The following is a 57,671-nucleotide window of genomic DNA, read 5'->3' as shown; positions in this document are numbered from 1 at the left end:
ACCTCAGCCACTTTTCTCCCCTGACGATCGGTGTCAGCAATGGTCAGAATGACGTGATTATCGGCCTGAGCAAGGAGCGATCGCAGGTGATCTCGACTTCTCACTCCAAGAGGTTGATCTAGTTGTGGCGCATTAACGCAAGCCAAACGAATTGTTTCAACTCGGCCCTGCTGTTGCATCTGGAAAGTATTGCCATCCTCAACACTTCCTGGCACCACATTCCAATGCTCACTCGGCATCTCACTAGGGCTTTTGGTTAAGGCTGGTTTTTTCCAATCGGTGCTGGGATTGTCATAATCGGGTCGAGAAGATTGCGATCGCTGCCACTGTTGATAAATAGGAACAATGACAACAGCGATCGCGAAGAGGGGTAGCAAAGCAGCAAGGTGTTTCATCGTAAGGGATTAACTCTCACATCCTACCCCATCTTTATCTCCATCAAATCTATGTGGGTCGGGTGCCACCACTGTGAACTGTCGCTCTGAAATGTCTTTACAATCTAAATCGGGTGGTCCGGGTGGAATGCACACACCTGGGTAAGCAGGGGAGCAGTTAGAGGTCTGAGTAGCGGGTTGTGGAGTGGTAGGCCAATTAATTGCAGGGGCAGAAGTGCCTCTCCTCCCTGCTCTGAAATCCCACGGCATCACCGGATTGGCTTGGCTCCAGAATGCTAGCTTTCGTTGCTTGGCCTTTGCCTCGGCCTGGAGATAGCGATCCTTGGTAGCAGCACAATCGCTTAAGTACTGCCGATAAACTACGGCTCGCCCCTCCTGCACCATTTGCAGATCCACTGACTGCCCGTTTTTGAATACCTCAGCTATAGTGCGACGGTAAGGGTCTATTCCTACCACTCTCAACTGCACACTCTGATTTTTCGGTAGGAATTGGCTGAGACGTGTGGCTGCTTCCTTCCCTCCAGCTTGGTTAGCCTCCGGCGCGTCTATGCAGGCGAGCCTCACAGTGACAGGCTTTCCGTTCATCTGGACGCGCAGTGTGTCTCCATCTCCCGTGCTAATGACAGTACCAGCTTGATTTGTTTGTGCCAGAAGTGGAGTGGGAGAAATGAGGGCGATCGCCGCTGCCAATACCAAAACTCGATTCATGCTTTCACCGGGAGGAGGCAGGTTTAGAGTTCCCGATTGTGGCAGGGAAGGTAACGCGATCGCGTGCATTATGCCTTGCTCTGTTAGGGATGAAGGCAAAGAATATTGCCAAGCTTATGGCCCAGCAGTGTGTCAAAGGGGAACGTTCCTACTGAAGGAGTGCAAGTAATCTTGGTACCACAACCAAGGTCTCTCACATCAGTGTTGTTTACGCTTTTTCATGAGCAGCCTAATTAGGCTGCTCAGTTTGCTAGAGGTGTACCTTAATTTGAGAAATATCAACCTCCTCTGATTTGATTGCTCGAATGTATCGAAACTTCCAGACTTCAGTAGTTTCAATTATTTTAAAGCCAGCTGTTTCAAGACCTTTAACAAACCCTTGAAAATCTTTAATATGGGACGTTACTTCGTAAATCCAGAGTTGTCCATCAAGTTTGAGTGTGCGGGATGCTTCACGAATGTAATCAGTAATGTTCAAACCCATAAGTGACAAATTGAACATCGCAACGTCCAGACAGCTATCCTCTAAGGGTACACGAGCCATATCACACTCAATGACTGAATCATTGATAGCAATGAAATCAAAGTTATGAATCGTATGCTTGCCGACAAGAGCTTTAGCTATCAACGCTTCCCCGCAACCAAAATCAGCCACAACTAAATCAGAGCGCTTTTGAAGCCATTTGATAGCCTCCTCGTAAGGGATAACTGACCAAGTTTTTCGAGCTTCTTGATAGAGTGTATGGTATTGCATCCACTCTTCTGGATTGCCTTGCAATCGTTCGTAAGTGGTGTGGCTATAGCTACTACTCCAACGAGCATTCATACGACTAAAGTCACCGTATTGAACATTACGGCGTCGAACATCTAATGGATCAACATTTGGAAGCGGGACAAAAATTTTAGGGTGAATAACTGCTCTTTGTTCACCTGACTTCAGACGTTCCAGCCATTTACGCAAATCTCGAAATGCTTGAGATTCACTGCGTAGCTGACCTTCAGGCATTTTGCCATCTACCGCAGCATCAGCAACCGTCTGCTTATTTTGCAGTCGCGCTAATCGCCCTTCATCCCAACTCCACCGTTCTCCATCATTCAAACTGTAAGTCACAGGCATGAGGATTGTGAGAGTATCATGAACTTGCCCCTGCCGATTTAATCGTCCTTCTAACTGCTCTAATTCGGCACTCGTCCAGGGTGGGATATTCAGAATTAAGCGATCACAGACTCGTTGAAAGCCGTCAATACCAGTAGCCATAGCACTACTGGCAATCAGAATATCGATAGAACCGTCAATGAAATTGTTACGCCCACTCTTATCTCCGCCCATGTGAAAACCAACAGTCCAGCCCTCCCCCTCAATTGCTTCTTTTAGTTGATCAACAATGCCTTCAACATAATGTGTATAAACAACAGTCTTTGGACGAAGTTCTTTGAGAATTGCTGGAATCCTAGCGCGAGTAAGGATTTGCTCCATTTTTAAGATAGATGTACCCTCTTCCCAAATTTCATCTACTAAGTGAGTGCAATCCACTGGGAGTGTAACTCTCTTGATGTTGATTTTGGGCTTGACTCTAGAGCGAATTCCCAGAGTTACAAACGACTGATGCAAACGCATACAATTGTTAAGCGTGGCTTTCTCACCCAAGTCAGATCGTTCTATGCCTGTTACTAATTCAACCAGGCTTTTACCCTCTTTTAGGTTGTTAATCACCGGAGTTGCACTCATTCCAAGGACATGAAGATCAGGGTTCTTCTCTGCTGCGTTGGTGATCAGAGCAAGCACCATCTGTCGACGTTTAGAGGGATCATCGCTCCGTTGTTTGCAACGATGAATTTCATCCACAATGATGAAGTCGATTTGATAGCGTTCTAGGAGCTGCCGAATGTGAGCAGAGGTTGAGGGTTGCTGGAACATCTCGTGATGCAGGAGAATGTAGTGATGTCCTCCCTCAATATCCGTCCAATGAGGACTGAAGTTTTTTATGGTTACTTGGCTATCTGGAAAAACTTGCTTAATTTCTCCATGCCAGTTTGTCACCGTATCTAATGGGCAGATAATGATTGTAAGATGGGCATCAATGATGCGGCTACTAAGGATACCACCAATTGTTTTACCTGTACCTGTCAACGAGAGGTTTAACATTCGCCGCTGACTCCGTAGCCTTACCGAAGCTAGCTTTTGCATCAAGTTGGGGGGTGTAATTTTGCCATCAACTCGAAATGCCCAACCTGATGGAATTGCCATATCTCGCGCTTGGTTGTATTCTTCAAGGAACTGATCTCTCACCTGCCGACCGTAGCCCTCATCCGTAAACGCTTCAATTGCTTCGACAGCAGATTCATCCTCAAAAACTTCTGCCCAAATCCGATTGCGCCTCGAAGCAATAAAGAAATCAACCGCCTCCTGATCGGCTGAAGCAACAATCTTGCTACTCAAAAACTCCAGACTTTTCTGTACTTTTATTTTTGGTAATTTGCTAGCTTCATCAAGCTCACCTTGAGAATCACTGTTTGCTTCAAAAGATTGAGGTATGTCAGATATATCTAATGATGGAGAAGCATCAACAATCTGTAGTTCAGTATCAGCTTTAAGAACGTCAATTGAATCAGTTTCAGTTCCTGAAGTTTTGGATTCCTTGCCTTGAATTACATCTCGAAGTTTTTGTCCTGTTAGCTTGCTTCGAATAATATCTTTGACGAGCTTGAGTGCTTCGATATTTTTTGTATCTAAGATCCCCGATTGTTCGAAAATCTTATATAATTCAGCCTGCGTCAGATTAGGAATATGAGATTCTAAACTGGCAACAAACTGACGAATAGCTTCTAAATTCCAGCCAAAACAGCGAGCACAGCCATTATTGCCTAAGTTCCATGATCTCCTAGTAATGGTGCCTACTCTAGCTTTCCACTCATATTCGTCATGTGGACACTTAAACCATGCTTCTTGCTGAGAGCCTCTAGTCACCTTATCAGGGAATACATCTAGCTTATTATTCTTTTCGTAATCCCAATACTGAGATACATACTCAGGATAGAGAGTCAGCAATGATGTAGTTTCAGTAGCAATTAATCCTCTACACGCTGGACAACCACTATTTCCTTTTTTCCAAGAATGTTTTGCGATTGTCGCAATTTTTGCTACCCACTCATGATCATCAATAGGACATTTAAAGGAAGCTTCTTTGCCCGACCCAATGGTTAACTTTATTGGATCAAGTTCTAATTTATTATTAACTTCATAACACCAATACTTAGCAACCTCTTCAGGAAATTCAACTGCTACTGAGTCTCGACGCTGCCATTTACCTCGTTTACGCTCAGCAGTACCATTACAGACTCGGCAACCAGTATTGCCCTTTGACCACTGCTGAGTGATCGTTGAGACAATGCTTGCTTGCCATTCATTCCCATCTTGAGGGCACTTGAACCATACTTTCTTATTACTTGCAAGAGTCAATTTCTCTGGGTCTAGGTTAAGTTCGTTATTTTTTTTGTAATTCCAGTGTTCTTCAATGAATTCTGGATAAACTTCTGTAAGAACAGGCTGCTTTTCAGCCTTTTTCTTCTTACCTGCACACATCGGACATCCACTAGTTCCATTTCTATCCCAACTCTGCTTTGCTATTTCAGAAGGCTTTTTCTTCCAGGAATATCCATCGTGAGGGCACTTGAACCATACATACTGCTGTGTGGTCCCGGCAGGAACATTTTCAGGCTTGAGATCTCCATTTTTCTCATAATCCCATAATTCTGAGGCTCGTTCTGGATAGAGTGCTGCTAGACTTCTTGAATAAAGTTCTTGTTTAGCGCGTTCCTCCTTTTTTTGCTCAGCCGCCGCTTCTGCTTTTTCTTGCTCTTTCAAATACTCATGAAATGCAGGATTAGAATTGAGAATTTGTCTCACTCTCTCTCTACTAATCCCGTATTTATCACCTATTTGTTGTCTGTTGAGTCCTTGTTTATAAAGCTCCAGAAACTGATTGCTCTTCTCAAGATTTTCTTGTCTTAGTTTTTTGGGCTTCGATGCATCGTTTTTCACTTTCTGATCTACCTCAAACACAACCTTTACTTGCTTATCGTTTTGTTTTTTCCAAATCTCGCAAACAGTTTGGTTCTGTTGGAGAGGCTTCACATCCTTTTACAGCTAAAGACAAAAAGCCAGAGTATTGGCTTAGACTGCGTTTCAAGGCGATGTGATGACAAGGAATTACACGTATCTCGGCTCAATGTGCCTAACGCCCCTAACTAGCGAAAAGGACGAAATTAGCTCTTGTGTATCCATCCCCCGCCACAAACAGTTGTGCTATACCAGTCGCCACGCGGTTCGGCATAAACACTAATAGCAGTTATATCTAAAGCGTATTTAACCGCACCATTGGGCTGAACCCGAACGTTAGAGGGTGGATCAAACACCAAAACCGTTCCCATATCCTCAGTGGGTTCAAACCGCAAAGAACAAGCCATTCTCAACATATTACGAGTTGCCTGGGATTGAGGTTTATACTGCTGCCCGTCAACGGTCCAAAACCCTCTGCTGCAAACTGCTTCAGCATCAATTCGCTCATTTCCTAGATAGTAAGTAAATATAGTGCCTGAACTAGCTGAGCGGTGACTGACACGGGGGATGGAATCTGTATCGATGGTGATCACGGCTCCAGTGGAAGGCACGTCCTAATGGCAACATCTTGGCCTGTGCCGACGTTCTAACAAAAGCAGGCAGTAGCCCGATCGCTAGCCCAAACCATGCAAAACGCTTCATTTCTCGCCTCCAATTGTGTCTAAAAAATTACTCAAACTAGAATTCCCATGACTAGAGACTAAAGACCAAAATCAGATCCGCTATTGAGCGCACATAACTCTTGAAGAGGTTGTTTCTTTAAAGACTAGGGCCGCGCCTGCACGCCAGCACTTCCACCTCAAAGCTTTATTAAGCAAGGTTCTAATAGTGGTGACCTCGTTAGTGAACTGACGGAGGTAGGGTGCGATCGCAGCCTCAGTTAGACCAACAAACAGAACTATTGAACTCCAGTATCTGCAAGCATCTAACAGACTTGGTATTACGTGAGTCTTCTTTAACCCTCAGGGTTTTTGAGTCTCGCTTGTATTCCCTTGCAGGCAAGCCGTCCAAAGTCGGCGTTTCTGAGTCTCGCGCAACCCAGTTGATTCGGGTTCTAATTCCATCTGACCAAGTAAGACTGGAACTGGTATCGAAGTCTTGTAGCTTACAAATGTCTCGAAGCTTGAGCGTAGAGCCTTTGAAGTGATAGCAGACTACCTCACGAGTGACAGACATAGATTGAGCAGGCAGTGGCGTTGTAAGCATCACTGCACTAATTGCGATCGCGGCTATTTTTATCTAAGGAATTGCTGGTAAGAGAAGATACGCCCTTCAGGATGACTTGTCCATTGTTGGGTTAGGTAGGGTAGGGGTAAAGATGCTGCAAAGAGTCTATGAATTTCACAACCTCAAGTTACTCGGAGCTGAACAAGGCGCGATCTCTTTATTTGATCACACCCTTTCATACCTCTCAGCTCTGTGGGGCAATTTGCTCAATTTAATCCTAGTGAAAAATGGTATCGCTATCCGCTAGGACTAACTGATGGGGTCACAGCATGGTGGGGTAAAGGAAAAAAGCGCCGTTGCAAGATTAACGGCTGTGTGGCGTTTCATTGCAGTTTCTCCACCTTGAAGCCACTAACATTTAATGAAAAAATTAATTTATCAGTTGAAGAATTGTGGGCAAATCAGACACAGTAATAATACCAATTATTTTCTCTGTCTGTTTACCACTATCAGTAATTAACAAAGCATCTAGTTTTCTGCCTCGCTCTCCAAAAAGTTGAAAATCTTCTAAAACTTCAAATATAGTGGTATTACGGCCAATAAACTTATGATTCTCCCGATACTCAGTAAACTCTAATACTTTTTCAATTTGAGTTTCTTTAAGACTGAATATGTCCTCTAAAACACTTACTCCAAGCCAACGTGTGATTGTATTTGCTGTAAGTAATTCAGAGAAGACATCATTATCAAAAATTGGTATTTGAGAAAACGAATGTTCGAGCATTAACCTGACTGCATCCCCAATCGAAGCCTTTTGTTTTAATGAAGTAACACTCGTTTGAAATTTAGGTATAACTCTGGGTGGATTGGTGATCGCAGATGCAATCTTCTCAATATCTTCCACTGCTCTATCGTTTGGCTCGGCAATAGTGTGCTCGTCAGAGCGCTCATGTACAATTGCATTTCTTAGATCTGCATATTCTTTAAGATCATTCTTAAAAGATTTAATTACTGCACTCGATGTTGAAGTCTTATCGACTAATTGGTAGAAAGTGTGATAACTATCCGAGTTTACTTTTAAGCGAAGAAACCGCTCGATGGAAGAAAATGCTCTAAGAAAGCGGTCTGAATTCTTCATAGATTCCTCTTCGAAAAGGGAAAATAACTATATGGAATATGGCGTAGTACAGCAGCCTCTTTCTTTAAAGATTCTAGCAATTTAATTTGAAGATCTTGAACCTACTGATCTCATCAAGAGACGAAGTAGCGTAACTTATTAGGTTAAAAATTTCGACTTAACTATCTAGTTCGGACAGTGGACAGAACATTTCTATGTATCACTCTGAAACCAGGCAACTCACTAGCAACCGACCATACCTCAAAAACTCAAAGCCGCGATCGCCCCTTCCAGTTGCAGTTCCGACACATCCAAATATCTCTGAAGTGCCTGCAAGCTGCGATGTCCAGATATCTCCTGAATCACCCGCAGCGGTATTCCTGCACTACTCATCTGGGTCAGAGCAGTTCTTCTGAGACTGTGCGTACTAACCCCTACCAGCCCCAGGCGATCGCACGTCTCCCTAAGAATCTCATCGGCTGACTTTGGGTTGATGTGCCCGCGCCCGTGCCGTCCTGGAAAGAGGTACTGTTTACCTACTCCCACCCGATAGGTCTCCAGGTATCCCTTGAGAACCGGGTTCACTGGAATTTGCCGTGTCTCCTGCTTGCCCTTGGTGTTGGCCTTACGCAGGGTAATCTTCATTCTGGCTCCGGATGCGTCATAGCCATCTGTCGTGAGCATCGAGCAAGCTTCACTGATGCGGCAGCCTGTGTAGAGGCAGATGCCAAAGAGGGCACGATCGCGATCGCTCTCAAACGCCTCAAACAATTTTGCAATTTCGTAGGAAGTTAAAACCTTAGCTTGGCCGTGACCGTCTACCTTCACTTCAGCCGCCTCAACAATTATCTGAACTAACTTTAATTTCTTTGGGTAAATCGACCCAAGCATTGATACTCCGTTGTTACATCTAAAGGGGAAAGAGCAGTTAATCCCAGCTTATCGATCGCTTCCTTCCGACAATGGCTGAAACCCTGATTCTGTCGTCAATCGATAAGTTTTACTTAATTCCTTGGTTCTATCAGCGTCGTCTACACCTTGATCTGCTTAAAGGAGGTGGGTCAAGTCAATTACCAATCAGGAAAGCTGACATTATTCTTGATAAATAACTTGGTCAACTGATGAAGCATCGGGGTACAAAAGTTTGATAACACTGCAAGAGTACCTAGCGGCATCAGTTGACCAAGTGGAGCAGGCGGTCGCTTACTTAGTTGTAAGTTCCAACGTTAGGACACTTGAGAAACGCGGCAAGTTCAAAGCCTTTGAGCAGCTAGTCCCTGTCCTCCACGGCAATCGGGGCGTGCATCTAGTGGTGCTGTATATAGTGGTTGGGCCTTAACGCATTCCTTGGAGCTTCCGGGTTTATCGAGGCAAGGGCAGTACTTCCCCTACTCCTAAGAAACACACTCTGGGGTGGAGGGGTAAGGGAGTAGGTCAAACCCAAGTGCCAGCGCTTTTTTCTTGAGGTTCTTCACCACTCGTTCTCGATGTTGCTGCTCATAAACATCCATACCGGGGTCCACATAGCAACCACCTGATTTCCAGAGGTGGTAGAAGATGCGGGCTAGTTTGTGAGCGGTTGCGGTAATGGACTTGGGAGCACCCAGACGTGCTTGCAGGCGACGATAGAAACTGCCTAAAGCCGAGTGAGAGCGCACCAGGGTTTGGGCCGCCATGCGCAGCGCTGTCGCTACCCGATTGGTCACTTGCCGGGTCTGGGAGCTTTTGCGCTTCCCGCCTGTAATTCGACTCCCTGGACACAACCCTAACCAAGAGGCAAAATGTTGGGCAGATGGGAATCGAGACGGGTCTAAGCCCAACTCAGAGAGCAACGTCAGCACCGTTAACACACCAAAGCCATCAATTTGGGTGAAGTCTACTCGACTGATGCGGTACAAATGGGTTCGCAAGTCGAAGCTGGGGGTGTTGCCCAGTTGCTTTTTGCCTCGCCGCTTGGATGGGGGCATCGGGGTTGTCTTGGGATCGATGCGGTCGGCGAACTGGTTCAAGCACTGCTCAATCTGGACATCGCAAGCCGCGATCTGGGCCTGATAGACCTCGTAGAGATGCAGTTCTTGTTGCAGCACAAACACCAGTTCCGCTCGATAGTCGCCTGTTAGGGCAGCCGCAATGTCCTCGCGACTTGCCCGAATGCGGAAGTCTTTGAGTGCTGCCAACTTGTGCAAGTCCCGCTCTCCCGCAACGATGGCCCGAATAATTGCCAGTCCAGTCGTCCACTGATGTCGCTGATGACACGGTGCAGTTGCACATTCATCTGAGTCAGCGCTTTTTGCATTCGCTGGATATGAGCGCTCGCACTCTTAATCAGCGTGTCCCGTTGCCGAATGTAGCTGCGCAGAACACAGACTTGGTCATCTGGACGGAAGGAGCCTGCCAGCAACCCATAGCTGTGCAACTGACGCAACCATTGACAGTCGAGCACATCACTTTTACGACCTGGGACTGTCTTGACGTGACGGGCATTGACCAGCTTGACTTCAAAGCCTTGGGTCTCCAGAATTTGGAATACCGGAACCCAGTAGACGCCAGTAGCTTCCATCGCGACCGTTTTGATGCCACATTCATGCAGCCATTTTGCCATTGCATAGAGCTCAGTCGTAAAGCAGCCAAAGCGACGCACGCACGGGGAGGCGCGCTCTTCAGGCACACTCACCCAGTGATGTTCTGCACCGAGGTCGATTCCCGCAGCATCCGGGTTCATCACCGCTAACTCACGCTTGGGTTCGTTCATCCCCCACTCCTTAGTGGAATGTTAGCTAACCTGCTCCGACCTAGATGGCGCTGTGCATGCAGTCTCCTAAACGGGATAGTGAGGTTCACTTCACCAATGTCTTCAGCACGACCATCCAGAACCAGGCTCACATACGGGCACATCGCACCAGTGTAAAATCGGTCTTGAGTGTCAGAGCATTGTCTCAACTGTAGAACAAGGAGGCATGACTGACCGTTATGTTTCTTCTATCCCTCACGAACGGTATTCCGTTCCTTAAAGGCTCACATCTTGCACCAAGCTTCGAAAGATGGGAGAAAAGGGCGTGAAACCAATAGATTGCAAGAAACATGGATATTCTTGCCCATGCCCAAGCACTAATCTATCACTTGCTCGACGGGATGCCGAGTCCCTACCAGCGTCAAAGTCTGCAAGCTTTGTTGGAGTTGTTTCTTAGAGCCCAGGGCACTCCCCTGCCAGAGCACAGTCCCCTCAAATCCCCCAGCGCCCTCAGCCGCTTCCTCAACGTCTATACCTGGTCAGTGCGTGACGTAATTCGTCGCCTGCGGGAAGCCGTGCGTCAACAACTCCAGCAGTATCGTCCCCGAGGCCGCCGACCGCATCTGCAAGTGATTGTGGATTTGACGACGTTGGAGAAACGCGGCAAGTTCAAAGCCTTTGAGCAGCTAATCTCTGTCTTCAACGGCAAACGCGGCGTGCATCTCGTGGTTCTGTATCTCGTCATCGGACCTTAGCGCATTCCTTGGAGCTTTCGAGTGTATCGGGGCAAGGGCAGTATTTCCCCTGCTCACTTGGGCCTGCATCTCGTGCGCCAGTTTCCCCGCTGGTTGCGCCAAGCCTTCAGGCTAGTCGTGCTTGCTGATACGGCCTTTGGCAGTGTGGACTTCCTCAAAGGCCTGCGGAAGCTGAAACTCCATGCCATCACAGGCGTGCGCTATGACCGTCTCCTCCAGGATGGGCGGCAACTGTTCCATCTGCATAAGCCAGGTCAACAGGTCCGACTCCAAGGGCTCGATTTCCTGGTCATAGTAGCTTGGTTCTACCTCAAGCGTGAAAAGGGCAAGCCACGCTTGAAGCGCTATGTGCTCTCCACCAAGCCTCTCAAAGCCAGCACGATGGGCGGCATCGTTGGCAGATCGAAGGCTGGTTCAAGACAGCGAAACACCGCTTTGGGTTGCATCGCTTTGGTTAACCAGCCTGGGTGGGTCTATATCACTGGTTGGTGTTGCCGCTGAGTGCTTTTATTCTGGCTCACTGGGATTATCTTTCGATGAACACAAAGACGCTACCGGCCTGGGCTGAGGCTGCAGCTGTCGTGCTCGAAGCTTGTCTATCCGAGATGGCTGCCGCCCTGCTGCTCCAGGAAGTTGAACAAAAGCGACTGTTACTACAGAAGCAGGGATGGGAAGTTCAAATCACGGGCCGTAAGCTCTGAGGAACACAGGAACCGACCACCTCAGCCAGAAATCGAGTTTCCATTCAATTGATTTCCCTAGCGAGTAGGGACCCTCGGCATTATGGCGTAGTAGGCGCAGAGCTAAAAAGGCAAGTTTCCATTCAATTGATTTCCCTAGCGAGTAGGGACGGGGTACTGTCCAATGCCTAAGCTATCCAACGGCATTGAGTCAGAGTCGTTTCCATTCAATTGATTTCCCTAGCGAGTAGGGACTGCACCCAAGAATTCCCCGCTGGCAGCGACATGTATTCGGTTTCCATTCAATTGATTTCCCTAGCGAGTAGGGACCAGCGATCGCTTTGATGCGTTACTGGCAGAGGCGTTGAGTTTCCATTCAATTGATTTCCCTAGCGAGTAGGGACAAACCTGGCGATCGCATTTGGATTGATGGCTATGAGTATGAATTTTGTTTCCATTCAATTGATTTCCCTAGCGAGTAGGGACTCAGAGTGGGCAGGCGATCTCTATGGCAACCAGCCGTTTCCATTCAATTGATTTCCCTAGCGAGTAGGGACGATATAAAGAACTAGGCGATCCTGAATTTATCGATCTTGGGTTTCCATTCAATTGATTTCCCTAGCGAGTAGGGACTCTTATATAGAGGACAATGGTACGGTTTAACGGATAGGCCAGTTTCCATTCAATTGATTTCCCTAGCGAGTAGGGACTATTAGCCTGTTTACGTTCATGCAGCGGCCAGAAGAGGAATATCTGGATGGACAGGTCCGCTCTAGTTTCCATTCAATTGATTTCCCTAGCGAGTAGGGACTTTAGAGGAGTTGAAATATGAGTTTTGTTTCGCTACGTTTCCATTCAATTGATTTCCCTAGCGAGTAGGGACACTACCAGTGGTTCTATTACATGGTGATGCCTTCACGCAGTTTCCATTCAATTGATTTCCCTAGCGAGTAGGGACTAAACGAGCTAAACGAAGGTCAGACAAACTGTCGCTTCGTCGTGAAACACAGTTTCCATTCAATTGATTTCCCTAGCGAGTAGGGACACGGTCGCAGATCCGGAAGGAGAGCGATTCGATAAATTGAGTTTCCATTCAATTGATTTCCCTAGCGAGTAGGGACTTGTCAAAGAGTCATGTCACCGTATGAGCATAAGAGTTCAAGAAATGCACGTTTCCATTCAATTGATTTCCCTAGCGAGTAGGGACTCAATGAATGAAGCCAAGTTGTAGAGACAGTAACTCGCGTTTCCATTCAATTGATTTCCCTAGCGAGTAGGGACCTACCCCTATTGAAACCTATAGCTAGCTTGCTGTCTAGCGGGCGATCGCGAGGGATCAAAATTTAGATGAGTCTGAACACCAATACCCCAACCTTGAGAAGCCTGAACTTCTTGACAGGCGTAGCATCGAGGGTTTTTATGAGCTTGCGCCATTTGAGACATTTTTCCGATCCCTCGCACAGCTAAACAATCACCGAGCCCGGTACTGAGGTCACAGGAGGTTCACCCCAAATTTCCACTTGCGACACTGTATGCCCTGACAAAGGGTAAAACCTGACACTATCTTCTGTTAAGTTGACTCGCTGCTTCAAGCGCTGGCGGAGTTCATCGTACTTGCTTTTAGCTAATACGCACTCAAAAACGCTGTATTGTACACGTCGCCCATACCCCTCCAACAAATCTGACACCTTCTTGCGCCGCTTGTCACAGGAAATATCATAGGTGACGAGGTAAAGCAGCATAAGCGCTCTAGCGGATCAGGTAAGGTTGGTAAATGGTACTTGGTGCATATACACACTGCTTGTAGACCTTCACCTGCTGAGTGAGTGTATCCCAACGAGGTTGCTCACCATTATCCGTTTGAAGCGCTTCCTCCATTCGTTGCAAAAAGGCTCGTAGATATTTCTTGCGACCAGTGTCATTTAAGTAGCAGCCCCCTTCGTGATACTCAAAATCTTGGTCGGCATTCACTACCCCTCGATTGACCAAATACAGCGTTAATGAGTCCACGATTGGGGCGCGGAACTCTTCCACTAAATCGGATGCTAAAGCAGCATGACGCTCGGAACCCTGATGAAGGCAAGCCTGATAAGGATCTAAACCTTGCAGCTCAATGAGTGCCAGTAAGTGATTCCATAGAACTTGGTAGCCAAAGCTGAGCATGGCATTGACTGGATTGCCTGGGGGTCGCCGTGATCGTCCTAAAAATACGAAACCTGCTTGAGTCAAACACTCTCCAAAAGCGGAGAAATAAGCAGCAGCTCCAGCCCCTTCCATCCCCATCAACCGTTCAACCGATTCCGCTTGAGCCGCTTGTTCAGCAAGGTACTCTAGGTTCTGAATGGCAGTTGCAATCGTGATGCATTCTCGTCGCCGTTGCTGTCGTAGGAGAATGACTCGGCTATTACGCAACTTCGCCCAGATAATCTGTCGAGCAATCACTAATCGCTCCACCGCTAGCATTTGCTGTTGGTAACGTGAAAGTTGGCGATACCCCCTGCCGATTGGCAGCATTCGACCATAGCAATAGCCCATCCGCGACAGATAAGCGATCGGGATGTCTCGTTGCAGACAAGCTCGAATCAATTGAGTTGTAACTTGAGACTTACCAAAAATAAGGATTTGCTCTAAGAGAGGTAGCTGCACCTCGTCTAAAACAGTTTGGCCTTGCTTAATGACGGCAAATTCTTGCCGTAAGCTGACATAACAGCCCTGCTGAGAAATATAGAGCGATCGCATCAGATTCGGTTGATATCACTCAGATTGGCTGGCTGCATAGGTGAGCTTTGGCTTGGTTGACTGATCAACTCTGCTTGTTGTCTTTCTGGCTGCAAGAAATAAACGACGCGATCGGCAACTATTGCTGTGGTATAAGTCGCAACTGTAACGAGGAGAGTGTTGATAATCACAACAGCCAAGCCCAGTGGTGCAATCAGCAAAATCACCAACGTGATTGCGCCGTTAACAGCTGCTACAGAAGTGTTCCGTACTTGAGCCGCACGAGGGGAGAAATACATAGGAGGGTTCTCTATTTGAAAGTTTAGGGCTGGTAGGAGGCGATTGCCTGTTTCACTTGCAGATGCACCTTCGCAAGAAGACTAGCTTGAGTGAGTGACTTAAAGGATTTGCCTGTAACCAAATTCAGACAATTGAGAATTCTGATTTCCCATTGCTCTGGTTTATTAATATCTCTACCCCAGGCTGTTAACACATCTTTTTCTGGAAGTCCGCCAAGACGGTGAGAGAGCATATTTCGTTTGTGTCGCGCTGTTTCCCAGAAAGCTTTGAAGTCCTGGCTATAGGCAGTTTGAGGAATTGCGAGTTCCAGCAAATTTCGAAGCATCATGCCTCTCAACTCGACACTAGAGGTGCGTGCTTGCTGACTGTCATAGTCATTTGCGAGTTTAGGATACCTCTGCTTAATAGATGGCAACAACAATGGGTATTGATCAGGGCGATGTTGTACTTCTGGGAACGTCGCGATCGCCCACTCCCACAAGATTCCTTCTACAGCCCGAAAACTATGGAGCATTGCTTCGGCAGTGTGATTCTGTTGTAACCGAATTACCGCTAATTGAGCTTGCTCATAGGCGATCCACCACCAACTTAACTCCTGTCTTTGTTCAGGTACGGTCAAAATCGCCTTGGCTAACTGGAAAAACGTCTTAAATTCTCCTTGGTTCCAAGCAATTCCAGCTTTAACTAAGGTGGGTGTTGCACCAAAACCTGTAGAGTCTTGCGTAAAATATGGATTCAATAAATCCCATATACCTGCGTAGTCATAGCGCTCTAAAAGCTGTAAAGCTTGCTGTTGTGTGCGATCCCAAAGATAATTGGTTCCTAAAAAAGGACCCGAATAGTCTGATGGTATACCACTCCGATTTGCCTGTCGGTTTTGGGCAAATTCAAAAAAACGGATGCGATCGCCATACAAGCTCAAGCTTGAAATTCGGGAAGCTTCTGAAGTTTGGCCTACGCCTCCTTTGAGACACAGCCAAATCGGTTGCTGAGGTTGAACTTGGATTTGTTCTTGCCAAACTCGCCGCCACCAGCCAAACATTTGCTCAAAATTGGCAGGGTTGATGCCATCGCTGCCTAGACTGATAATCTCTGCGGGAATTTGATATTGGCAGGCCAGCCAATCTTTGATCAGTTCGCAGGCATAGATCGTATCCTTTTCTCGTTCTCGAACGTTGGAGCTTTGGTTAGTACCGATCAGGTAAACGCGCTCAATTTCCGACGCTTGTTCTTGCAATAACTTACCGAGAATGACTGGCTTGAGGCGATCGCGGCAGTTGTCAAGTTGCTCAAATAGGACTTGGGTTAAGCCCCGATAACTCATGGGTTCTAAGCTTAAGTCAGCCAGAACTTCAGCCTGTTCACCAATAATATCGTTACGCATCTGATCATCTCCGACGTTATACCACTCGCCGGATACGACTTGAAACATGAGATCTCGAGTACCAATCGTGGCAACTAAAACTGCTTTCATACTGTGTGGAAACCATAACTATGAGAGTGGCCAGATCTGAGCGAAATTTTGCCGACCAGCCCGCTGTTTGAGTTCTTGCAGATAGTGTTTGCGAGGATCTTGTGTGGCCCCAAAAACGGTTACAACTTGGTAGTCTCCTAAGTTGGCAATCCAAACAGGCGAAGGTTTGACAGGTCGATTGGTCGTGCCGCAAAGATTGGGATCGTAACCAGGCTTATCACTGCGATCGCAATCTTTCAGATCCTGACTGTGCAACACAGCAAGGGCATAAGGCTTATCAAAATCTTCCGGTCCTGCACAAACCAGAATCTGACAATTGCCATCGACTGCCTCTGCCCAGCGATCGCGGTTGACCGGGCCGAGCGTTAAGGGCGCATTAGGATTCAGTGGGCGATTCGCTATTTGTTGCAGGGCCGTATAAAAACTATGCAATCGTTGGCGGAAGAGTTGCTGAAACTCTTGTACAGACTCAGGCAACTCCCAAAAACTGTCCTGAGCCTCTGGAATTAGCGTTGAACCACGCCACCAGGGTGCCCGCTCTCTAGTTTGGCGCGAATAACAAGGCCGTCTAGCCCCTTGCCCAATGCCGCCCAGATGAAATATCAGCCAAGTCAAAGGTTGAAAGAGTTGAGCGATTGTCTGCTGCTGCTCGGCAGGCGCTTCAGAAGAATAGGCCAGAATTAATTGTCCCGATTGCTCGCCGCACGGGTCTTGCTTTCCTGCGTGGTTCGGTCGGGCTTCTAGGTGAATGACTTGACCCTCTGTAATTTGAACCGTTAGCCAACCTCGCTTTTGTGGACTAATCGAACCAAATAGCTGAGCCTCAAGCTCTTTCACTTGTCTAGTGGGCAAAACCCCTAAAGCTAGTGCCCGAAACCAGTAGCGCAGCATTGATTTAAAGGCAGTCGGACGTACCTCAGCCCTAGGTTGGCCTCGCATTTGCCACTCGTGGCGACGCTCATTCCAGGCCCATTGCGTGAATTTTTGCCGCCCGTGGATGAGCTGGCCTTCTAAAGTAAACTCAACTTCAAAGAAACGCGGAGTAGAGCCTGCTTTTCCAGCACGCCTGAGACTGCCATAACCCGTGTTGATCTGAGAGCCAATGCCTTGCTGAAGCCCCTCTGAGAGCCAGTTCTGCACTCGTCTTAAAGTCTTTGGATCACAACCTGGAGTTGGGCGAATGCCAATCAGAAAAATAGGTTTTTCTAAGGAGAAGAAGGGATTGGGATTCGGTGAATAGTTTAATTCCTGGCCTGCTGCGTCCCATGACCAAATATTATTGGCCATGTCTACAGATAACCCCCCATGATTTGCATCTTTCTGAGGGAGCGGATAAGCATCTAAAAAGATGACCTTTCCGCTGCGATCGCTTCCCTCCGCATCTAAAGAACCAAACCAAGGTGCTACCTGTCTCTCAGCTTGTTTCCAGCTATAACCCTGAGCTACAAACTCACGGATTGCTTGCGCTCTGGCTACGCCTCGCAACGTACTGGATGGGATGTAAGGCATTCCCAAGGCATCGAAGGCAGGTAACAGAATACTTTCAGGCCCTCGATGACCGCCAACCCGGATTCGCCAAGGACAAGCTACTTGAAAAAAGTTGTTTTCACCCGCAATCAAGCGGGTCCGCTGAGTTAGGTGATTGAGGCGATCGCGGTAGGTTGACTCTTCTGCCATTTGCATAATTTGCAGTTTCGTCGGATCTTTGTAGGGGCTACCTGGCGAGCGCATCCAACGTAAATACTCTATAAAGCTAGCTTCCGCTGCTGGGTTTGGAGATCGATCGAGCGGATGCTCTAACCACGGTGAAGGTTCATTGTCAGCAGCATCGCCATTGTCTCCGTTCCCACCATTACTTCCTCCACGACCCCCACTTCTAGACCGCTGATCGGGGTCACGTGAAATACTACCGCCGGAAGTTCTCGGAACAGGTGGCTTAGGACGCTGACTGGCTGGGGGAACGGGGTTTTCCTGCCCAGGTCTCTTGGGGCGTTCAAAGACCATTTAAGCTTCTCCCTCAATGCCACTATATACTGCTGTTGCCCAAAAACTAAACTCTCTTGCGATCGCTAAACCTAAACCTGTTAGGCCTAAATATTCATCTGTATTCAGATCTTTTAAAGTTTCCAACCCATCGCTTCCAGCTAACTGAGAAACTTCTGAAACCTGCTCTAGACATTGAAAAAATGCTTTGACAACATCTTTTTTACCATCTTGGCTGAGAGCTTGCTCCTCTGCTTTCAAGCGCAACATGCCCCAGGTAGAGAGATACGTATAAAGCTCAACAGCTTGGTTCTTTTGCTCTTTTAGGCGAGTTTCATCCTGTTGATACTGTTGGTGTAGCTGGCTGAGCGCAACATATACAGGCTTACCCATTGTGCGTGGATCAAATGACATTGTCCTTTCCTCTTAATTGCTGCCTGAATTTGCCAACCACTGCTGTACAAAGCCGCGACCTAAGCTTTCTTGGCCACCAATCTGAACGATGCTTTGACTCACCAGTAATTCCTCAAAGTCAACCCGAGCCTGCTGGGCAGTGCCGTTTGCTTGACTTGTTACTCCCCAGGGAAAATACATGAGCGTATCGGGTGGAATTGCTTCTTCGTAACGGAAGCCGCCTTCAACTGTTTTATGAGCATCTAGCTTGATCTTGACTTGCCGCCAAAGGCTCATCTGAATTAAGGTTGCACAATGCTGATCAGGTAAAACTAAAACACGTTGAATCGAGATGGTTTGAGCTTGCACTGTCTGAGGCAGAAAAGTTTCCCACGAAGTCCACGACTTTAACTCAGAGGACTTGAGAATGGCATCTTTCAGATAGACAGGCCGCTGGGTTGGCAGATTAGTACTATACTCTGCTGGAATTGCCCCCTCGATCCTGTTGAGTCTGGCCCAACGTTGTAGTAACAAAGGACAACTAATCCAGATAACACCATGACTAAGAGAGGGGATAGGCAACCAGAGAATGGAGGCATCCCCAATCCAAATTGCACCTTGCTCTAGCTGGGCAGCACTACTTAACTCAGTACCAAAGAGCCTGTACTGTAAAGCTTTATCAACCTCAGTACTAGCTCTTATGCGTCCTCGAATTGTGCTAGAGGGAATATAAGGGAGATCTGTATGCGACTCACGGGCGATCCCTAATAAATTGCCTTCTTGAGTTGTTCCGCCTGTATGCAGTGGGGATAGCAGGTAGAGGTAGGTGAGGTTACTAATCATGAATGCTTGCTCCGTAGGGAATCCAAAGTAGTTCTGAGTAACCAAGTTGCCGCCAGATGTGGACTTTGTTGGGTTGATCATTATCCAACGTTGCTTGATCTTGGAAGAGCGGGGCGGGACGCTCTAGGTAGTAGACGCTGCCTGGAGGGGCAGCAAATACCTGAGGGGCAGGGATGCTTTTCGTACCGTCATCGCGATCGCGGAATCGGCAGCTAATGGGCACAGGGCGTTCTGTTGCAACGCTGACTAAGGGACCGGGGTTTTGATTGATATTCACTGAATGAGCGAGTTTCCACTCCCACGGCCAAGCTCGGCAGGTTGACGCTCCATTGTGTTTTCGCTCGAATACGCCAGAAGTAATTAAATAAGCAAGCGATCGCCTTTGCTCAGGAGGGTGTTGTTGAGCGTTGGCGGCTTGCTGCCAATTGTTTTGTGACTGGACTTGGATCTCCTTCCATTGCTGGTTCAGCGGTTCAGACGCTTCGAGTAAGGCTCGATGGCCTTCACCTCCTAAACGGAGTAGCAACGGATCACCTTGGGCTTGAATTTTTTTGTGGGTGTCCTCATCGACCGCAATTGCTAAACTCCAGCCTGGGTCAAGACGAATGGCGTTCTCCACAAAGTAACCATCGGCTTCTTTCACTTGGCGCTTGCCCTCTAGTAGGGTATTGTGCGGTCGGGTTTCCACCGTCCAAGGTTGAGGACGTTCTCCGTTGCCACACCGCCAATCTGCTGCTGTTAGCGCTTGGCTATTGAGCAATTTCATTGCCGAACTGTATGGTAAATATTGCCGATAAACTGCTGCATCTAGATCCTCAGGCGATTGGGTTTTCTCCGCTGGCAGGAGAGGCACGGGTTGACGCCGATCCCAGAGAATTTGTTGGCAAGGATGATCTTCCCCTTGAGCATCTGCCTGCTGCTGCAACCAAGTAGCGGGAGCAAGAGAGTTTGTTCCTACGTAATTTAAGGGACGAGGGAAGTAAAGTGTTTCCTCACGGCAGAGGAACGGTCCCTTGAGTGTTAGTGCAATCGTCTTTTGTAACAGTCCGCGTAGTGCTCCAGCGATCGCATGGCCAGTTGGTGGAAAAATACTACCAGCCCAAGCTCGTTCCCCAGGTGTAAAAGGTTTGGCATCACGAAATAGCAGTACATCGAGAGGAGTTAGCGTGTACCAATGCATTAAGGCTGTCCTCCTGATGGGATAGTGATACAGCGCTTCCGCAAGACAAAAGCAGCAAGCTTGAGCCAGCTTTGCACTGCTAGATCGAGATCTGCTTCAGGTGTGGTCTGCCAAATTTTCGTGAGGAATTGCACAAGACGTTGTTGGAAACGTGCTTGTATCTCCGTTTTTCCTTGAAAGAGATCGCGGCGATCGCAGAAGGCTTGTGTCCACGGTGAAATTGCCTCTGGCATCGGTACGGGATGTTGACTCCAAACTTGTGCGGCTTGCTCGAATAATGCTGGATCTAGATCAATCTCGGCAAAATCGAGGAGCGATCGCCAGTAATCGAACGCCTTGAATTTTGTGGTTGCCTCTAACATATTGCCGTTGCCATACAGAACCCGCACCTGCACCGCGTCTTTGACTTCACCCTCTGGAGAGCAATGTTTCTTCGCTTGGGCTTCAGCTTCCCAAAGCCTTTCTAAGGCGATCGCTAAGGGGACGGAATGATGGGCAATAACCACACCAAAGCTAATGGTGGCTTTTTGGCCTAAGGTAAATAGAGGACGGGGAGTAATAACTTTGGGGTCTCCTTGCCAGAGCCAATAGTCTCCATCTCGCTTGAAGTACCCCTGAGAATCGGAAGTATTCCCCTGCTGTAACTCCAGTCTAGCTTTTTCTGGATCATGGTCTCCCTTAAAACATTGCTGGATATCCCATAACCATTGATCCCATTCCCACAGATTTGTATAGGCGAGTACATCATCGCCACCGCTATAAATTAGGCGTCCGGCATAGCGTTGTTCGGTGAGATGCGGCACTAGTTGGTTGGAAAAATCAAGCAAGGCACGGCTTAAGGCAGCGTGGGTGGATGGCCCCATTCGTTTGGTTTGCTCTAAGAACTTCTCAAATGTCTCTTCAAGGGGTTTAGAAGGTTTAAGTGTCGAAGGTACATAAGCTTGATAAGCTTCTAGTTTCATCCCTTTGAGCCACTCGCTCATGTTGTCACCATCTCCAGCAGCAAGCACATACCAATCTGCGGGATTGTTAGCAGGATAGTAACGATCTAAGACTTGTTGGGTTCGTTCTCGAACTTTATTTTCAGAATCGTTGAGGCGCTCCGATTGATCTGCATCTTCTAGCAACCACCCTAGATTTAAGTATCGGGAATGATAGTTTCTATAAGCTTCCAGTGGGTTTGCATCAATCCAAGGGATGCCCCAACGCTCTTCTTTTATGATCTGCAAGACTTCCTTTAAGCCCTCTTTTTTCAGCTTCTCTTCAAGCTCACCACAAGCTTGACGGAAATGCTGAAGTGCGGAATGGTTAGACACTTTGAGATACCCAGCAACCCCTGCGCTTAAGTCAGGATAGGTGACTGCAATCTGGTCTCGCTGTAGCAGTTTGGGCAGGACTTTGTGTAATCCGCGCTTGAGTGTCTCAGTTGCATTCAGTTGTTCACGACCATCGAATAACCCAGCATGGTGTTTCCAGAGTTGCTTCACCTTGCGTTCAGGCATCCAATCTTCGCCGGGATGCACTGCGGAGCCAATACCCGATACTGTGGAGCGAACACTAAATGCCGTAGGTAGCTCCCAGGTGCGAGCATTTTTGACGGCAGCCAGGGAAGCTCGAGTGCGATCGAAAACATAAGGCCACCAAGAGCCAACGTTGACACTAAACTTGCGTCCTTGAGTATCTAAGCGATGCTCGTAAGCGGCTCGAAGAAAGGCTAATTCTGCAACTTGGAATAACTGGCGATCGCTTCCTGCGCCGTAAGCACGGTTTTGGGCATCCATCCACGGCTGAAACTCTGGCTCCTGTAGTTCAGGGATAGCTGAGTTTTTGAAAGGCTCTCCCTCTTTACCGATCGCGACAGCACTCCAGTAAGTTTGCCATTGCCGACTTAACCAGCCTTTCCATGTTTTATGATCTTCTTGGAGAGCCCGCATCCAGGCGCGATTGCCTTGGAGTTCTGCCAGAACTAAGTGCCCAATTTCTAGCCACTCATGTTTGAGGGTTTCTTCAGCCAGTTGCATGGCTGCTTGTACTTTGTCTTTAGGCAGTACCATCACAATCACATTGGGAAACCCAGCCGTAAGCAGTTTCTGGTCTTGGGGTTGCGGAATCCACTCCTCAAACTCTGGCCACTGCTGCAATAACCAGTGATCGATCAGCGGTTGCTGAAATAAGCTGGGATACACCAAGCTATCGGGGCCATATTTACTAGCTAAAGTCCAACAAACTTTGGCCGAGAGGTAATGCAAGATCCAGGAACCAGCCCAAAAGTCGCGCATCTTGCGGCTGGCTTTGATGAGTTCTTGAATGGGTGTAAAGCTAAATGCTGCGAGATACGGATGGGATGGTTGTTGACCGTTGGGCCATTGAGCAATTTCAGCAGATGTGAGATTGTAGCCAGCTAAAGCACCTGATAAGGCAGCGGTTAAACTAGCGTGACTCCAGATAGAACTATCTGGTAAGCGGGTTTCCGCAGGCATGAGTAATAGGGATTCATCTCCGCCTAATTTTTGACAAGCTTGAGTTGGTAGGCAACGCCACAGCCACCAAAATACTTTTCGAATGTCTAACTCGTCTCGGATGGCTTTGGGGAGGAGATCAGTTTCGATAAGGTTGAGATAGTCAGCTCGTTTGGGCTGAAGCAGGCGATCGTGGGTTTCGGATTGAAGCTTCCAAGCAAGCTTGGCACCAGAGAGGAGGTGTGAAATTTCTAACCCATCAGCGTCATAGTTAATTGCATCCAAGAGCGTGCCGATCGCTCCCCGATCGCTAGCAGAGGTAATGTAATCTGCTAGATGAATATGCTTGAGTGCAGTGCCGCTCCTCGTTTCAGGGTCCCAATTGTTGTCTTTCCACTCCTGCATCACAGCAAGGTTTTGCCAAAAGCTGTTACCCCCCCGCCCTGTGTTGTTGTGAAGTGCCTTGAATACAGGGTCATGTAGAAGACCCCAAATTTTTGCTTGCCAATATGCTTGACCCACAGGTAATTCCCTTCCGGAGCACAATTGCTAGATTTGACTCTAACCGAAGCCCACGATTATACGCTCGTGGTAGAAACTATCTTTAGTAATTCCCTACAGGTAGTTGAAGTTCTCATGAATACGGGGTTTTTGAGTTATATCTAAGTTAAGAATGAATATTTTCTTTTTATTGACAAGTGATTTGTAATGGCTAGAAAGCCTCAGCTTCACGCTTATTCCGATCGCAGTGCTTTCGAGCGGCTGCTGTGTTTGATTGCTACATTCGTTCACTACCCTGGTATTGGCGGTGCCGAGCTAATGTTAGAAAAGACGGCGGAGGGGCACCACCAATCGCTGGAAGCAGTCCAAGAGGCTTTACAAAAGATTGCCCAGATTTACAAGATTGATCTCCCTTACTGTGCAATTCCTACCTTGCGTAAGGATCTAGAGACACTGCGACATTACGGAGTTTTGGATCGGCGGATGTATCGTTGGGGTTATTACTTGGGCACTGGAGCAATGCGCCGAGAAGAATTACAGATGGCCTTACAAGCATTGGCAACTCAGGCAGAGTCTCAAGGTGATTCTCGCGTGCGGCAAATGTATCGGGATCTATCGCGACGTTTACGGGGTCTGAATTTAGAGTCAGGTGGCCAACTTTTCTATCCGGTGCGCTCGCAATTAAATCGAGTTATTGTACACACTGACCCTGAAGAGATGATGCGGAAGGGGCAATATCGCAGGACGTTGTTCCACCATCTTGGTGCCTTAGAGACGGCAATTACTCAAGGTCAAGCGATCGAGCTGTGTCGAGCAAAGAGTCCTTATAATCCCCACCAAGTGGGTTATATGCAGGTGTGGCCGCTGCAATTGATCTATGCAGATGTGGCTTGGTATTTGGTGTATGAGCATTACAAAAATCAGCACCTAGCGATTGGGCGAGTCGATCGCTTTAGTGACCATTGGCAATTGCTGCCGATTGAAAACCGGGGAACAACGGCTCAGTGCGAAAGGCTACACGTCGCCCATGATCTCCTGGCAGCAGGTTGGGGCTTATTTCTAGGATCGCCGGAGCAGCAACGGTTAGAACGAGAGGGACAGTTATCTTTAATAGCGGTGACAGTACGCTTTTTCCCACCTGTTACAGCCTTTATTTTGGAGGGGGAGCAGCGGCACCCCCAGCAGACGATTCACAAGGGCAAGGGAGCCCAGGGGGAGGTGACACATGTAGACTATACGATCAAGTTGCCGGAGCGATCGCTTGATGAGTTTGTCCGCTGGGTGAACCGTTTTATGCAGTACGCTCAGGTACTGACACCCCAAGAACTTGTGGAGAAACACCAAGCAGCAGCTCAACAGTTGTTGTCACGATATGGCTAGGGTAGTTGCAAGGAATGGAAAAAATGGCTAGGATGACGCTAATTGGTGGAAACCCTCGATGTATTGCTGTGATTGGCTTTGAGAGATTTTTATCTCAATCTAGTTTGATAATAGAAAGCCCAAAAACTGATCCCTCGCAATCACCTTCTAGACAGCAGGCGTATCAAGGTCTTCAATAGAGGGGGTCCCCACTCGCTGGGGAAACCAATTGAATGGAAACCATTTTTTAGGTAATCCGCGTCTTTGATGTCCTCAGGGTAGAAACGTCCCCACTCGCTGGGGAAACCAATTGAATGGAAACCATTTGCGATCGCGGCGGCGGCAGGAAGTTTAGTGTCTCGTCTCCACTCGCTGGGGAAACCAATTGAATGGAAACCGAGGTGGCGGAATTCACACTTGAGTGAAACCTGACGGGTCCCCACTCGCTGGGGAAACCAATTGAATGGAAACCAGCGATCGCACTTCCGCAACCCTTAGGCGCAGCAGTCCCCCCTCGTTGGGGAAACCAATTGAATGGAAACCTTAAGCTGGGACTTTAGCAAGCTGGACAAATGTGGTGGCTCCCCCCTCGCTGGGAAACCAATTGAATGGAAACTAAAAAACCCTCCGAGTTCGGGGGTTAGCGTGGCATGATTTACTCCCCACTCGCTGGGGAAACCAATTGAATGGAAACGAGGTCGGACAAGCGGCGGAAGTCGGGTTATGTTGGTAGCTCCCCACTTGCCGGGGAAACCAATTGAATGGAAACTAAACTTCCGGTTCAGCCGGAGGAATATTTACTGGTTCTCCCCCCTCGCTGGGGAAACCAATCGAATGGAAACCGTGAAATCCATCAGCTCTTTACTCATGTTGGTGCGCTCGCTCTCCCCACTCGCAGGGGACATCAATTGAATGGAAACTGAACCATTTGGGCTGCGGTATTGGCATCGACAAGTCCCCCCTCGCAGGAGAAACCAATTGAATGGAAACTCGTAAATATCTTGGTAGGGTTCACTTGATTCATCACCTCCCCCCTCGCAGGGGAAACCAATTGAATGGAAACTGTGATTTAGGGACATAGATATAAACTCGCCCTCGGTAACTCCCCCCTCGCTGGGGAAACCAATTGAATGGAAATAGGAGAACTGCTCTTGAATTAGGTTGGATAGCAACCTCCCCCTCGTAGGAGAAACCAATTGAATGGAAACTAATCCTGTGTGCCAGCCGCGAACGCTTCGACGTTGGGTTTCCCACCGAGGGAAACCAATTGAATGGAAACTTCCCTTTAACTACTACACTTGCTAAGTCTTTCCCGTTACCTGGATTCCCCCCTCGCAGGGGAAACTAATTGAATGGAAACATGAGTTGAGTGCCTGTACCGCTCGGCCACACGCCCTTGAATCTCCCCCTCGCTGGGGAAACCAATTGAATGGAAACTTTAATTTGCCGTGAACAATGATGTCTGATAATAATAACTCCCCACTCGCTGGGGAAATCAAATCAATGGAAACCCCCTGCGTTAAATGTTATCGCTGCCATGACCTGTACACTCCGTCTGGTCCCCACTCGCTGGGGAAATCAATTGAATGGAAACTAGGGAAACCTTTGTCTGCTAGGTACTGAGATCGCCAGTAGTCCCCACTCGCTGGGGAAATCAATTGAATGGCAACACCCCAGTTTCAGCGATTCCGGCAAGCATAGTCATGGTAGCTTTCCCTTGTTGGGGAAACCAATTGAATGGCAACGTTATGTCCTTGCGGAACATATTCTCCGCGATCGCACCCTCACAGTCCCCCCTCGCTGGGGAAACCAATTGAATGGCAACGTTTTGATTGATTGACTACACTTCCTATCGTACTAAGCGTCCCCAGTCGCAGGGAAAATCAATTGAATAGAAACTCCTGATAGTTCCCTCGCTTATGTTTGTTGACTCCGTAACCGCTTAGGTCCCCACTCGCTGAGGAAATAATTGAATGAAAACCTTTCTAAGTAATTTTCCACGTATTCCTTAAACAGATCCCCACTCGCTGGGGAAGGAAACATGTGAGTGAATTTCTTAAAATCTAAGACAGCGTATTCTTGTCCTCACTTGCTGGGGAAATCAATTGAATGGAAACTTGAAATTGACTGAAGAAGTCTAGAAGGCCAACTGCCCAGTTGGGGGTCCCCCTCGCTGGGGAAATCAATTGAATGGAAACTTGCCAAGGTCAGCAAATGCGTCTACCACTGAATCGTCATTTCTCCCCACTCGCTGGGGAAACCAATTGAATGGGAAGATTTTAGATAAATATCGGGATCTGCTTTCATCTCATGCAGGTCCCCCCTCGCTGAGGAAATCAATTGAATGGAAACTCACTGCTCACGGTCGGCTCCTGCTCTCTGCGCCACAGTCTGTCCCCCCTCGCTGGGGAAATCAATTGAATGGAAATGTTCATTTTATTTGCTCAGATAAGTTGCGATCGCTAAATTACTTAAAGTCCCCCCTCGCTGGGGAAATCAATTGAATGGAAACGCAAAGTTGTCTCCGTTTTGTACTTAGCTTTCAATCCTGCCAGAGCAATTCTTTGTTCTGGTAGGATTACTCCCGCTTCTTTACGACCACTTTAGTTTCGTTGATATTGTTTCTTACGGTTTTGAGAAAAGTAGGAATAGCTTTGGATAGAGCCTTTTCTGAGCGAGTTGGTTGTTCTGACTCTGGCAACGCTGTTAGCTCCTCTAACACCGCCTCAATTTTGCCTAAAAGCTTTAGCTTTTGAAAAATAGGATCTGAGTTCCTATTTTTTTCCTCGGTAATGTCCTGTCGTTGGTCACTCAGTACTTTACGGACGTAGCGGGTCGAAACTCCGATCGCAACAGCTAAGGCAGGCCCAAGAGCTTTTTCTCCTTCTTTAGGCCGCCCTCGTACCTCTCGATAATTCAAGCTGCGTAAGCGTTCAGCTAAACGTTCAATTTGGTCACGGGTATAGTTCACCCGCTTTTCATTTTCAGCAAGCTCGACTTGTAATGCTCGCTCAGGTTCCTCTTCAGCATCAAAGGCCATCATATGGACCTGAATTAGCTCGTCTGGAAACTGCTGAGTGTAAAGTTCAGGATTCTGCTCTCTAAGAAATTGAATTGCTGATAGACGATGGGCACCAGCGAGCAGAACGCCTTTGCTATCCACTACAAGTGGTTCAATCAAACCTAATGCTGCGATCGACTCAGCCAAATCAGCAACGTGCTCGGGCCGAATGGGTCTCGTGTCAGCTTCTCTAGGATGGATGCGATCAAGCGGAAGTTTTGTCTTCTGGGCTCGTTCCTGTTCAACCTTAGCTGCGATCGCTTGGTCCTGCTGATGAATCGCATCAGCAGTATTGGCTGCTTCAGTAAATAAGGCTGCACTGTTAGTCCGTCGTTTAGCCATTTAGCACCCAGTCCGCGATCGCTTGTAAATCTTTTGCGCCTTTACAGTTTGCATCGTACTCCATGATCGGAACGCGTTCAGCAGCTGCCCAGGCCAATGAAGAGTCTTGATGTACGATGAAGCGCTTAATTGATGGATAGGTACTGGCTAACTGCTCATCCAGTGCTTGATCCATCGATCGTCTAAGGTCAATTCGGCTCAGCGCTAATGCCCAACGTTTGGCACCGCGACGACCTTTCTGCTGGCGTAGCTTTAGCTCATTCAAAACCCGCCCTGCTCCCATCACTGCCAATGGATGCGCATCAGTACAAACCAACGCAATATCAGCAGCAACTAAACCTAGACGCTCTAGATACTCAACGCCAGGTGGACAATCAAAGATGATTGCGTCGTATTCCAGTGCTGCTACTGCATCTGCTAAATCTTCTGGGTCAAGTGATTGGATATTGTGTCCTGCTAGATCGGGGCCTCCTGGTAGGACATGTAGCTTTGGTACTGCCTCTAAAAACGATGGAGAACCACCTGAAAGCAGCTCCGCTGTTCCTGGAGCAGTGGGATTGGTTCCGAGAACGTAAGCTGCATTCGATTGAGGGTCAAGATCGATAATTAAAACTCTCTGCCCTTTTTTGGCAAGGACAGAAGCAAGGCCGCAGGCGATCGTTGTCTTGCCTACGCCACCTTTTCGAGCTGCTACTGCAATACGCTTATGTGTCATGAACGAAGCCCTCTCAAGCCCACTTAGGGTAAATTTTCAACTACGAGCTTTTCAAACGAAGCTTACAAATAGCTAGATGGATTTGATTGGCAGCTCTCGTGTTGACTGCCTATGAAAAGGCTTTAACTCTTTGCTGCATTTTTCTCCCACGTTTCTATTGCCTCAGTAATCAGTTTTGCTGCGAGAAAGCTCATGGATCGCTGCTCCTGCTTAGCCCATTCAGCCAGCTTCGCTTTTACTTCAGGAGAGAGATAGACGGTCAGGCTTTCTTGAGTAGTTGGCATAGAGACGGGTTCGAAGAACTTCATAATCCTATCTCTAGTAATGTAAGGCTGGGTAAAGTACTTTACTTTACCTTATTTCTATGCTTTTATTCGAGAAATATTCAAAAGTACAGAAACTGCTGCAAGTCTCTCAACGTTGTCGCACAACAGCTTCTCTCAGAGCTGCTCAAAGAATTTGTTAGAACGTTCTGTGTTTTTACCGTTAGCTGGGCCAACCAAGTGGAGGCTAGAGATTAATGCCTTAGATACCGAACCGTAGTGGTTCAGTTAATAACGAATACCTTTGATGACCTTACGAAGCACTAAATAAATCGAGTCAAAATTGAAGGAGCATCTTAAACTATGTTCAGATGGCTTGGCGGAGGGTGGACTCCAGATCGCAACGAAGAGCAACAAAAGGAGTATGACCGTGCTAGAGGCAAAGAAAAAGCAGACCTTAACCGTGTGCAAGGACGAGAGCAGCGCTCAGATTGTCAGGAACGGGACTGCAATAACGATGCAACTAACTTTGGCTCTAGCGGCATATTTGGTTGGTGTACTTCACATGATCCTGAAGACAAGGACAATTGACCCAGAGTTTGAGGAAGATGCGATCGCTTTCTACCAAGATGCCTTAGGCATTTTTCCTTGTGCTATCGTCAAGCGTCAACTCAAAGCAGATGGTCCAAGTTATCGGGTGATGACCAGCTCAGGCCTTTGTATTGATAAGCGGCCTGCCGAATTATTAACTGGATGGGAACCCGATTTTCCTGCATGGTCTGAGATTCGCTGGGGCCGTTGGATTGATTGGACGGCTGAAGATGTAGCCGACGAGCTGCCTGATAAAGAAGTAGAAATGGGCTGGGATCGATGGGAGCGTGATGATGCCTACTATTCAGATTTAGCGGAAGAGTGGGAAAGCAAGCCTAAAACCCTAAAACCGGAGAATTTTGAACAGCTTGAGTTTCAGCTGCTTTAGCGAAAAACACCCGAACGAAAAAGCGATGCTCTTTATGATGCGATCGCTTTTTATGTTTTGATAGCCCTACTCAAGTTTGCTTCGACACGAAAACAGCTAGAACTACTTTCGTAGCCCACCCTTCAACGCTCTTGAATCGCTACAAATTGAGCTGACTAGACGCCAAGTAACTGTCTAGAACCAGCTTTGCCATGCTTAAGTTTGCCCGCAATTGCAAGGAGCAGATGAGATAACTGATCGTTATCCATTTCTTCAATCGCTGCCTCTAGGCCAGAAGAAGATGCGCCTAGTTGACTGAAAAAATATTGCTTCGCTTCACTTGGTAAATGAGCCAACATCTTCTCCAAAGAGTCGTTATAGACCCGCTGTTGCCCATTCCGAAATTGCGAAATCATCTGCTGAGATACGCCTGCACGCTCAGCAAGCCATTTAGCCGAGATTCCAAATTCTTCGAGAGTCCGATCAAGAGCTTGGGAAAAGTTCATAGCTTTTTCGTTCAAGACTGAATTTTATCTGGTAAATTAAGTCTTGGCTTAACTGTGATTAAGTCCTTCCCTCTATCATACATGCCTGCCTCAAGAAGTGGAATTACTTCATGGTGGTAGTTCTATTCCCTCTCTATATGCCTTTGGTCAAATAAAACTCTGCTTAATCTATCAAAAAGAAGGTGTAGCGTTGACGGTTAACTCCTCTAGAAAAACTAAACGAGCTGAGCCTTTGCCTTTAAGCCCACTGGGTAGACGACTGTGTGAAACTTTTCCCTACCTTTGGCAAGCAATTCTGGGCGTTAATGAACCAGACCCACAGTGGCAGACCATTACCAAGCATCCTATAAGGCCTCGGGTGTTGTGGCGATTGTGGCAGGATTCAGCCCAATTAATAGGGGTTAGATTTTCTGGCCAGACCCGCTATGGAATCATCGATATTGATTATGAAAGTCTCTATCACCCAACGCAAGACTCAGAGGCAGTCAAAGCGCTCAGGACTGCCCTTGAAACAATTGGACTCTACCGTAGCATTCTGGTTCGTTCTAGTTGGTCCGAAGGTTTGCACCTTTACATTCCGCTACCTGAAGAGGTTCCTACCTTTGGCTTAGCAAGTGCTCTAAAGCAATGCTTAGAAGCTCAAGGATTCATTGTTAAGCCAGGACAGTTGGAAATCTTCCCTAACTGCAAAGCCTATGCTTTACCCGGCACCTATACCGAATACAACGCTCATCGCCTCCCCCTCCAACCTGCATCTGGTTCTTGCTTACTAGACAATGACTACAACCCGATTAGCGATGACCTAGAGAGCTTTTTCCAACAATGGGACACCGCAGCAGCAGGTCAAGCTCTAGAAGAACTAAGGAGCGCGATCGCGACAGCTAGAGCAAATCGCAAAACTAAGCGGCACCGTAGCAATATTGTTGGGGACTGGCAGCAGGACCTTTTGGGCGATATACAGGAGGGCTGGACTGGGCATGGTCAGACTAATCATTTGCTCAAAACGATTGCTTGCTATGGCGTGGTGTTTGAAGGATTAACTGCCGAAGCCTTAGCAAAGCACGTTCACCAAACTGCTATCAGCTCTCCTGGTTATCAACAGTGGTGTAGGCACCAACATGAAATCACCTTGCGATCGCAGGTTTGGGCACGAGCCGCTGAGGGCTATTACTGGCCACTAGGCAGCTCTCCTAAGCGATTAGGCACCCTTCACAGTGATGGAAACAATAACGTAGTTCCATTCAACCTTGCTCGTTCCGAAGACGCACAGCAACGTATTAAAGCAGCATTTAAGCACTTAGAAGAACAGAAGCAGTTGCCGCCTAATGCAACGGCCAGAGCTAAGGCGATCGCTCAGCAAGGGGGAGTCAGTACGAAAACCCTCTATCGCTATCTAGAGCTATGGCATCCCTCACATCAATCCGACTATGAGAACGAAACGTGTAAAATACCTGACTCAGAAACAGTTTTGGCCAGTTTTGCTACTTCAGAAGCTAAAAGTACAGAGTTGTCAAAACCCGTTGAAGACAAGGAATTTTACACCTACAAAAAATTTATGAAGGGTTGGGCTTGTGAATCTGTCTTGGCTAACTTTTTATCTGTTTATCCTCATCATTCATCCCGCCGCGACCTGTTGACCGAAAGTGTCACAACTGTTGAGGGCACTGATGCTTCTCAAGAGCTAATGCCAGAGAGTTTGGACGATTTAACTGGCACAATAGGAAGTTTTCCACAAGAGCAGCTCGTTGATTTTGCAAGTGTGCTAGCAAGCATCGATGTGGAAGTTTTGCGATTAAGCTGGGATACCTTCCAATTCCAAAACTTTCTCGAGTCAACCTATGGCAAGTCCTCTCGTAGTCTATTGAGCGACTGTGAGTTGATGGATCTGTTTAGCCGTCTTAGGACAATATTGTCAGTCTCGAGCGGTTGATGGCAGGGTTCTAGACCTTTAAGTGACAAGAACCCTACCGTCAACTGGGAGCACATTATTTTGACCAGCAACGTTGGAAGCCACTGCCAAGCGCTTAGTCAAGCGGCTAGAAACGCTGGGCTATCAAGTCTCTGTGCAACTTCAAGATGCTTCAGCGGCAGCTTAACGGCGTGGGATTTTCAAATTAATATCGTATCCTGCCGCCGTCCCTAATCCTCATGGCATCCGGTAACTTCAGCAAGTACGACACTGGCAACCACTCTTTCGGGTTTGGATTTGATTGCTGTTGAGGTAGTATTTCCTGACCGCCGCGAGGGGGCCGGAACGCATTAAAAGGGCTGATAACGTAGGGAGAAGTAAAGACCATTGTCTTGTGCCGAGTTGCCCGAATTATCAACTGATATCAGCGGAATGCCATAGTCTACCCGCGCCTCCAAGCCGGGGCTAGGCAACCAACGTAAGCCGGCACCGATACTGGTGATCGCTTGAGGATCAGGATTAGCATCACGATTGTTCCAGGCATTGCCAAATTCGATGAAGGGGGTGAGCTGCAAAAGACTCGGATTTTTAGTCAGGGGAAAGCGCAGCTCTAAGGAACCGACCACGCCATTATCTGAGACCAATTGATTTTGCCGATAGCCACGTACTGTATCAATGCCACCCAGGCTAAAGCGCTCTAAAGACAGCAGTGAATCGGGAGTTAGTTGAGCCGCCACACTGCTGACTAACACGACTCTGGGCGACAACTGCTGCAACCACTGAAACTGCCCTTGCCACGCGAAAAAGCGCCCGTCAGTGACAAGACCGTTTACGGTGGCATCAAAGGCGTCAATGCCAAGGCTAAATTGTGATCGTGCTGCCAACACCCGTGTGGTAGTGCGATTGGTCCATTCTTGAGCAAAGCGAATCACTGACACTTTCGACTCACCGTTATCCGGACCCTCAGAGAACGAGAACGGAATATCATTCAAAATAAAGGTTTGACTGCGTCGCAAATCAAGTCCTAAACTAAGCGCAAATTCACTACTTGGCGATCGCTGTACGGGCTGGCGGACGCTGAGGGAGAGAGTATGGGTTTTGCTACGAATGCCTAAATCCTGAAAGGGTTCTTCAATAATTTCACTGCTGTTGTTGCCGTAGCTGATGCTGGCTGTGCCGTTGAGCGCATTGAAAGGCACTGTATAACTGAAATTGTGGAGGTCGAGTGCTTCACCTTTGCCGTAGTTGGCGGTGAGGCGGTCACCAAAGCCGAGTAAATTATCATTAGAGGCATAGACGCTATCAGCGATGGAACCAACACTGGGCGGTTGATCGTTCGCGGTTGCAAAACCGATATGCCATGGTGATACTTCTTGTAAGGTGACGTGCAAACGGTTGCGACCGGGTCCCGTACCGGCGGTGAGTTCGGCGTTGACCTGAGCAATCAGCGGATCAAGCTGCAACAGTTGTAGCGCTTCTTCGAGCCGTTGACGGTTCAGTGGTGCTTTAGTCGCCCGCTCTAAACGGCTCCGCACATAGCGCTCTCGTAAATGAGTTAAGCCGTCAATCTCAATTGGTTCTAGTGTGCCTTCCACCACTTGAATCTGTACAACGCCCTGATCCAATGGTTGATTCAGCAAGAATGCACCAGAAGTAATGTAACCTCTGCTGATGTAGAGTTGGGTAATACAAGCGCGTAGGTTCAGGAGGTCTTCAAACGTTACCTCTTTGCCTTCGTAGTGTTTCACGAGTGCAGCAATCTCGTGCTGCAAGACAGTTGGGTTGCCGACGATCTCGATTTTCTTAATTAAAAAGCTTTCACCACTGGTCACAGGTAGCTCAGATGGAGCAGGCGTAGGGGATGTTTCTAAATTGGGTGATGGTGTAAGATTGGGCGCAATGGGAGGCAGATTCGGAGATTGGGAAGGTCTCGAAATAGTTTGATCGATGGGTGGGGCCGATGGCACTGTAATGTCAACCTGTGGGGCCGATTGGGCAGCGACGATCGCCGACTTGCTCAGTAGAACGGTAAGACTGATAATAGTAACAACCGCTCTTTTCAAGGCGCGCACTCCCGACTCATGACCAACTGTCCACTAGCTAAGCGATAAATACCTTGCGGTTCAACGATCGGATCGCCTAGCTTCCATGATTGATTGGTTTGAGCTTCTGGGAGCGATCGCACTTCCCTGGTTGCAAAAGATGCTGGCGGTGGATCACCGGGACGCACGGGTAGACCACCGGAACCTGTAACGAGAAAGGTGTCGTTTTGCCCATGCTCGCGACCGCGAACGATGCAGCTATTGGCAATCAACGTGTTTGGGTCGATCAGATTTTGTGGCAGTTGGGTGAGGCTATTTTGGATAAAGGTCGTGTCGGGAATGGTGATGATGCCCGAAACTTTGCCGCTGGCGTTGACATCAACGCGATTGTTACCATCCAATGTGCGAGGATTAGTCCCAACAGGTGCAGGTCGATAGTTTTGCCCGAAGAAGGCAGGAGTATTAGGAGTATTGATATTACCGCCTTGTCCATCACGGGCAAAAGACAAAATATCACTGTCATTGAAGGCAAGGATGGATTTAGGAGCAGTAATGGTGATATTGCCTCCACCTCCTGTGCCCTGAAGAACATTAGTAGTGATGTCGCTATCACCAAAAAGACGGACAGATTTAGCAAAAATATTAATAGCACCACCTGTAGAGCGATCAGATGCGGTGACTATGCTACCGTTGTTAGCAATCAAGTTTCCGTTGGCACGAATAGTTATATCGCCGGCTCTACCGAATCCCAGGCTCTCCGAGGAGATTCGTGCACCGTTGGTTATGTTGAGGTTAGCCGTGCGAAGGTGCACGTTACCTCCATTTCCCTCAGAGTCAAAAGATGTACTAGCAAATAGCCCACTAACAGGTCCTTGGTTAGGAACAAAGACTTGATCAATTAATTCATTATCACTTCGATTTATATAAAGAGGCTGCCGATCTGCATAAGTAGGATCGCTACCAGAGAGAGTAATACTATCTGAGATGTTAAGCGTGATATTTCCTGCATTACCACCGCTTTGAGTTTGGGTGAGTACTTGCCCACCATTGATAGCTTCAAAAGTGTTTGCAGTGATGGTAATGCTACCTCCATCACTGTTATTAAGAGTTCGAGCGCTGACAATTGCTCCATCTTTTACGCGAAAGATAGGAGTTTCAACAAAAATAGTCCCTCCCGAACCGACTGCATCTACCTCAGTAGGTGTAAATAAGCCACTAGATTGACCATTTCCATCTTTTCCGAAGCTAGCTCCAGAAAGCGTTACTGAATCAGTAGCCCGAACTTCAATGCTCCCTTGGGTTCCTTGACCACGAGTACTGGCAATTGCAACAGCGCCATTAAACAAATCGAGTGATCCTGTTGTGATCTTAATGCTACCGCCTTGTCCGGAGGCTGGATCTTTTAATGTACTAAATACACCGCTGGATTGTCTATCTTGAGGTCTTTTACCATTACCTATTCCATCGAAAACAATATTTTGGGCAGAGAGTTGGATGTTTCCTGCATTCCCTCCTTGCCCTGCACTACTGGTGCTTATGACTGCACCATTCTTTACAAAGAGAGATTTTGCTGTGCTAATGCTGATATTTCCCCCCTGCCCTGCGCCGTCCTTTAATATCCGGCTATATGCACCACTAGAAAGGAAGGTGGGACCTTTTTCAGCAACGCGAAACTCAGGACTTTCGCCAATGAAAGAGACTGTATTGGAGGCGTTGATGACTATACTGCCTGCACCTTCCTTTCCAAAAGAGCTAGTAGTTAGGACTGCACCATTGCTTACAGAGAGCTTACCTGTTGTGATGCTAATACTACCTGCTTTACCCACACCCACTGTGCCATCATCGTTCTGATCCACACGGCTAAAGGCACCACTAGAGAATTTATCTGATAGCTTATTACTGCCTACTCCGGTTTGGGATATCCCGTCAAAGGAAACTGCATCACGAGCGGTAATCGTTATAGTTCCAGCATTTCCTTTACCAGAAGTACTAGTTTCCAAGTGACCACCGTTGGTTACAGAAAGCGAGCCTGCTGTAATGTTGACACTGCCTCCATTACCAACAGCATCTTCTCGAACTCGGCTGAAAATACCACTAGATGGAGTAGGACGTCCTGCTCCATCTCGCGATAAAGCAGTACCTGCCCCATCAATGGAAACCGTATCACGAGCTGTGATAGTTACAGTCCCAGCATTCCCTCTGCCAAAAGTACTGGTTTCTATTTGACCACCATTAGTTACAGAAATTGATCCAGTCGTGATAGTAATGTCGCCTGAATTGCCGCCTGTATTGTTGGTGATATCAGCCAGAGTTGCATTGTAAAGCCCGGACGTGGGTCCCGTCGTAAGCCTGTCACCAGAAATGTTGACTTGATTAGCATTGATAGTAATGTTACCTCCATTTTCATTGCCTTCCTGCGCAACTCCTGCAACTAGGCGTCCACCATTAGTTGCAGTGAAGGTATTTGCATTAACTATAATGTCTCCTCCTCCAACACTTCGCACGTTCACACGTGCATTGTCGTCTAAAGTCACATTTGAGAGTAGACTTCCTGACGGAAAGCTAAGACTGAAGGTTTTACCGGAAATCGTTAGTCCTACACTGCCCGATCCTGCCAGTCCGCCTAGTTCTATTCGACCACCCGGAGCATCTAACCCCGTAGTGGTGTTTGAGTTCACATTGCCACTTACTATTACATCGCCACCTACTAATACTAGGCTCCGTCCATTAGGAACCCGAAATTGGTTTGAAGTTGACTGATTGGTGATAGAGGCAGGAGAAACTTGGTTGAATAGCAAAGCGGAGGGACTGACCGCTAGTAGAGAGTTCTGAGGAGCAACTAGCGATGTCTTGGAAAACTCACCACCACCAGGGAACAGGATTGCGTTTGCTGTTGTACCTACAAATGAGCCTCCAATGTTTAAATGGGCATTTTGTCCAAAGACAATACCATTGGGATTCATTAGAAAGAGGTTGGTACTGCCCTGAGATTGAATCCGTCCTTGAATATCTGAGAGGCTACCGCCTGTGACACGCGCAAAAATGTTGGTAATGGTAAGTGGGTTGAGAAAATTAGCAGTTCCACCATTTGGAACATTAAAAATGCTGAAACTATGGAACAGACTCGTCCCGCCAACCGTTGTGCCATCTTGAATGGTAAAGGTCGTGCCATTAGCAGTAACTGTGGTGTCAAGGGAAGGGTCAGCAGTAACTTGAGCGAGGGTACGACCACATATTCCTCCCATCACCCCAACTAAAGCCAACGAACTTGTCAGCCCCGAAAGCCATTTCCAAATCAGCCAGTTTTTAGTAAGCATAGCTTGATACCTTCGAAAGTGAGAGAAGAGGGCTAAGATTTCCAAGATAGAACCGATCAAGTTCAGTCAAAGGTACTCGAATCAAAGAATATTGTGAAGGGCTATGGTGATAAGGATTGCAACAGATAAGCTGTCTTGAATAAAGGAAAACATCACCCCAAGCTGGAGCCTGAGGAATGCGAATCCGTCACCCTATCCGCCCTCTCCTCGCAATTCTGTACCTGAGTAGCTTCCTCCTCTGCTTAGGACTGAATCAAGTCTCGACTGCGCAAACACCCACCATCACCCAACTCGTACAGCAGGGTGTCGATCGCTACCAGAAAGGCGACTACAAAACTGCTGTTGCTCGCTGGAGGACAGCCTTAGAGGTTTACCCGAACGATCCGGCAAACGTTGTCATTATTCAGGAGAACTTAGCACGGGCACAGCAACAACTGGGCAAAAGTGATGCCGCGATCGAGCAATGGGAGCAAGTCACTGCTTACTACCGCCAGACCAAAGATCTGAAGTCATTAGGACATAGCCTCACTGAACAAGCACAGATTTACAGTAGATTAGGACAATCCCGCAAGTCGATCGCTCTTCTGTGTGGGCAGGAAGTGCATCATCGGTTGCCAAAGATCGAGCAATTAGCCTGTTTGCCTGACAGTGCCCTTCAAATTGCTCGTGCTGTCAATGACAAAAAGGGTGAAGCTGCCGCCTTGGGCAGTTTGGGCGATGCCCAGCGGTTGCTTGGTGATTACGAATCTGCAACTACGCTACTAAAAACCAGCTTGGAGTTAGCTTCAGATCTGCCTGCCTATCGCATTGCAGCCCAACATAGTTTAGGCATTGCCTACAGCAGCCTTGCTCAGGTTAACTATCGTCGCGCCGAATCTGCTAACCAGCGGGGAGATAGTCAAGAAGAAGATCGATTCATGATAATCGGCAAGAAGCATGACGAAAACGCCTTGCAGTCTTTTAGGCAGGGTTTAGAACTAGCTCGAAGCCAGAAGGATATAGCAGGCGAGTTGCGATCGCTGATCAGCGCCATTCCCGCTTACTACCGTACCGATAAAACGTCAACAGCAATGGAAGCCCACCAGAAGGCAAAGGAAGTCCTGGCAGAAGTTCCTGACAGTCAACAGCGCGTCTATGCAGCCATTGATTTAGCGCGATTGCTGAAACCTGTCGCGACCAAGGAACCATCATCGCGTAGCGATTGTTTGAAATCAGCTTTGCTGCCTCAGGCGGAAACGCTACTTAAACAGGCAGTTGACACTGCCCAAAAATTAGAAGACCAACGTGCCGCATCGTTTGCGCTGGGAGAACAGGGACATCTGCAAGAGTGCCGTGGTAACGTTCCGCAAGCACTCCAACTAACAAATCAGGCACGTCTTGCCGCCGATCACTCTAAGGCAAGCGATAGTCTGTATCTCTGGGAGTGGCAGACCGGGCGCATTCTGCGCAAGCAAGGACGAAATGAGGCAGCAATCGCCGCCTACCAGCGTGCGGTTACGACCTTAGAAGCCATCCGCAGCGATATTCTGTCAGCCAATCGCGACCTGCAATTTGACTTCCGCGACACGATCGAGCCCATCTACCGTCAACTCGTTGCGCTCAGACTAGAGCAGGAACAGCCCATTCAAATCAAAGCCATCCCAACTAAAGCTGAAGAGTTCAAAAGCGAGGAAAATTTCAAGGGGATTGTGGGGGCGATTGACTCACTTAGACTGGCAGAACTGCAAAATTACTTCGGCAATGATTGCGTCATTACGGTAGCGAATCCGACCAGCCAAAATCAAGCTGTTGATCCAACTGCCGCTATCATCAACACGTTCATCCTGGACAACCAAACGGCCGTTATTTTAAGCCTGCCTAATGGTCAGAAAAAGTATTTCCTTCATAAGATTACGCGTCAAGAGCTGACCAATCAGATCAATGCCTTTCGTCAAGGGTTACAACGCTTTAGAGATCCAGTATATAAACCCCAAGATGCTCAAGAGGTGTACCGTTGGCTGATTGAGCCCTTTGTTAACGACTTGAAGCAAATTAAGACGTTGGTATTTGTGCAAGATGGTATTTTACGCAGTGTCCCAATGGCAGCTTTGCACGATGGCAAGCAATTTCTGATTCAGCAGTACGCGGTTGCTACCACGCCCAGCCGTAGTGCAATTGATGTCAAACCATTTAACCGCAGCGGACTGCGAGTGCTGGCACTGGGCTTAACGGAAGCCCCGCTTGTCGATAAGAAACGGCTTCCGGCGTTACAAAAAGTTGGTCCTGAACTCAGGGGAGTAATAGGAAAAATTCCTGGCAGTAAACTCTTGAAGGATCCACAATTTAATCGCGATGCAATGGAGAAAGAACTCAGCCAAACAGTTTACCCAATTATTCATCTAGCAACGCACGGTAAGTTTGGCACCGATCCAGACGATACCTATATTGTGACTGGCGAAATTGTTGCTGGCGAAAACCGGAAGCTAACGCTGACTGAACTCGATCGCCTGATTCGCGAAAAAACACGTAATCGCGAACCGCTAGAGCTGCTGACATTGACTGCTTGCGAAACCGCAGTCGGAGACGACCGATCAACACTAGGACTGGCTGGCGTAGCGATTCAAGCAGGAGCAAGAAGTGCGTTGGCATCCCTATGGTCAATTAATGATCCAGCAACCGCCCAGCTTGCCCCCGATTTCTATGCCAAACTGCTGGATACCAAACTCAGCAAGGCTCAGGCACTTCAATTCGCCCAGAAAGCACTGATTGGTGATGCCAATTTTTTTCATCCCGCCTATTGGTCGCCGTTTGTGCTGGTTGGCAACTGGCAATAGCAAGCTCACTGTTGCTCAGCGTTGAGCACTTGCTGGAGCCGATCGTGCTGCTGCTTAACTTTATCAGGCGTCCCTGTTGCTTCTACATTGATTAGATTCTCTAGTAACGAAATCGTAACCGACTTCGTTTTAGTGTCTTTCAATGCTTCAGCGATTGCATCGTACCAGAAGCCAAATTTGGCAAACAAGTTGGCTCGCTGCGAGTTATCAGATGTTTTTGCCAGAGACGATTCTAATGCGGCTGGCATTGCGACAACTTCAACGTCTGTCCGCAATACCTGATCTTTATCAGGGGAATCCGGGTTGCACAGGAGCGCTACTTGCCAGAGATACGTTTGCCCAACTTTTAAGCCAGCTTCACTGTTTGGCAAGGAGTATTGCATGATGCCTTTTTTACTCTTGAATTGAGTTTGGTACAGCAAGACGGGCTTGCCACTGCTGGTACGGCTGTAGAGGGTAAATTCGATCGAATACGACTGGTTATCTGGAACATACCAGGCGAAGGTTGGATGCGTTGCTGTTGTTTGCCCTATATGACTCAGAGGGGCAAGGGCAGTCAGCGTTCCTTTCGTTCCTGCCTCACAAGAACCCTCGCCTCTAACTGTCGTTGCGATCGTTGAACCAGAAGGCCTGGAAGATCTAGGCGGTTTGTAGCCAGCTAGGACCATAGGGACGATCGCAAAAGACGAGAGGAGTACAACACCAACAAAAACCGTTGCACGCTGGAAGGTAGCTGTTGAGCTGAGAGCAGTCCAGAACCGATGCGATTTGAAGCGTGGGTGCTGAGTCATATCAGTTGGTTGAGGAATACAAGTTTTTATCACAATACTGAAGTGCAAGCGACTAAGCCAGATTATTTGCGGTCAAAGGTGATGTTGATTTCTGCAATCAACATCATCAATAACGGCACTTTTCACTCCCAGACAACCTAGCAGTTGCTACCAGCAATAACAAATTTTGCGTCTCTTTGGGTCAGCTCAGGCAAGATGAGACCTTTTGTGTGAATCATGAAGAGGTAGCAAGTTCAAAGTTGAAGATCGCCGCAATCAGTTCAAGAAGACAGAAGCGGAAACATCAGTGTTGTCTCAACTCATGGCTCACCGCTATGAACGCAAGAGTCTGCTGATCACGGCCAATCAACCTTTCGGCCAGTGGGATAGCATCTTCTCCGATTCGATGATGACGGTGGCTACCATTGATCGCCTAGTGCATCCGCGACAATTATTAAACTGCAAGCGGAGGTTTTCGTAAGCAGGCAGCCTTAGCCCGTTTCAAATCTTCTTGATAGCTCATACACAATTGTCATCTCTCTCGTGGCGATCTACTCCTGTTTTTTGATCTCGGCTCCCTCTAGTTCAGCAGACATTGCATACAAAAAGGGCCTACGTAATTGAAATTTGGTAGAAACCATTAGCCGTCAGTGCTCGCTGCCCTTAAGCATGAGCCAGCCTTGTACCCTGGCATCTTTCGGTAAAGTAGGTCACGCGATTGTGCCCTTGCCTTGTCAAAAGACAGCCAGCAGCGTGGCAGAAACGGTACGTGAGTCTGTATGAGCGTTTCTCTACTGTGTAAGTCAACTACCTTAACGCAGGGGGCGACCATAAAGAACGGTTTTAACTACACCGCTCCTACAGCTTTAAGTAATCCATCTGATCTCACCAATGCAACAACTCTAACCTCAAGTGCAAGGCAAGTGAGTGGCTTACTACGCTCTGCTCACAACGTCATCCACACCCGTAGGTTGATTTCGTTGGTGCTACTGCCGTTGGTGTGATTTCAACTACTCAATCGAGTTCAATATACCCCTTTACCACCCGAGACGCCTTCACTGTGACGCTTTGAGGCATTCACGAGTGACGGTTCTGTGCGGATTAAAACCCAGCTAGCCAACCGTTTTTCTGGTTGTTCTATGAAACCACCCAAACTTTATCGTCTGGTACCGCTGACCGTTGTCAGTGTTCTCGTTTACCACAACGTTCTTGCCCTTCCGGCAGGGGCGGGGGGATTCGACCCTCCCGAATCGGCTGCAACAGAATCTGTTAGCTGCTTAACCGAGCCAGTAGCTAATTCTGACAGTAATCCGCCAAATCCAGAAGCTCAACGCAAATGCAAACAGAAGCCGCGCACTTTTGATTGGCGGTACTGGAACCAGCCTGTTTCACAGAACAAAAACCTTTGCCGTGAGGATATCGATGGCAACACAGTTTGCCTGACATCGATATCAGCTGCAAGGCTTCGCTGGTAAAGCTTTCCTTTCCGGAATTTCTAAGTTTTTGAGTTCATTAATTGAGGACTTTTGACAATGGCAACGCAATCTAAGCTTCTCTCCAAATTTGCTGCATCCATTGGTACTCTCGTATTTTTAGGATTGATTGGTGCATCTGCAACAAAAGCCCAAGCAGCCGAAACCTTTTCAGTCGATTCTGATAATGGTGGGATGGCGTTAAACACCAACAATCAATTCCGCAAAATTGATGGACAGCCCCGGATGTCAAGTTGGCAGCGCAACGACAGCGACCCGGATCAACAGTTCGATCGCCTACCTGGAAATCGTGGCGGTATCCTCCTCAAGCATCGCTCTACGGGTAATTGCTTGAACGCCCACTATCTATCAAATGGTGCCGAATTAAATGTTTGGGGCTGCAATGCCGATGACCCCGACCAAAACTTCAATGTGATTGATCTTGGCGGTGGCTATAACCGAATTCAACGCACAGGTACTAACCTCTGTGTAGATTCTCCGGATCGCGCCAATTTTGGCAAAGTTCACTTGTGGCAATGCCTCGATCCATCCATCCCCAACCAGCGGTGGAAAAGCAGTGCTATTGTCACACCATCGACCACTGTTAACTGGAGTTCACCTGCTTATCGCGAAAATAATCCCTTCTGGAAAACCTTTGCACCTCCGTCAGTTGGTGGGACACTCGACTCCCAAGGCAACTGTACTTGGTATGCCAATGGGCGACTGCGAGAACTTGGGTATGGCGCAAATGATCTCACTCGGCTCACTGGCAATGCGAGCTACTGGATTACCCAGGCTCATAATGCCAGCATTCCAACAGGTAAAACGGCTCAGGTCGGGGCGATCGCGCAATGGGTTGGCTTGAATCACGTAGCTGTGGTGGAGAAAGTTAATACTGATGGCACGATCTTGATCTCTGAATCCAGCTACAACTATCCCCCTCAATTTCCCAACGGTTACTTGTACTCAACACGCACTATCCAGGCGAACTCGGTAGATAACTACATCTACGTCCGTCGCTAAATTTTACATAGTTCCTGTGAAAACCCGTAGGGATAGCGATCGCACTCAGAGATGGATATGCGAGTGCGATCGCATCCTTTCTTCAAGCCAGTCTTTAATCGACAAATGGTCGTTTCATACTCATGACTATTTCTCTACAACAGCAGTTGAAGTGCCGTACAGTTACCCTCGAAGTAGCGCTTCAAACTATAGTTCACGAAACAAATTTAGCGCTGTCATTATTGGATGAGCAGTTATGCATGAGTTTCTTTCGCCAACTGCGCGATCGTGTGACTTCGCTCCCAGTCATTCCACTGCTGCTCTGGCAAAACTGCTATTACTTGGGTAGTCCAGTACCAGTCTCTCCAGAAGCTGTGAATCAACTCTGCTACCGCTTGAACACAGACGTCACGATTATTCCAATTTCAGCTCAGAGCTATCGCGAGTGGTTCCGGCAGCAAAACCTAATCAACAATCAGCTCGATGCCTCTGAAATCATCAATCCGTTGACGGGTGAAACCGAGATAGAAGACGTTTCAGAAGCAACTGAGTTCAGCTTATCTCGTACTGGCAATCAAATTGAACGGATCAAAACCATTATTACCTCTGCCCTGCGAAATCGTGCCAGTGATATTCACCTGGAACCGACTGAATCAGGTTTGCAAGTGCGCTATCGCATTGATGGCATTCTCCGGCATATCACCACGCTTCCGTCCGACTATAGCCGCAAGGTCATCGTGGCGCTCAAAGTGATGTGTGACATGGACATTGCTGATAGCCGCCGCCCTCAAGATGGACGAATTAGCGAGAAGTATACAAATACCCAACAGCAAGACCAAGGCTTAGATTTGCGAGTTAGCACATTGCCTTGTGTCAGCGGCACCAAAGGAGAAGCAGGAGAAAAAGCCGTTCTTCGACTCCTGCGACAGCAAAACTCGTTTCAGACCATTAATGATTTGGGCTTTTCCGACAGCACCCGTCCTCTCTACCAAAGCTGGTTAGAGCAACCTCAAGGAATGATTATTCTGACAGGACCAACTGGTTCAGGCAAGACCAGTACGCTGTATACGAGTCTGAGAGCGATTGCCCAAGAAGCGGTCAACATTATCACTATTGAAGACCCAGTTGAATATATCTTGCCTGGAATTACTCAAACCCAAGTGAACGAGGCGGCTGGCATGACGTTTGCAGCGGGTCTACGAGCCATTCTACGACAAGACCCAGATATCGTCATGATTGGTGAAATTCGCGATCATGAAACAGCAGAAACGGCTGTACGAACTGCTTTAACTGGACATCTAGTTTTAACAACACTACATACCAACGATGCTATTGGAGCAATCCCTCGGCTTAAAGATATTGGTCCTGATCCTGGACTGATTAGTGATGCTCTCTTGGGTGTTGTTGCTCAACGGCTCGTTCGTCGAATTTGCCCTCACTGTGTGGAATCTTATAGTCCAACAGAAAAAGAGGTTACATTTCTCGGGCTAACCATAGAGGAAACTAAGATTCATGGTTGGAAAAAGGGCCGTGGATGTTGTCACTGCTTTGGTTCAGGCTACCTGGGTCGGGAAGCAATCGTTGAGGTGCTCAATGTAGACGACACCATCAGACAAATTATTTATGAAGGCTCGGCGATCGAACTGCAACAATACTTGTATGAGAGCGATTTCGCTTCCTTCCGCGTCGCGGCGATCGAAAAAATCACTCAGGGTATTACAACTGTTGATGAGGTGAAACGAGTCTTGCCTTTCAGCGCACTTTGTCATAAAACTAGCCGAAGTTCACTTAGGAAAGAGCGTCTCAGACTGGCCTCTGTTTCTTGAACTGTAAGACGCTTGGGTGCTAAATTGAAATATGCCCGCTCGGTTCATGCCGAGCAAAGTTCAACAATCCTTGAGGTCTTTAAGCAAACCTTAGCGACAACCTATTCTGCTCAAATACTAGACAGCGATGGCAAAACCGGAGTTTGAACGGATTCGCCACTTCGCGCAAGACGAGAGCCGGTTTGGACCGACTATCCCACGGCAAGCTCGTGATGAGCCGCGAACTGAGCAGTAAAAATATCACCGTGACCAAAACCAGGCTTTTTTCACCGTCCAACGTAACTCACATAGTGTGCCACCCGTCGATCGCTCTTCTCGCAAAAATTTTCCCCGCAACTGCTTCGCCAAGCGTTTTGCCTGTTGCGTTCCCATTCCTTCCGGTGGTGCTGGATTAGATCCACTACCGTTGTCCATCACCTGAAGCAAATTACATCCTTGAGAGTAACTACACCGCACCTCTAAGCGCGTAGCATTCACCGCATGCTTGCCCACATTGCATAGCGCCTCTTCTAAAAAACGACACAGCGACCGCTTTTTCTCCACGCTCAGATAACGTTCGTCTAACGCTTCAAACGTGACTAACTGCACTTTGAGCGCCTTGAAGCAGGGCAAGTCCCGCTCCATCACACTGCTGTATACCTCCTGCAGCACCTTATCCAATGGCTCCTGCAAGTTTAACTCACACTCGTAGCTCAAATGAAAATGATGACTCTGCTCTAGGGCTTCCTGACATACTGAATCATAGACCGAGCGCAGTTCACGATCCAACTGCTGTAACTCAACGAGGATTTGTGACGACGACAGCTCTTGCGATTGCATCTGGCGCATCAAACTCGCCAGCGTTTGCAGCGGACCATTGTGAATCGCGTTGAACGTGTGATCGATCACACGTTGACGGTCTTGCAGCCGCGATCGCAGATCCTGCTCATACCGATAGAAAACAGTCAGCCCCGCCCCATTCAGCAGCAGCACCAGCAGTGCCGGAACCATTGGAATCCACCAGCCAAGCAGCAACAAACCGTAGCTGATGCTGATTAAGGTGATGCAGGCGATTGCTAACCCCAGCATCAGCCCAAACGGGGCGCGGATAACCCGCCCCAAGCAAATTCCTACAACGCCCCAGCCTACAATCCAGATATATTCCCAACCATCTGCCCAGGCATTGAACAATGGACGCTGATCCAGCACGGCACTGACGATTTGACTGACCGCATGCGCCTGCGCTTCCACACCATAGATCTGGGCTGGATTATCGCGATCGATCGCGCTTACATTGACTACATCTTTGACGCTAGACGCGGTAATGCCAATCAACACAATTCGATTGCGAATCCAGGCTGGATCAACCTTGCCACTCCGCACATCCTGAAGCGACACGATCCGAAACGGCTTGGGTCCACTGCGAAAATTCAGCATCACCTGATTACCACCCGCATCCGTGCTGATGTAACCTCCAAAATTCGGCTGAAAGCGGGTGAGTTCCACCCCACCAAACCGCATCGCTCCAGGATCGCGAATGCCATTCTCAAGGGCAACATGCTGTGTGGCTAAGTAAGTTTCTGCCAACCGTAACGTCAGCGAAAAGTGCCAGTTATTCCGTAAGTCAGACGTGCCAAGTAAACTACGCCTCAGCGACCTATCTGCATCTAGCAAAGCATCGACAAACCCGATCTGCTCGGACGGCAGCGTTGGCGGTGGCTTAATTGGCGGGTATAATACTTTTTCGACTGCAATCACGCGCGGGTTTTGGAACGCTTCTACCAGCGCGGTATGACCAGGTGGGACAGGCAGATCTCGAACGATATCTAATCCTATTACCGCTGCTTGATTCGCTTGCAGCTCCTTGAGTAGGGCGGCAAGAATGTCATCAGAAATGGGATAAGTGCGAGCGCGTTGAATATCCGTTTCATTGATGCCAACAATGAGGATACGCTCATCTACAGGTTCAGCCGGACGTAGCCGCAAGCCTTGATCGAACGCCTTCCATTCCAGCCATTGCAGCATTCCGGTCAAGCGAGCGGCTGTCACGATTCCAATAATGATGGTTCCTGGTAATGCAACGTGCCACCAAGCAGCAAGCCCATCTCTGATTGTTTTCCAAGCGCTCACTATGACTCCTAGCCAAGCTCATTGTAGAAAAGCCAAATTCTAAGCTGTGAAACTCCTAATCAATCAGCCCTAATTGCCGCGCTCGAATCTCTGTTTGGATGCGAATATTCTTTCCCTCGTCGGGGTACACTTCCAGCGCGTCCTGAATTTTTGTCCAGTAATGCCGCACAGTCCGCTCTGCCACGCTCATGCGTTTAGCGATCTCTTTGTCCTGCAAACCTTCATGAAAGGCCAGCTTCAGCACGTCCAACCATTCGTGTTTCAATTCCAGCCGCGTTCGCATGTCCTTAGGTGTGTAGTTGACCCCGTTCAGTGCCCAATCTGCCAACTTCAGCATCTCTAGTAACGATAGTCCCTTATGTGCAATTGTGAAGCCACCCTCATGTTCACTGATGGCGGGTTTGAGGCGTACTAGCGATTGTGTACGGGCACTTTGCACCACAATATTGAGCGTTGGATATTCCCTCATCAAGGTCTTGAGCCGTTGAATGCCTGTGTCCGTTTGGGCAGGCGCTCCCGTCACATCGGGTATTGAGAGATCCATCACTAAGAGGTCAGGTTGACCCTTCTTAATCCAATCATGAGCCGCTTGAGCCGTCTGAGCCGTTTGAATCTCAACCTCTGGATACTGGCACTTCAGTCCGGCCACTGTGCCATTTAACACAGATTCGTGATCATCAACGACCAGAAATTTCATGACTGCTTTGGATACTGCTTGACTCATGATGATTTCTCTTAAAGTTTATAAACGTGAACTGAACATTAAAGTGAGCGCCAGCGGTAACACCAAGTAACTGTTGAGCCGCTTTTTTGACAGTAACAGTTGCCGTTAGCTAGCACCTGAAAAGCTTGCTGAAGCTTGGTTAACTCTGAGATGGCAACACCGGAGGGTAAGTCAAAACGGTTCGGTGCTGTCAGTTGAATCAGCATCTCACCTGAGTGAGCTTTCTGACTTAAACAAATACGAAGCCTTCCCTCGGCTCGTAGATGAGCAGCGGTGATTTGCAACCATGCAGTTAAGGTCGCTAAGACCATTCGACGTTGCTCCAGCGGTTCTGCTACCCAGTCGGTCGACAAAGCCATCTCTAGCGGCAAGGTGGGGTGGGCTTTCTGCCATTCTTTCAAGACAAATTGCACAGCAAGAGGTAGACTATCATCGAGATATGATGGTGCTAACCGATGCGTCACTGCTTCCAGTGAGTGCTGAATTGTTTCAAGTTGTGTTAACCAGTGCTGCACTTCCTTGGGATGAGCTTGCTTTTCCATGAGCGCTAACTCTAAACCACGTCTCATGGCAAATAGCTTCTGCAACAAATCCTCCCGAATGCACTCCGCTTCGCCACTCATTTGTGCAGTCTGCCGCTGATACCACCAGTACAGCGATCGACGCAGTCCAACATAGGATGCCAAAAGCCAGAGCAGAACTAAGAGAAAGAGTGCTAGAGCCACGATTATTGAGCTGCTGTATCGATGAATTAGAAATGCTTTGCAGCATTTACTTGGTGCTTAATGCTTTGACTACTGTGTCACTACATTCAATGAAGAACTAAACGAGGCATTATTTCTTCTTAAGTCAAGTTAATCCTACAAAGCAACCAGGATTGTTGCACTTTTCGGCAATGAAGCTGATAGCTCTTCAGCTTTAACTATCAGTAGGTTCTGTCGCAAAAGCTATTGAAGAACAAATGATCGATTGGAAGCAGGCTCAATCAAGCAACAAGTTTGCAGATTTGAGACATTTTACCGACAGTCTGTCACCCTCAAACTTGTATTCCTTCGTAAACTGTTGATCATCCGAGTGCCCAGAACTGACAGTTTTTAAGGCTTGTCGTGATACTAAAAAACGCGAATCGTTGTCCTACCCAAGGTAAACTCTTTGTCAGAGATCAACCAAGATTTGTAGATTTAGTACCTTCAGACTCAAATTTTATATTGCTCTCTTTGGGCTTTTACACGTTTCGCTCGTTCTGCAACAGCATTAAAAGCTTCGTCTGCCCGCTGCGTCTTGTCTCTACTTCTTACCATGGCATAGGTACGACGAGCTTCTTCAACTGAGTGTCCCATCAGTTCTGCATACAGATCCTGTTCCTCAGGCGTACCATACGTGTAGAGCCAAGTATCAAAAATTCTCCTAAAATCATGAGGGCTAGGGCGTTTCGCATTTTCTTTACCATACAAAATTGCAGTTGCTCTGAACATTACACGAGGAACTGCCTTTGTTAAGTGCTGCGCATCGGGTATGGGCATCCCACTGCGCTCAGGATAATTCCTGCTACGCAAGAAGAAGAGGTAATCATGGTTCAGTTGGGCTTTGGAGCGCCATTTCTTTATATACTCATCCATATCCCTCGTAAGCTGTTCCTTAGCTGGACCAGCAAATAATGGGTACTCTCTACCTTTTCCCGTTTTAGCACCTGTCTTATGCCCCTCAGAAGTAAGCGTCACCCACCATCCATCCGGTTCGCGCCTAAGGTTTTTATTGATTTGAAGCTCTCTGATTTCTCTTTGGCGGACAGGAGTGTAGGTCAGAATACCGATAATTAAATAATTTTGCCAGGATGTCAGCACTGCTTGGAGAGTACGTTGCTTATGATCAGACCACTTCTCGCTACAACAACGCCTTAAATACTCAACAACTTCTTGACACTGTTCTAAATCCAATAACTTTTTAGAGAAAGCCTCCGGAGAGGTTGTCCGTCTATCTGTCTTTATACGTGGAGCAAGTTCGTTCTGGATTGCTCGAATGTCCAATACTGCATCACAATCAACAAATTTTGCTCTTTTTGAGTTTTTGCCAAAGTGCCACTTAGCAATACACATAGCAGTCCGGCAAATAGATGAAGCATGATGAAAGCCATTTCCCCTTGCTGTAAACTGCCAAGCAAGATACTCCTGCAATGTTTCTTTCTCAGCAAGTAACGTGATATCTAGATCATCTAAGTTCGTTTCTTGTACATTTTTGAGCCACCCGAGAAAACTGAGAATGTATTCTTTGTAGTTCTGCCAAGTTGTGTTCCGTACAGGGGGATCTCCCTTACGAGCAGGCATATACTCAGACGTGAGATACATATGGAGCGCTTGGAGCTGTTTATCTAGTTTTGGTGTAAGCTCATGTTCTTTGAGGCTGTAGGGAACAGAACCATAATTGCGATTTCCCTTACATAAATCGTCTAAATTCACGTTAGCCCTTAGATTGGGGGCACGTTTCGGTATGTCTTGAAACCTCACAAACTCAAAGTACCAAGATTGAGCTTCCATCCAGCTCAAGAAACGATTGAGACTACTACGGTTGTTTTCAAGCGTGCGCTCATTTTTGCCACTTTCTAAAGCAGTCTTAGCTGTAATCTCAAAGTACTGCTGAGCGTTATTTACGAAATCATTGATTAAGATTTTGGATGGATAGTCCTTCAAGTTGGTTCTAGAATGACCGCGAAATCTAAAGAAATGCAAAACGTACTTCTTGAGCGTGGTCTTTAAATTGCTAATTGTTTTTTCAGAAGTGTATTTAGCATACAAATCAATAATGCTAGCAAGGCTTGGAATTGCGTTTTCTTGTATTTTCATAGTAGTCAGCTAAAGTATGATTTTACCCTTTTAATAGGATACCACGACCGCAGTGATCGCCTTTCTATACATGTTATTAAATACGAACACTATCTCCGTAACGTTACTTTCACAGGAGGTCCAAGCTGTAAACTCATTACAAAAATCCTAAAAGTTTTAGGAATTTAGGATTTTTTCAAGGTGGTTATACGAAGAATTTTAGTTAGAGTAAGCAAAGTATGGAAAATACAAGAAATACTAAATTGAGAACTTAAAAGGTGAAAAACTTTCAATATAATTGAAATTGCTGTTTTAATCGGATAAAGACTCGGAACAACAACTGCTGATGAATAACGTGATAGGAAACGAGTTCTTACGAAAAATAGCTTTAGTCACCTCGATTAATTCGTTTGTGACGGGTTAGAATCTCACATGAGACAAAAGCGCGTTTGCTCAAGACACCGTTTCCCTTCACTTTAATTGAGCAGCATGACCCGTGTCAGGGAAGTGAGAAATCGCTCCAAGTCGTTTTCCTTAATCCGCAGTCTGAGTTTTCAGGTAGTACAATCTTGTAAAGGACGAAGAAAAAAGTGTTGAGGATAATAGGGATAGTCTGAGCTGTGGAAGGGGTGTTCTCATGAAACCCTACTTGTTATGTCCCACCTGTGGGTCTGATGATATCGTCAAAAATAGAAAGTGAGATAAAAGTTGGGGAAAGCTTGAAAACACGTGCAGTAGCATTGAGGGATGCTTAAACCTAGTGTTCCTCCTACCTACCAAATTCACGTCTCTCTCATTGGCATCAGCCCGATGATTTGGCGACGGCTCTTGGTGAGTGGGGACAGCACGATCGCAGACTTTCATAACATTTTGCAAATGATGATGGGATGGAGCAACGAGCACCTCAATCGGTTGACCATCCACGGCAAACACTACGGTGTCTATCACGCTGGCGGCATCCTTTTTAATGACGACCCTTCTCAAGTTTGCCTAGCAGATTTGCAACTGCGAGAACGAGAGAAATTCTTCTATGAGTATGACTTCACAGATGACACTGGTCAGTCTGAGGATTACAGACTTGATGATCAAGACGTTTTGCAACGAAATCGTGCCACCGAGAAGTAGGCACAGTTTTAGCAACGGTTGCTGTTGGTGAATGTACTACAGGTGTCTCACGCCGGGGCCAGCACTGCAAACTTTGCCACCTCAGACGCTCTGAGATATTTAGATTTTTTGCCAGAAAGAAATGGGCTACAGCTTCTCGCCTGCTAGTAGAGATTTTTAGATCTTGCCGTGCCACCCACAGCGGTCTGGGCTATCCAGCAATCTAGCAGTGCCTCACCTTCAGTGCTGATCCTCGTGCGCTCGGCCTGGAGAGTGGCGAGTTCTTGTTACAGGTCTTGAAGCTTGGTCATGTTTGATTCATGTGCAATTTCTATGATTCTACCGATTTTGCACATGAATCAAAAGGGAAACTACCCTAAGCGTTGAAGCCTGTGCTGAACAAGGAGTCGCACGAGGATCAGGCTTTGGTGCGCTATCTAATCAAGTTGGGTTAGGTCAGGCGATCGTAGTGTTTTGATCACGCCTTTTCACACCCTTTCATGCCCTCGGCTCATCTAGAAAGGTAATCTCCACAATCTAGTCATGAGGTTTGATACGCTTTCCGCTTCACAAACTCCTACTATTTTCAGCCTCCCTCCACCAGTGAAAGTGAGTATGTTGATGAATCAGCTGAGGCAAGTTAGACAAGGTGAGGCATCGTTGTGCCAGCACAGCTTCTAAGGTATCCAAGTTCTCGAAATGTCGATTGACAATGGGTTCATCACTCAACTGCCATAAGCGCTCCGCAGGTTGTAGTTCTGGCGAGTAGAGGGGCAAGAATTCCAAATGAATTCCTTCTGGCACTAGCACCTTGGGAGAGCGATGCCAACCCGCTCCATCGAGCACCAGCAAAATCTGTCGATGCGGTCCCGCTCCCACCGCTTGGGCAAAGGCAGTCAGTGCCGCATTGAACCAAGCCACATTCACACTAGGTAAGAGGAACCATTCCGTCTGCCCACTTTGAGGATGCACGAAAGCATACAGATACAGCTATTGGTAGCGATGCTGGACGAGCGCAATCGGGCGCTGCCCTCGCTTAGCCCAGACACGGCGCTGAATTGGTTTGAGCCCTAAGCGATGCTCATCCATCGCCCAAGCCTCAATCACCGTTTGGGGATAGGCTTGCTGCAACTGGCTCAGACGAGGGGAGAAGTTTCTTTAAAGGCCGCTTGGGCATCGGGGTCTGCTTGGATATGCTGAGGTCGCGGGCTTTGCAAACTCCGCTCTAGACGTTGCAGATAGTCCCAGCCTCGTTGCACCCTGACTTCGCTGCGTCCTGTGCTTTGAGCTATCCAATCGGCTACCTTACGACTGCTCCAGAGGCCCCCATCGCTGGGTGGGGCTTGCAGGGCTTGCTCTAGTTCTTGCTGCTGTGCTTGATTGAGCAGGGCCCGGCGAGGACGCTGATGCCCTCGACGACGATTGCTGAGGCTGGTGGTGCCTTCTCGGTTATAGCGATGCACAATGGCTCGAGCATAGTCGTAGTTGAGACCTACAGTGGCCGCAGCATCCTTGACGTACCAGTGCTGGGAGACTAACCACAACAGATGCCAACGACGCAATTCTACGTGGTCTGTCGCACTGCGATAGTGCTGCTGTAGTTCCTCTGAACTCAGATGGTCAACTAGTTCTAATATTCTTCCCGGTAGTACTAGAGAGGTAATGATGCGTTGTAGTGGTGAATAAAATTCCACAGCAAGCCGATGTGATTACGTAGACTCTTCGAGAAGGCTAAGCTGCGTCTGACAAAGCGTGACACCCGCTGTCTGAGGGTATTGTTAAACCGCTCAATGTAACTCGTTTTGCCGCTCGACTTACTGACGACCCGGTGCCGTTTACGGGGTAGCACCTGCTGGTAGGCCTCCCAATCGTCGGTATAGATGACCGCACACTGTCGATAGACTGTGGGCAAGACATCCCAGAGGCGTTGTGCACTTTGGGCAGAGCGGTCACCGACATGAGCCCCGATGATCTCACGGGTATCGGCATCAAGCGCTAACCAAACCCATTGTTTGTTGCCCTTGTGGTCGACAAACGACCAGAGTTCATCACATTGCACCGTCAACCGCCCCTTTTTTTGGGCCGAACCGTAGCTTGAGTTGGCGTTTGGGCGGCTTTGCAGGTGACATAGTCTTGCAACCATTGCTCGGAAACCTGAACCACTCGGGCAATTCCAGCCATCGAGAGGCGTTCCAGCAAGAGCCGGTCGATCAGTTCCCGTGTTGGGGTGTCGATGGTCTTGTTGGTCGGGTTTTCAACAAACTGACGACCACAGGTGCGGCACAGGTAACGTTGCTTGCCGGTGTGAATATGGCCATTCTTGACGGTTCGCTCAGAGGTGCAATCCGGGCAGAGAGGCATAAGCATCGTTGCGTAGCTTCATCATCACCCTAACAAATTCATCATTACCTCTAGAGTTCTACCTTCTTCCCATCTCCCTATCTTAATAGCGGGTGCTGTTAGGCGGAAAGGGTATGAGAGGTAGCACAATTACCGAACAGTATTCCTGCTTGATTGATTGTTCCAGTTACATCCCACTGATTGCACAGACCGATTGCTTCTCACTTCAAATCTTCATAGTAGGCAGCAGATTGCCACCAAACTTTAGCTATAACTTTGTCGATTCTTCTCGTCTAATTTCAACGCTTAGAGGAAGCAGTTCCCCAGTGGTTGTTAGCCCCAACCACATGGATTGCTGCGGTTGGATTAGTTGACCTGTGATCGCGCACTGTTCTTCCTGCTGGGTGATCGCCTGGAAAGTGGCTCGAATATCTGACCTGGACAAAAGTGGAGCCTGAGAGGGCGTTGGCGAAGCCTCTCCCAAGGAGAATCGCCCGAACTCAAGGGAAGGCGATCGCGATTCAGCAGGTACTGTTCGTTGTTCCACAAACTGCCAAAGCACTTCCCGAATGAGTGTCTGATACCCTTGCTCACCGGAAAGCTCTCGTAGTCGTTCCTTCAGTTCAGCTTCTAGTCGGATACTCGTCACTTGCATTTCCGAAGTCGAACTTGGTTTGCGTGTATCCATACCGAACTACCTAATTTCAAAAAGTGGACAAGATAATACTACAAATGTAGTATTATCTTGTCCACTTTTGTAATACAAGTAATCCAGCCTTCTATGAGTTACAGCCTTCTCGCCACCTTATCCAGTGCCCTTTTTCTTCCCCATCGAGGTTGGAGCAGAGCAGCGGTGCTGTTTGGGTGCAAGGGGACATATCGATTTAGCGGCGGTAAATCCGCCAACGAAGGCATTGATGGGATAGTCGCCGGACCACTCAATCCGGATCAACTTACTAGCAGCGGGAGGTGCAGGTTTAACCTGACACCGACATAGGGAAACAGCGCATCAGCTTCCTTTACTTACCCCCGCTCCTGGCTATCAGAAGTGGGGGTTGTTTGTTGAGGAGTGAGTTTTATGCCAGTCACAGAGCAGAGTCAGAAGATTCCAATACTCCAGAACCAGGTCGTAGTCTTCTCCAAGAACTACCTCCCCTTGGCACGCATCAACATCAAGCGAGCCATCGTGCTTCTAGTTACGGGACAGGCAGAATCACTAGAGTTCAGCAGTATCCAGACCTGGGAAGTGCATTCTCCCAGTGTTGTACTACGAGTGCCTGAGCACATCCGCTTGACGAGTGGCAATCCGGAGCGGCAGTGGAAGGTTCCACCTGTGAATCGCCGGGAAGTTTTCCGTCGCGATCACCATGCTTGCCAATACTGCGGCAGTACCAAGCGTCTCACCCTGGACCATGTCATTCCTCGTTCCAAAGGTGGCACTCACACCTGGGATAACGTAGTGGCTGCGTGCGAGAAGTGCAATTCAGCTAAGGGCGATCGCCTTTTGCACGAGACCGGAATGGTACTCAGAAGTAAGCCTAAAGCACCGATTCACCCTGCGATCGCATTTGCAGAACAGTTCTGGAAAGAGCAACCCACTGACACCTGACCTGAAGACAAAAATGAGGCCTTAGGAGAAGACCGATGTTGAAGTTAAACTACACCGAAGGCGGACTGTACATGGAGCGGGTGATGACCTCTCCAGAACTAGCGATCGCCCAGCGGGTTGTTCTCGCTATGCGCTTAGAGCAATCCCTCCAAGTCGAGCCTGGTCATGCCTCCTTGCTCTTACCTGCTGATGTTCCTGCACTGGAGCAGTTGGAGCTGTCACTACGGCAAGAGTGCCGTGGAAGAGTGAATGTCATTCCAGTCGATGACGAGTTTGTAGAAGTCAGTCTGAGTGGAAGCTGGATTGCTGAGAGTAAGGAAGCTCACGAAGGAATGTTCCTCACCGTGCTGAGCGATTCTCTTTCAGAGACACTTCGTGAACGCGTTGAACTCCTCCTCTACAAGCTGTGGCAAATGAGTGAAGCACACATCTCTTCCCTAGCCTAGCAACTACAACCAAATCAGAGAGGGCAGTCTAGTCATCGTTGCCACCATTACCCTCTCGCTTCTCAAAAAAAGTTGTACTATCCCCTTGACACTATGTAGTACATTGTATTACAACTGTAGTATGAGATGAGACACAAAGGAGCGAATCCAATGGCTGCTCACTCCCTTCAAAAAACAGGTCTTCTCTCGAAGCTTTCAGAACACTGGAAAATTCATTTCCCACGTACTTCTGCATCTCTTCGAGACGAGCAATTCAATCAGGGAAGTCAATCTAACCATTCAAGTAAACAAACTCAAGCACTCCGTCATCTGCGGGAAATCTACCATCTAGAACGGCGTTGCTTCCTCTAACTCCTGCTGTAATCAGCAATCCTGCACCTTGACAACTGAATCGCCACCTTTGGGAATGTAGCTTAGTCCGGCTCAAAGCAGTCGCCTGTCCAGCGAAAGATCGTCGGTTCAAATCCGTCCATTCCCGCCTTGTAGCATCGTGGACGACTAGAGAAGTCGCTCTGGTTCTCAGTCAGAGAGAAGCGGGTGCAACTCCCGTCGATGCTTCCAATGAGGATGTAGCTCAGCCGGATAGAGCGCCTGTCTTCGAAACAGGAAGCCACAGGTTCAATTCCTGTCATCCTCGCTCT

General features: G+C 47.9%; 48 protein-coding genes, 2 tRNA genes, 3 pseudogenes and 1 CRISPR repeat array (1 of these 54 running past the window's edge). Of the genes and pseudogenes, 20 read left to right on the top strand and 33 right to left on the bottom strand.

The features are described from left to right. The 6 genes from H6F90_RS21775 to H6F90_RS21750 all read right to left on the bottom strand — a co-directional run. A protein-coding gene (locus H6F90_RS21775; protein ID WP_190554298.1) for a thermonuclease family protein crosses the window boundary here: on the bottom strand, positions 1 to 395 show its 5' portion. 190 nt of this gene lie to the left of the window's left edge; 395 of the gene's 585 nt are visible here — the first part of the coding sequence; the start codon lies at positions 393 to 395; the stop codon falls past the left edge of the window. A gap of 9 nt (positions 396 to 404) precedes the next feature. After that, positions 405 to 1,202, bottom strand: a complete 798-nt coding sequence (locus H6F90_RS21770; protein ID WP_242024581.1) for a thermonuclease family protein — start codon at positions 1,200 to 1,202, stop codon at positions 405 to 407. A 151-nt stretch (positions 1,203 to 1,353) separates the two neighbouring features. After that, positions 1,354 to 5,238: a zinc-ribbon domain-containing protein gene (locus H6F90_RS21765; protein ID WP_190554297.1), complete on the bottom strand. Its 3,885-nt coding sequence runs from the start codon at positions 5,236 to 5,238 to the stop codon at positions 1,354 to 1,356. A 131-nt stretch (positions 5,239 to 5,369) separates the two neighbouring features. Further along, positions 5,370 to 5,774: a hypothetical protein gene (locus H6F90_RS21760; protein WP_190554296.1), complete on the bottom strand. Its 405-nt coding sequence runs from the start codon at positions 5,772 to 5,774 to the stop codon at positions 5,370 to 5,372. Between the two features lie 1,046 nt (positions 5,775 to 6,820). Then, the gene (locus tag H6F90_RS21755; RefSeq protein ID WP_190554295.1) at positions 6,821 to 7,528 is read right to left on the bottom strand and encodes a CBS domain-containing protein; all 708 of its coding nucleotides are present in this window, start codon (positions 7,526 to 7,528) and stop codon (positions 6,821 to 6,823) included. A gap of 240 nt (positions 7,529 to 7,768) precedes the next feature. Then, positions 7,769 to 8,398, bottom strand: coding sequence for a site-specific integrase (locus tag H6F90_RS21750; protein WP_199296095.1), 630 nt, complete (start codon positions 8,396 to 8,398; stop codon positions 7,769 to 7,771). A 313-nt stretch (positions 8,399 to 8,711) separates the two neighbouring features. Here H6F90_RS21750 and H6F90_RS21745 point away from each other — a divergent pair. Continuing rightward, a pseudogene (locus tag H6F90_RS21745) lies at positions 8,712 to 8,843 on the top strand (IS701 family transposase); the annotation flags it as partial. Between the two features lie 58 nt (positions 8,844 to 8,901). Here H6F90_RS21745 and H6F90_RS21740 read toward each other — a convergent pair. Continuing rightward, positions 8,902 to 10,259, bottom strand: a pseudogene (locus tag H6F90_RS21740) (IS110 family transposase). A 329-nt stretch (positions 10,260 to 10,588) separates the two neighbouring features. Here H6F90_RS21740 and H6F90_RS31620 point away from each other — a divergent pair. From H6F90_RS31620 to H6F90_RS30840, 3 genes are read left to right on the top strand one after another with little or no spacing between them, the layout of a single operon-like run. Continuing rightward, positions 10,589 to 10,993 (top strand): hypothetical protein, encoded by a 405-nt coding sequence (locus tag H6F90_RS31620; RefSeq protein WP_370588070.1) that lies wholly within the window; start codon positions 10,589 to 10,591, stop codon positions 10,991 to 10,993. A 21-nt stretch (positions 10,994 to 11,014) separates the two neighbouring features. Beyond that, complete coding sequence (locus tag H6F90_RS31615; protein ID WP_370588069.1) at positions 11,015 to 11,494, top strand: hypothetical protein; 480 nt, start codon at positions 11,015 to 11,017, stop codon at positions 11,492 to 11,494. A 35-nt stretch (positions 11,495 to 11,529) separates the two neighbouring features. Then, positions 11,530 to 11,694: a hypothetical protein gene (locus H6F90_RS30840; protein WP_242024586.1), complete on the top strand. Its 165-nt coding sequence runs from the start codon at positions 11,530 to 11,532 to the stop codon at positions 11,692 to 11,694. Between the two features lie 36 nt (positions 11,695 to 11,730). Then, positions 11,731 to 12,954: direct repeats of the CRISPR family, unit length 36 nt; unit sequence GTTTCCATTCAATTGATTTCCCTAGCGAGTAGGGAC. Between the two features lie 182 nt (positions 12,955 to 13,136). Here H6F90_RS30840 and cas2 read toward each other — a convergent pair. The 9 genes from cas2 to cas10 are packed head-to-tail and all read right to left on the bottom strand — an operon-like array spanning position 13,137 to position 23,545. Then, on the bottom strand, positions 13,137 to 13,415 hold the full coding sequence (cas2, locus tag H6F90_RS21730) for a CRISPR-associated endonuclease Cas2 (protein ID WP_190554293.1): 279 nt from the start codon (positions 13,413 to 13,415) through the stop codon (positions 13,137 to 13,139). Positions 13,416 to 13,422: 7 nt separating this feature from the next. Next, a complete protein-coding gene (gene cas1, locus H6F90_RS21725; protein ID WP_190554292.1) occupies positions 13,423 to 14,412 on the bottom strand; it encodes a CRISPR-associated endonuclease Cas1 in 990 nt (329 codons plus the stop codon). Next, a complete protein-coding gene (csx18, locus tag H6F90_RS21720) occupies positions 14,412 to 14,690 on the bottom strand; it encodes a CRISPR-associated protein Csx18 (protein WP_190554291.1) in 279 nt (92 codons plus the stop codon). The genes cas1 and csx18 overlap by 1 nt, the downstream gene beginning before the upstream one ends. Positions 14,691 to 14,713: 23 nt before the next feature. After that, positions 14,714 to 16,165, bottom strand: coding sequence for a hypothetical protein (locus H6F90_RS21715; RefSeq protein WP_190554290.1), 1,452 nt, complete (start codon positions 16,163 to 16,165; stop codon positions 14,714 to 14,716). Between the two features lie 18 nt (positions 16,166 to 16,183). Then, positions 16,184 to 18,169 (bottom strand): RAMP superfamily CRISPR-associated protein, encoded by a 1,986-nt coding sequence (locus H6F90_RS21710; protein WP_190554289.1) that lies wholly within the window; start codon positions 18,167 to 18,169, stop codon positions 16,184 to 16,186. After that, a complete protein-coding gene (locus tag H6F90_RS21705) occupies positions 18,170 to 18,562 on the bottom strand; it encodes a hypothetical protein (protein WP_190554288.1) in 393 nt (130 codons plus the stop codon). 12 nt (positions 18,563 to 18,574) lie between these two features. Beyond that, a complete protein-coding gene (cmr4, locus tag H6F90_RS21700) occupies positions 18,575 to 19,384 on the bottom strand; it encodes a type III-B CRISPR module RAMP protein Cmr4 (RefSeq protein WP_190554287.1) in 810 nt (269 codons plus the stop codon). Beyond that, entirely contained in the window at positions 19,377 to 20,564 is a 1,188-nt protein-coding gene (locus H6F90_RS21695; RefSeq protein WP_190554286.1) for a type III-B CRISPR module-associated Cmr3 family protein, read from the bottom strand. The genes cmr4 and H6F90_RS21695 overlap by 8 nt, the downstream gene beginning before the upstream one ends. Beyond that, the gene (gene cas10, locus H6F90_RS21690; protein ID WP_190554285.1) at positions 20,564 to 23,545 is read right to left on the bottom strand and encodes a type III-B CRISPR-associated protein Cas10/Cmr2; all 2,982 of its coding nucleotides are present in this window, start codon (positions 23,543 to 23,545) and stop codon (positions 20,564 to 20,566) included. Before cas10 ends, H6F90_RS21695 begins: the two co-directional genes overlap by 1 nt. Positions 23,546 to 23,731: 186 nt before the next feature. Here cas10 and H6F90_RS21685 point away from each other — a divergent pair, with 186 nt between their 5' ends. Then, positions 23,732 to 24,904 carry a YafY family protein gene (locus H6F90_RS21685; protein ID WP_190554284.1) on the top strand — a complete coding sequence of 391 codons (1,173 nt, stop codon included), beginning with the start codon at positions 23,732 to 23,734 and terminating at the stop codon, positions 24,902 to 24,904. A gap of 226 nt (positions 24,905 to 25,130) precedes the next feature. On the opposite strand, the gene H6F90_RS21680 is transcribed toward H6F90_RS21685, so the two are convergent. Further along, complete coding sequence (locus H6F90_RS21680; RefSeq protein ID WP_190554283.1) at positions 25,131 to 25,298, bottom strand: hypothetical protein; 168 nt, start codon at positions 25,296 to 25,298, stop codon at positions 25,131 to 25,133. A 1,302-nt stretch (positions 25,299 to 26,600) separates the two neighbouring features. Between H6F90_RS21680 and H6F90_RS31220 the strand changes: the two genes are divergently transcribed. Next, complete coding sequence (locus H6F90_RS31220; protein ID WP_255525037.1) at positions 26,601 to 26,723, top strand: hypothetical protein; 123 nt, start codon at positions 26,601 to 26,603, stop codon at positions 26,721 to 26,723. Positions 26,724 to 27,461: 738 nt separating this feature from the next. On the opposite strand, the gene H6F90_RS21675 is transcribed toward H6F90_RS31220, so the two are convergent. The 3 genes from H6F90_RS21675 to H6F90_RS21665 form a co-directional block, all read right to left on the bottom strand. Then, positions 27,462 to 28,286, bottom strand: coding sequence for a ParB N-terminal domain-containing protein (locus tag H6F90_RS21675; protein ID WP_190554282.1), 825 nt, complete (start codon positions 28,284 to 28,286; stop codon positions 27,462 to 27,464). Then, positions 28,279 to 29,001: a ParA family protein gene (locus H6F90_RS21670; RefSeq protein ID WP_190554281.1), complete on the bottom strand. Its 723-nt coding sequence runs from the start codon at positions 28,999 to 29,001 to the stop codon at positions 28,279 to 28,281. The genes H6F90_RS21675 and H6F90_RS21670 overlap by 8 nt, the downstream gene beginning before the upstream one ends. Positions 29,002 to 29,123: 122 nt before the next feature. Next, on the bottom strand, positions 29,124 to 29,309 hold the full coding sequence (locus H6F90_RS21665) for a hypothetical protein (RefSeq protein ID WP_206756201.1): 186 nt from the start codon (positions 29,307 to 29,309) through the stop codon (positions 29,124 to 29,126). A 318-nt stretch (positions 29,310 to 29,627) separates the two neighbouring features. Between H6F90_RS21665 and H6F90_RS21660 the strand changes: the two genes are divergently transcribed. Both H6F90_RS21660 and H6F90_RS21655 read left to right on the top strand, forming a co-directional pair. Beyond that, positions 29,628 to 29,855 carry a hypothetical protein gene (locus tag H6F90_RS21660; RefSeq protein WP_190554279.1) on the top strand — a complete coding sequence of 76 codons (228 nt, stop codon included), beginning with the start codon at positions 29,628 to 29,630 and terminating at the stop codon, positions 29,853 to 29,855. After that, on the top strand, positions 29,830 to 30,243 hold the full coding sequence (locus tag H6F90_RS21655) for a hypothetical protein (RefSeq protein ID WP_190554278.1): 414 nt from the start codon (positions 29,830 to 29,832) through the stop codon (positions 30,241 to 30,243). Before H6F90_RS21660 ends, H6F90_RS21655 begins: the two co-directional genes overlap by 26 nt. Positions 30,244 to 30,398: 155 nt before the next feature. Here H6F90_RS21655 and H6F90_RS21650 read toward each other — a convergent pair whose 3' ends face one another. After that, a complete protein-coding gene (locus H6F90_RS21650) occupies positions 30,399 to 30,728 on the bottom strand; it encodes a helix-turn-helix transcriptional regulator (RefSeq protein WP_190554277.1) in 330 nt (109 codons plus the stop codon). Between the two features lie 97 nt (positions 30,729 to 30,825). Between H6F90_RS21650 and H6F90_RS21645 the strand changes: the two genes are divergently transcribed. Next, the gene (locus H6F90_RS21645; protein ID WP_190554276.1) at positions 30,826 to 32,658 is read left to right on the top strand and encodes a hypothetical protein; all 1,833 of its coding nucleotides are present in this window, start codon (positions 30,826 to 30,828) and stop codon (positions 32,656 to 32,658) included. Between the two features lie 329 nt (positions 32,659 to 32,987). On the opposite strand, the gene H6F90_RS21640 is transcribed toward H6F90_RS21645, so the two are convergent. Continuing rightward, positions 32,988 to 34,700, bottom strand: coding sequence for a ShlB/FhaC/HecB family hemolysin secretion/activation protein (locus H6F90_RS21640; RefSeq protein ID WP_199296093.1), 1,713 nt, complete (start codon positions 34,698 to 34,700; stop codon positions 32,988 to 32,990). Beyond that, positions 34,697 to 37,996, bottom strand: a complete 3,300-nt coding sequence (locus H6F90_RS21635; protein ID WP_190554274.1) for a filamentous hemagglutinin N-terminal domain-containing protein — start codon at positions 37,994 to 37,996, stop codon at positions 34,697 to 34,699. Before H6F90_RS21635 ends, H6F90_RS21640 begins: the two co-directional genes overlap by 4 nt. 176 nt (positions 37,997 to 38,172) lie before the next feature. On the opposite strand from H6F90_RS21635, the gene H6F90_RS21630 reads away from it, so the two are divergent. Further along, positions 38,173 to 40,809, top strand: coding sequence for a CHAT domain-containing protein (locus H6F90_RS21630; RefSeq protein WP_190554273.1), 2,637 nt, complete (start codon positions 38,173 to 38,175; stop codon positions 40,807 to 40,809). Between the two features lie 5 nt (positions 40,810 to 40,814). On the opposite strand, the gene H6F90_RS21625 is transcribed toward H6F90_RS21630, so the two are convergent. Beyond that, positions 40,815 to 41,600, bottom strand: a complete 786-nt coding sequence (locus H6F90_RS21625) for a DUF928 domain-containing protein (RefSeq protein ID WP_190554272.1) — start codon at positions 41,598 to 41,600, stop codon at positions 40,815 to 40,817. Positions 41,601 to 41,862: 262 nt separating this feature from the next. Between H6F90_RS21625 and H6F90_RS21620 the strand changes: the two are divergent. From H6F90_RS21620 to H6F90_RS21600, 5 genes and pseudogenes are all read left to right on the top strand, one after another. After that, positions 41,863 to 42,074 (top strand): annotated as a pseudogene (locus tag H6F90_RS21620) (ATP-binding protein); the annotation flags it as partial. A gap of 284 nt (positions 42,075 to 42,358) precedes the next feature. Continuing rightward, entirely contained in the window at positions 42,359 to 42,583 is a 225-nt protein-coding gene (locus H6F90_RS21615; RefSeq protein WP_190554271.1) for a hypothetical protein, read from the top strand. A 135-nt stretch (positions 42,584 to 42,718) separates the two neighbouring features. Continuing rightward, positions 42,719 to 43,054 carry a hypothetical protein gene (locus H6F90_RS21610; RefSeq protein ID WP_190554270.1) on the top strand — a complete coding sequence of 112 codons (336 nt, stop codon included), beginning with the start codon at positions 42,719 to 42,721 and terminating at the stop codon, positions 43,052 to 43,054. 57 nt (positions 43,055 to 43,111) lie between these two features. Further along, positions 43,112 to 44,074: a CHAP domain-containing protein gene (locus tag H6F90_RS21605; RefSeq protein ID WP_190554269.1), complete on the top strand. Its 963-nt coding sequence runs from the start codon at positions 43,112 to 43,114 to the stop codon at positions 44,072 to 44,074. 122 nt (positions 44,075 to 44,196) lie between these two features. Then, a complete protein-coding gene (locus tag H6F90_RS21600; protein ID WP_190554268.1) occupies positions 44,197 to 45,879 on the top strand; it encodes a GspE/PulE family protein in 1,683 nt (560 codons plus the stop codon). A 240-nt stretch (positions 45,880 to 46,119) separates the two neighbouring features. Here H6F90_RS21600 and H6F90_RS21595 read toward each other — a convergent pair whose 3' ends face one another. The 4 genes from H6F90_RS21595 to H6F90_RS21580 form a co-directional block, all read right to left on the bottom strand. Continuing rightward, positions 46,120 to 47,988: a CHASE2 domain-containing protein gene (locus tag H6F90_RS21595; RefSeq protein WP_199296092.1), complete on the bottom strand. Its 1,869-nt coding sequence runs from the start codon at positions 47,986 to 47,988 to the stop codon at positions 46,120 to 46,122. A 55-nt stretch (positions 47,989 to 48,043) separates the two neighbouring features. Further along, complete coding sequence (locus H6F90_RS21590; RefSeq protein ID WP_190554267.1) at positions 48,044 to 48,712, bottom strand: response regulator; 669 nt, start codon at positions 48,710 to 48,712, stop codon at positions 48,044 to 48,046. 38 nt (positions 48,713 to 48,750) lie between these two features. Further along, positions 48,751 to 49,437 (bottom strand): hypothetical protein, encoded by a 687-nt coding sequence (locus tag H6F90_RS21585; protein ID WP_190554266.1) that lies wholly within the window; start codon positions 49,435 to 49,437, stop codon positions 48,751 to 48,753. A 471-nt stretch (positions 49,438 to 49,908) separates the two neighbouring features. Further along, positions 49,909 to 51,552 (bottom strand): site-specific integrase, encoded by a 1,644-nt coding sequence (locus H6F90_RS21580; RefSeq protein WP_190554265.1) that lies wholly within the window; start codon positions 51,550 to 51,552, stop codon positions 49,909 to 49,911. Positions 51,553 to 52,278: 726 nt separating this feature from the next. On the opposite strand from H6F90_RS21580, the gene H6F90_RS21575 reads away from it, so the two are divergent. After that, positions 52,279 to 52,656, top strand: coding sequence for a plasmid pRiA4b ORF-3 family protein (locus tag H6F90_RS21575; protein ID WP_190554264.1), 378 nt, complete (start codon positions 52,279 to 52,281; stop codon positions 52,654 to 52,656). Between the two features lie 546 nt (positions 52,657 to 53,202). On the opposite strand, the gene H6F90_RS21570 is transcribed toward H6F90_RS21575, so the two are convergent. From H6F90_RS21570 to H6F90_RS21550, 5 genes are all read right to left on the bottom strand, one after another. Next, positions 53,203 to 53,607 carry a transposase gene (locus H6F90_RS21570; protein WP_190554263.1) on the bottom strand — a complete coding sequence of 135 codons (405 nt, stop codon included), beginning with the start codon at positions 53,605 to 53,607 and terminating at the stop codon, positions 53,203 to 53,205. Between the two features lie 18 nt (positions 53,608 to 53,625). Continuing rightward, positions 53,626 to 53,766 (bottom strand): hypothetical protein, encoded by a 141-nt coding sequence (locus H6F90_RS21565; protein ID WP_190554262.1) that lies wholly within the window; start codon positions 53,764 to 53,766, stop codon positions 53,626 to 53,628. Between the two features lie 5 nt (positions 53,767 to 53,771). Further along, on the bottom strand, positions 53,772 to 54,329 hold the full coding sequence (locus H6F90_RS21560) for a transposase (RefSeq protein ID WP_370588068.1): 558 nt from the start codon (positions 54,327 to 54,329) through the stop codon (positions 53,772 to 53,774). Continuing rightward, positions 54,287 to 54,996, bottom strand: a protein-coding gene (locus H6F90_RS21555) for an IS1 family transposase (protein ID WP_370588067.1) whose coding sequence is annotated in 2 segments (ribosomal slippage) — positions 54,287 to 54,711 and positions 54,711 to 54,996 — 711 coding nt in all. Because the reading frame shifts where the segments join, the coding sequence is not laid out codon by codon here. The genes H6F90_RS21560 and H6F90_RS21555 overlap by 43 nt, the downstream gene beginning before the upstream one ends. A gap of 247 nt (positions 54,997 to 55,243) precedes the next feature. Beyond that, on the bottom strand, positions 55,244 to 55,663 hold the full coding sequence (locus tag H6F90_RS21550; protein WP_190554261.1) for a hypothetical protein: 420 nt from the start codon (positions 55,661 to 55,663) through the stop codon (positions 55,244 to 55,246). 390 nt (positions 55,664 to 56,053) lie between these two features. On the opposite strand from H6F90_RS21550, the gene H6F90_RS21545 reads away from it, so the two are divergent. The 4 genes from H6F90_RS21545 to H6F90_RS21530 all read left to right on the top strand — a co-directional run bounded on the left by H6F90_RS21545 (position 56,054) and on the right by H6F90_RS21530 (position 57,667). Continuing rightward, positions 56,054 to 56,584, top strand: a complete 531-nt coding sequence (locus H6F90_RS21545) for an HNH endonuclease (protein ID WP_190554260.1) — start codon at positions 56,054 to 56,056, stop codon at positions 56,582 to 56,584. Between the two features lie 35 nt (positions 56,585 to 56,619). Next, positions 56,620 to 57,030 carry an alr0857 family protein gene (locus H6F90_RS21540; protein WP_190554259.1) on the top strand — a complete coding sequence of 137 codons (411 nt, stop codon included), beginning with the start codon at positions 56,620 to 56,622 and terminating at the stop codon, positions 57,028 to 57,030. Positions 57,031 to 57,432: 402 nt separating this feature from the next. Then, positions 57,433 to 57,508: transfer RNA gene (locus tag H6F90_RS21535), tRNA-Asp, on the top strand. An 85-nt stretch (positions 57,509 to 57,593) separates the two neighbouring features. Beyond that, positions 57,594 to 57,667: transfer RNA gene (locus H6F90_RS21530), tRNA-Arg, on the top strand. Positions 57,668 to 57,671: the final 4 nt, after the last annotated feature.

The organism is Trichocoleus sp. FACHB-591 (assembly GCF_014695845.1).
Lineage (GTDB): Bacteria > Cyanobacteriota > Cyanobacteriia > FACHB-46 > FACHB-46 > Trichocoleus.
This window is presented reverse-complemented; position numbering and strand designations above follow the sequence as displayed.

What these genes read in the sequence shown, in the direction of transcription:
- H6F90_RS21550 (WP_190554261.1), bottom strand. Translation starts at nt 55,663, where the DNA reads ATGGATACACGCAAACCAAGTTCGACTTCGGAAATGCAAGTGACGAGT.
- H6F90_RS21580 (WP_190554265.1), bottom strand. Translation starts at nt 51,552, where the DNA reads ATGAAAATACAAGAAAACGCAATTCCAAGCCTTGCTAGCATTATTGAT.
- H6F90_RS21755 (WP_190554295.1), bottom strand. Translation starts at nt 7,528, where the DNA reads ATGAAGAATTCAGACCGCTTTCTTAGAGCATTTTCTTCCATCGAGCGG.
- H6F90_RS21545 (WP_190554260.1), top strand. Translation starts at nt 56,054, where the DNA reads ATGCCAGTCACAGAGCAGAGTCAGAAGATTCCAATACTCCAGAACCAG.
- H6F90_RS21610 (WP_190554270.1), top strand. Translation starts at nt 42,719, where the DNA reads ATGAAACCACCCAAACTTTATCGTCTGGTACCGCTGACCGTTGTCAGT.
- H6F90_RS21575 (WP_190554264.1), top strand. Translation starts at nt 52,279, where the DNA reads ATGCTTAAACCTAGTGTTCCTCCTACCTACCAAATTCACGTCTCTCTC.
- H6F90_RS21540 (WP_190554259.1), top strand. Translation starts at nt 56,620, where the DNA reads ATGTTGAAGTTAAACTACACCGAAGGCGGACTGTACATGGAGCGGGTG.
- H6F90_RS21625 (WP_190554272.1), bottom strand. Translation starts at nt 41,600, where the DNA reads ATGACTCAGCACCCACGCTTCAAATCGCATCGGTTCTGGACTGCTCTC.
- cas2 (WP_190554293.1), bottom strand. Translation starts at nt 13,415, where the DNA reads ATGCTGCTTTACCTCGTCACCTATGATATTTCCTGTGACAAGCGGCGC.
- H6F90_RS21590 (WP_190554267.1), bottom strand. Translation starts at nt 48,712, where the DNA reads ATGAGTCAAGCAGTATCCAAAGCAGTCATGAAATTTCTGGTCGTTGAT.
- H6F90_RS21660 (WP_190554279.1), top strand. Translation starts at nt 29,628, where the DNA reads ATGTTCAGATGGCTTGGCGGAGGGTGGACTCCAGATCGCAACGAAGAG.
- H6F90_RS21705 (WP_190554288.1), bottom strand. Translation starts at nt 18,562, where the DNA reads ATGTCATTTGATCCACGCACAATGGGTAAGCCTGTATATGTTGCGCTC.
- H6F90_RS21605 (WP_190554269.1), top strand. Translation starts at nt 43,112, where the DNA reads ATGGCAACGCAATCTAAGCTTCTCTCCAAATTTGCTGCATCCATTGGT.
- H6F90_RS21750 (WP_199296095.1), bottom strand. Translation starts at nt 8,398, where the DNA reads ATGCTTGGGTCGATTTACCCAAAGAAATTAAAGTTAGTTCAGATAATT.
- H6F90_RS21670 (WP_190554281.1), bottom strand. Translation starts at nt 29,001, where the DNA reads ATGACACATAAGCGTATTGCAGTAGCAGCTCGAAAAGGTGGCGTAGGC.
- csx18 (WP_190554291.1), bottom strand. Translation starts at nt 14,690, where the DNA reads ATGTATTTCTCCCCTCGTGCGGCTCAAGTACGGAACACTTCTGTAGCA.
- H6F90_RS21695 (WP_190554286.1), bottom strand. Translation starts at nt 20,564, where the DNA reads ATGCATTGGTACACGCTAACTCCTCTCGATGTACTGCTATTTCGTGAT.
- H6F90_RS21655 (WP_190554278.1), top strand. Translation starts at nt 29,830, where the DNA reads ATGATCCTGAAGACAAGGACAATTGACCCAGAGTTTGAGGAAGATGCG.
- H6F90_RS21675 (WP_190554282.1), bottom strand. Translation starts at nt 28,286, where the DNA reads ATGGCTAAACGACGGACTAACAGTGCAGCCTTATTTACTGAAGCAGCC.
- cmr4 (WP_190554287.1), bottom strand. Translation starts at nt 19,384, where the DNA reads ATGATTAGTAACCTCACCTACCTCTACCTGCTATCCCCACTGCATACA.
- H6F90_RS21615 (WP_190554271.1), top strand. Translation starts at nt 42,359, where the DNA reads ATGAGCGTTTCTCTACTGTGTAAGTCAACTACCTTAACGCAGGGGGCG.
- H6F90_RS21710 (WP_190554289.1), bottom strand. Translation starts at nt 18,169, where the DNA reads ATGGTCTTTGAACGCCCCAAGAGACCTGGGCAGGAAAACCCCGTTCCC.
- H6F90_RS30840 (WP_242024586.1), top strand. Translation starts at nt 11,530, where the DNA reads ATGAACACAAAGACGCTACCGGCCTGGGCTGAGGCTGCAGCTGTCGTG.
- H6F90_RS21650 (WP_190554277.1), bottom strand. Translation starts at nt 30,728, where the DNA reads ATGAACTTTTCCCAAGCTCTTGATCGGACTCTCGAAGAATTTGGAATC.
- H6F90_RS21635 (WP_190554274.1), bottom strand. Translation starts at nt 37,996, where the DNA reads ATGCTTACTAAAAACTGGCTGATTTGGAAATGGCTTTCGGGGCTGACA.
- H6F90_RS31620 (WP_370588070.1), top strand. Translation starts at nt 10,589, where the DNA reads ATGGATATTCTTGCCCATGCCCAAGCACTAATCTATCACTTGCTCGAC.
- H6F90_RS21665 (WP_206756201.1), bottom strand. Translation starts at nt 29,309, where the DNA reads ATGAAGTTCTTCGAACCCGTCTCTATGCCAACTACTCAAGAAAGCCTG.
- H6F90_RS21630 (WP_190554273.1), top strand. Translation starts at nt 38,173, where the DNA reads ATGCGAATCCGTCACCCTATCCGCCCTCTCCTCGCAATTCTGTACCTG.
- H6F90_RS21715 (WP_190554290.1), bottom strand. Translation starts at nt 16,165, where the DNA reads ATGAAAGCAGTTTTAGTTGCCACGATTGGTACTCGAGATCTCATGTTT.
- H6F90_RS21600 (WP_190554268.1), top strand. Translation starts at nt 44,197, where the DNA reads ATGACTATTTCTCTACAACAGCAGTTGAAGTGCCGTACAGTTACCCTC.
- H6F90_RS21685 (WP_190554284.1), top strand. Translation starts at nt 23,732, where the DNA reads ATGGCTAGAAAGCCTCAGCTTCACGCTTATTCCGATCGCAGTGCTTTC.
- cas1 (WP_190554292.1), bottom strand. Translation starts at nt 14,412, where the DNA reads ATGCGATCGCTCTATATTTCTCAGCAGGGCTGTTATGTCAGCTTACGG.